Source organism: Actinomadura luzonensis, from assembly GCF_022664455.2.
Taxonomy (GTDB): Bacteria; Actinomycetota; Actinomycetes; order Streptosporangiales; family Streptosporangiaceae; genus Nonomuraea; species Nonomuraea luzonensis.
This window is the reverse complement of sequence record NZ_JAKRKC020000004.1, coordinates 1-55,591: the sequence shown is the minus strand read 5'-3', so window position 1 is coordinate 55,591 and position 55,591 is coordinate 1. Positions and strand designations below refer to the sequence as shown.

General features: G+C 71.2%; 54 protein-coding genes and 6 pseudogenes (1 of these 60 cut by a window edge). 29 read left to right on the top strand and 31 right to left on the bottom strand.

The features are described 5' to 3' along the window. Positions 1-117: the final stretch of an RNA polymerase subunit sigma-70 gene (locus MF672_RS50805; protein WP_242383359.1), read on the top strand. 885 nt of this gene lie to the left of the window's left edge; only the last 117 of its 1,002 coding nucleotides appear in the window; its start codon lies off the left edge, out of view; the stop codon is at positions 115-117. Positions 118-138: 21 nt separating this feature from the next. Here the strand turns inward: MF672_RS50805 and MF672_RS50800 are convergent, their stop codons facing one another. Continuing rightward, positions 139-768 carry a dihydrofolate reductase family protein gene (locus MF672_RS50800; protein ID WP_247815843.1) on the bottom strand — a complete coding sequence of 210 codons (630 nt, stop codon included), beginning with the start codon at positions 766-768 and terminating at the stop codon, positions 139-141. Between the two features lie 83 nt (positions 769-851). Beyond that, the gene (locus tag MF672_RS50795) at positions 852-1,286 is read right to left on the bottom strand and encodes a hypothetical protein (protein WP_242383357.1); all 435 of its coding nucleotides are present in this window, start codon (positions 1,284-1,286) and stop codon (positions 852-854) included. Positions 1,287-1,372: 86 nt separating this feature from the next. Between MF672_RS50795 and MF672_RS50790 the strand changes: the two genes are divergently transcribed. Then, the gene (locus tag MF672_RS50790) at positions 1,373-2,167 is read left to right on the top strand and encodes a helix-turn-helix domain-containing protein (RefSeq protein ID WP_242383356.1); all 795 of its coding nucleotides are present in this window, start codon (positions 1,373-1,375) and stop codon (positions 2,165-2,167) included. A 24-nt stretch (positions 2,168-2,191) separates the two neighbouring features. Here the strand turns inward: MF672_RS50790 and MF672_RS50785 are convergent, their stop codons facing one another. Both MF672_RS50785 and MF672_RS50780 read right to left on the bottom strand, forming a co-directional pair. After that, positions 2,192-2,881: a response regulator transcription factor gene (locus tag MF672_RS50785; RefSeq protein WP_242383365.1), complete on the bottom strand. Its 690-nt coding sequence runs from the start codon at positions 2,879-2,881 to the stop codon at positions 2,192-2,194. Continuing rightward, positions 2,874-4,100 carry a sensor histidine kinase gene (locus MF672_RS50780; RefSeq protein WP_247815842.1) on the bottom strand — a complete coding sequence of 409 codons (1,227 nt, stop codon included), beginning with the start codon at positions 4,098-4,100 and terminating at the stop codon, positions 2,874-2,876. The genes MF672_RS50785 and MF672_RS50780 overlap by 8 nt, the downstream gene beginning before the upstream one ends. Before the next feature lie 164 nt (positions 4,101-4,264). Between MF672_RS50780 and MF672_RS50775 the strand changes: the two genes are divergently transcribed. Beyond that, positions 4,265-5,248, top strand: a complete 984-nt coding sequence (locus MF672_RS50775) for an AF_0692 family protein (RefSeq protein ID WP_247815841.1) — start codon at positions 4,265-4,267, stop codon at positions 5,246-5,248. A 7-nt stretch (positions 5,249-5,255) separates the two neighbouring features. On the opposite strand, the gene MF672_RS50770 is transcribed toward MF672_RS50775, so the two are convergent. Further along, positions 5,256-6,752: a carboxylesterase/lipase family protein gene (locus tag MF672_RS50770; RefSeq protein ID WP_247815840.1), complete on the bottom strand. Its 1,497-nt coding sequence runs from the start codon at positions 6,750-6,752 to the stop codon at positions 5,256-5,258. A gap of 168 nt (positions 6,753-6,920) precedes the next feature. Between MF672_RS50770 and MF672_RS50765 the strand changes: the two genes are divergently transcribed. Beyond that, entirely contained in the window at positions 6,921-7,856 is a 936-nt protein-coding gene (locus tag MF672_RS50765; RefSeq protein WP_242383962.1) for a cyclase family protein, read from the top strand. Between the two features lie 157 nt (positions 7,857-8,013). Continuing rightward, positions 8,014-8,364, top strand: coding sequence for an STAS domain-containing protein (locus tag MF672_RS50760; protein ID WP_247815839.1), 351 nt, complete (start codon positions 8,014-8,016; stop codon positions 8,362-8,364). Positions 8,365-8,417: 53 nt separating this feature from the next. Here MF672_RS50760 and MF672_RS50755 read toward each other — a convergent pair whose 3' ends face one another. After that, positions 8,418-9,011 carry a TetR/AcrR family transcriptional regulator gene (locus MF672_RS50755; RefSeq protein WP_242383964.1) on the bottom strand — a complete coding sequence of 198 codons (594 nt, stop codon included), beginning with the start codon at positions 9,009-9,011 and terminating at the stop codon, positions 8,418-8,420. Between the two features lie 72 nt (positions 9,012-9,083). Between MF672_RS50755 and MF672_RS50750 the strand changes: the two genes are divergently transcribed. After that, on the top strand, positions 9,084-9,770 hold the full coding sequence (locus tag MF672_RS50750; RefSeq protein ID WP_242383965.1) for an alpha/beta fold hydrolase: 687 nt from the start codon (positions 9,084-9,086) through the stop codon (positions 9,768-9,770). A 40-nt stretch (positions 9,771-9,810) separates the two neighbouring features. Here MF672_RS50750 and MF672_RS50745 read toward each other — a convergent pair whose 3' ends face one another. Next, positions 9,811-10,683, bottom strand: coding sequence for an alpha/beta fold hydrolase (locus MF672_RS50745; RefSeq protein ID WP_242383966.1), 873 nt, complete (start codon positions 10,681-10,683; stop codon positions 9,811-9,813). 79 nt (positions 10,684-10,762) lie between these two features. Between MF672_RS50745 and MF672_RS50740 the strand changes: the two are divergent. Further along, positions 10,763-12,898: pseudogene (locus MF672_RS50740) on the top strand (AfsR/SARP family transcriptional regulator). Here MF672_RS50740 and MF672_RS50735 read toward each other — a convergent pair. Beyond that, positions 12,876-13,781: an MBL fold metallo-hydrolase gene (locus MF672_RS50735; RefSeq protein ID WP_247815838.1), complete on the bottom strand. Its 906-nt coding sequence runs from the start codon at positions 13,779-13,781 to the stop codon at positions 12,876-12,878. The pseudogene MF672_RS50740 and the gene MF672_RS50735 sit on opposite strands and share 23 nt — an antisense overlap. 116 nt (positions 13,782-13,897) lie before the next feature. On the opposite strand from MF672_RS50735, the gene MF672_RS50730 reads away from it, so the two are divergent. After that, positions 13,898-14,299, top strand: coding sequence for a MarR family winged helix-turn-helix transcriptional regulator (locus MF672_RS50730; RefSeq protein ID WP_242383546.1), 402 nt, complete (start codon positions 13,898-13,900; stop codon positions 14,297-14,299). A 40-nt stretch (positions 14,300-14,339) separates the two neighbouring features. After that, positions 14,340-15,158: an SDR family NAD(P)-dependent oxidoreductase gene (locus tag MF672_RS50725; protein ID WP_242383547.1), complete on the top strand. Its 819-nt coding sequence runs from the start codon at positions 14,340-14,342 to the stop codon at positions 15,156-15,158. A 22-nt stretch (positions 15,159-15,180) separates the two neighbouring features. On the opposite strand, the gene MF672_RS50720 is transcribed toward MF672_RS50725, so the two are convergent. The 5 genes and pseudogenes from MF672_RS50720 to MF672_RS50705 form a co-directional block, all read right to left on the bottom strand. After that, complete coding sequence (locus MF672_RS50720) at positions 15,181-15,999, bottom strand: HupE/UreJ family protein (protein WP_247815837.1); 819 nt, start codon at positions 15,997-15,999, stop codon at positions 15,181-15,183. Positions 16,000-16,074: 75 nt separating this feature from the next. Beyond that, positions 16,075-16,401 (bottom strand): annotated as a pseudogene (locus tag MF672_RS52415) (replication initiator); the annotation flags it as partial. Between the two features lie 71 nt (positions 16,402-16,472). Continuing rightward, a complete protein-coding gene (locus MF672_RS50715) occupies positions 16,473-16,712 on the bottom strand; it encodes a hypothetical protein (RefSeq protein WP_242383580.1) in 240 nt (79 codons plus the stop codon). Next, positions 16,709-18,142: an FtsK/SpoIIIE domain-containing protein gene (locus MF672_RS50710; protein WP_242383579.1), complete on the bottom strand. Its 1,434-nt coding sequence runs from the start codon at positions 18,140-18,142 to the stop codon at positions 16,709-16,711. Before MF672_RS50710 ends, MF672_RS50715 begins: the two co-directional genes overlap by 4 nt. Before the next feature lie 354 nt (positions 18,143-18,496). Continuing rightward, entirely contained in the window at positions 18,497-18,904 is a 408-nt protein-coding gene (locus MF672_RS50705) for a plasmid replication, integration and excision activator (protein ID WP_242383578.1), read from the bottom strand. Between the two features lie 498 nt (positions 18,905-19,402). On the opposite strand from MF672_RS50705, the gene MF672_RS50700 reads away from it, so the two are divergent. Beyond that, positions 19,403-19,987 carry an NPCBM/NEW2 domain-containing protein gene (locus tag MF672_RS50700; RefSeq protein WP_242383577.1) on the top strand — a complete coding sequence of 195 codons (585 nt, stop codon included), beginning with the start codon at positions 19,403-19,405 and terminating at the stop codon, positions 19,985-19,987. An 80-nt stretch (positions 19,988-20,067) separates the two neighbouring features. On the opposite strand, the gene folP is transcribed toward MF672_RS50700, so the two are convergent. Then, positions 20,068-20,991 carry a dihydropteroate synthase gene (gene folP, locus MF672_RS50695; protein ID WP_242383576.1) on the bottom strand — a complete coding sequence of 308 codons (924 nt, stop codon included), beginning with the start codon at positions 20,989-20,991 and terminating at the stop codon, positions 20,068-20,070. 4 nt (positions 20,992-20,995) lie between these two features. Next, positions 20,996-22,108 carry a hypothetical protein gene (locus tag MF672_RS50690; RefSeq protein WP_242383575.1) on the bottom strand — a complete coding sequence of 371 codons (1,113 nt, stop codon included), beginning with the start codon at positions 22,106-22,108 and terminating at the stop codon, positions 20,996-20,998. A 513-nt stretch (positions 22,109-22,621) separates the two neighbouring features. Here MF672_RS50690 and MF672_RS50685 point away from each other — a divergent pair. Next, positions 22,622-22,978, top strand: coding sequence for a hypothetical protein (locus MF672_RS50685; protein WP_242383574.1), 357 nt, complete (start codon positions 22,622-22,624; stop codon positions 22,976-22,978). A gap of 987 nt (positions 22,979-23,965) precedes the next feature. Here the strand turns inward: MF672_RS50685 and MF672_RS50680 are convergent. Continuing rightward, positions 23,966-24,418, bottom strand: coding sequence for an ATP-binding protein (locus MF672_RS50680; protein ID WP_242384088.1), 453 nt, complete (start codon positions 24,416-24,418; stop codon positions 23,966-23,968). 212 nt (positions 24,419-24,630) lie between these two features. Here MF672_RS50680 and MF672_RS50675 point away from each other — a divergent pair, with 212 nt between their 5' ends. After that, positions 24,631-25,503, top strand: a complete 873-nt coding sequence (locus tag MF672_RS50675; protein WP_242384087.1) for a helix-turn-helix domain-containing protein — start codon at positions 24,631-24,633, stop codon at positions 25,501-25,503. Between the two features lie 39 nt (positions 25,504-25,542). Continuing rightward, the gene (locus tag MF672_RS50670) at positions 25,543-25,782 is read left to right on the top strand and encodes a DUF397 domain-containing protein (RefSeq protein WP_242384086.1); all 240 of its coding nucleotides are present in this window, start codon (positions 25,543-25,545) and stop codon (positions 25,780-25,782) included. Between the two features lie 520 nt (positions 25,783-26,302). Here the strand turns inward: MF672_RS50670 and MF672_RS50665 are convergent. From MF672_RS50665 to MF672_RS50630, 8 genes and pseudogenes are all read right to left on the bottom strand, one after another. Beyond that, positions 26,303-26,440, bottom strand: a pseudogene (locus MF672_RS50665) (ABC transporter ATP-binding protein); the annotation flags it as partial. After that, the gene (locus MF672_RS50660; protein ID WP_247815836.1) at positions 26,437-26,694 is read right to left on the bottom strand and encodes a hypothetical protein; all 258 of its coding nucleotides are present in this window, start codon (positions 26,692-26,694) and stop codon (positions 26,437-26,439) included. The gene MF672_RS50660 and the pseudogene MF672_RS50665, both read right to left, overlap by 4 nt. 360 nt (positions 26,695-27,054) lie before the next feature. After that, on the bottom strand, positions 27,055-27,378 hold the full coding sequence (locus tag MF672_RS50655; RefSeq protein WP_247815849.1) for a PadR family transcriptional regulator: 324 nt from the start codon (positions 27,376-27,378) through the stop codon (positions 27,055-27,057). 61 nt (positions 27,379-27,439) lie between these two features. Further along, positions 27,440-28,441 carry a zinc-binding dehydrogenase gene (locus MF672_RS50650; RefSeq protein ID WP_247815848.1) on the bottom strand — a complete coding sequence of 334 codons (1,002 nt, stop codon included), beginning with the start codon at positions 28,439-28,441 and terminating at the stop codon, positions 27,440-27,442. Positions 28,442-28,559: 118 nt separating this feature from the next. Beyond that, the gene (locus MF672_RS50645) at positions 28,560-29,480 is read right to left on the bottom strand and encodes an NAD-dependent epimerase/dehydratase family protein (protein ID WP_242383664.1); all 921 of its coding nucleotides are present in this window, start codon (positions 29,478-29,480) and stop codon (positions 28,560-28,562) included. 38 nt (positions 29,481-29,518) lie between these two features. Beyond that, positions 29,519-31,087: a multicopper oxidase family protein gene (locus MF672_RS50640; protein WP_242383663.1), complete on the bottom strand. Its 1,569-nt coding sequence runs from the start codon at positions 31,085-31,087 to the stop codon at positions 29,519-29,521. Next, positions 31,080-31,487 carry a hypothetical protein gene (locus MF672_RS50635; protein WP_242383662.1) on the bottom strand — a complete coding sequence of 136 codons (408 nt, stop codon included), beginning with the start codon at positions 31,485-31,487 and terminating at the stop codon, positions 31,080-31,082. Before MF672_RS50635 ends, MF672_RS50640 begins: the two co-directional genes overlap by 8 nt. Positions 31,488-31,645: 158 nt before the next feature. After that, positions 31,646-32,467 carry an oxidoreductase gene (locus MF672_RS50630; RefSeq protein WP_242383661.1) on the bottom strand — a complete coding sequence of 274 codons (822 nt, stop codon included), beginning with the start codon at positions 32,465-32,467 and terminating at the stop codon, positions 31,646-31,648. Positions 32,468-32,606: 139 nt separating this feature from the next. Here MF672_RS50630 and MF672_RS52410 point away from each other — a divergent pair, with 139 nt between their 5' ends. Next, positions 32,607-33,362 carry a GbsR/MarR family transcriptional regulator gene (locus MF672_RS52410; RefSeq protein ID WP_407654832.1) on the top strand — a complete coding sequence of 252 codons (756 nt, stop codon included), beginning with the start codon at positions 32,607-32,609 and terminating at the stop codon, positions 33,360-33,362. A gap of 9 nt (positions 33,363-33,371) precedes the next feature. On the opposite strand, the gene MF672_RS50610 is transcribed toward MF672_RS52410, so the two are convergent. Further along, positions 33,372-33,980 carry a class I SAM-dependent methyltransferase gene (locus MF672_RS50610; RefSeq protein ID WP_242383660.1) on the bottom strand — a complete coding sequence of 203 codons (609 nt, stop codon included), beginning with the start codon at positions 33,978-33,980 and terminating at the stop codon, positions 33,372-33,374. Between the two features lie 82 nt (positions 33,981-34,062). Between MF672_RS50610 and MF672_RS50605 the strand changes: the two genes are divergently transcribed. After that, positions 34,063-34,491, top strand: a complete 429-nt coding sequence (locus MF672_RS50605) for a MerR family transcriptional regulator (RefSeq protein ID WP_242383659.1) — start codon at positions 34,063-34,065, stop codon at positions 34,489-34,491. A gap of 52 nt (positions 34,492-34,543) precedes the next feature. On the opposite strand, the gene MF672_RS50600 is transcribed toward MF672_RS50605, so the two are convergent. Continuing rightward, positions 34,544-34,687: a hypothetical protein gene (locus MF672_RS50600; protein WP_242383658.1), complete on the bottom strand. Its 144-nt coding sequence runs from the start codon at positions 34,685-34,687 to the stop codon at positions 34,544-34,546. A gap of 653 nt (positions 34,688-35,340) precedes the next feature. Here MF672_RS50600 and ltrA point away from each other — a divergent pair. The 7 genes from ltrA (at position 35,341) to MF672_RS50565 (ending at position 41,796) form a co-directional block, all read left to right on the top strand. Then, positions 35,341-36,822, top strand: coding sequence for a group II intron reverse transcriptase/maturase (gene ltrA / locus MF672_RS50595; protein ID WP_247815847.1), 1,482 nt, complete (start codon positions 35,341-35,343; stop codon positions 36,820-36,822). A gap of 188 nt (positions 36,823-37,010) precedes the next feature. Next, entirely contained in the window at positions 37,011-37,481 is a 471-nt protein-coding gene (locus MF672_RS50590; RefSeq protein WP_242383179.1) for a hypothetical protein, read from the top strand. A 42-nt stretch (positions 37,482-37,523) separates the two neighbouring features. Then, positions 37,524-37,832 carry a hypothetical protein gene (locus tag MF672_RS50585; RefSeq protein WP_242383177.1) on the top strand — a complete coding sequence of 103 codons (309 nt, stop codon included), beginning with the start codon at positions 37,524-37,526 and terminating at the stop codon, positions 37,830-37,832. Between the two features lie 19 nt (positions 37,833-37,851). Next, the gene (locus MF672_RS50580) at positions 37,852-38,514 is read left to right on the top strand and encodes a response regulator transcription factor (protein WP_242383175.1); all 663 of its coding nucleotides are present in this window, start codon (positions 37,852-37,854) and stop codon (positions 38,512-38,514) included. Next, positions 38,511-39,626, top strand: a complete 1,116-nt coding sequence (locus MF672_RS50575; RefSeq protein ID WP_242383173.1) for a sensor histidine kinase — start codon at positions 38,511-38,513, stop codon at positions 39,624-39,626. Before MF672_RS50580 ends, MF672_RS50575 begins: the two co-directional genes overlap by 4 nt. A 382-nt stretch (positions 39,627-40,008) precedes the next feature. Beyond that, positions 40,009-41,388, top strand: a complete 1,380-nt coding sequence (locus MF672_RS50570; RefSeq protein ID WP_242383171.1) for a DUF1349 domain-containing protein — start codon at positions 40,009-40,011, stop codon at positions 41,386-41,388. 21 nt (positions 41,389-41,409) lie between these two features. Beyond that, on the top strand, positions 41,410-41,796 hold the full coding sequence (locus tag MF672_RS50565; protein ID WP_247815835.1) for a response regulator transcription factor: 387 nt from the start codon (positions 41,410-41,412) through the stop codon (positions 41,794-41,796). A gap of 195 nt (positions 41,797-41,991) precedes the next feature. Here MF672_RS50565 and MF672_RS52485 read toward each other — a convergent pair. Next, positions 41,992-42,153 (bottom strand): annotated as a pseudogene (locus MF672_RS52485) (IS982 family transposase); the annotation flags it as partial. Between the two features lie 516 nt (positions 42,154-42,669). Here MF672_RS52485 and MF672_RS50555 point away from each other — a divergent pair. Then, positions 42,670-43,566 carry a LysR family transcriptional regulator gene (locus MF672_RS50555; RefSeq protein WP_242383167.1) on the top strand — a complete coding sequence of 299 codons (897 nt, stop codon included), beginning with the start codon at positions 42,670-42,672 and terminating at the stop codon, positions 43,564-43,566. Between the two features lie 982 nt (positions 43,567-44,548). On the opposite strand, the gene MF672_RS50550 is transcribed toward MF672_RS50555, so the two are convergent. Together MF672_RS50550 and MF672_RS50545 are read right to left on the bottom strand one after the other, a co-directional pair. Continuing rightward, positions 44,549-46,048, bottom strand: coding sequence for an MFS transporter (locus tag MF672_RS50550; protein WP_242383166.1), 1,500 nt, complete (start codon positions 46,046-46,048; stop codon positions 44,549-44,551). Positions 46,049-46,138: 90 nt separating this feature from the next. Further along, positions 46,139-47,443, bottom strand: a complete 1,305-nt coding sequence (locus MF672_RS50545; protein WP_242383164.1) for an erythromycin esterase family protein — start codon at positions 47,441-47,443, stop codon at positions 46,139-46,141. 75 nt (positions 47,444-47,518) lie between these two features. On the opposite strand from MF672_RS50545, the gene MF672_RS50540 reads away from it, so the two are divergent. Further along, a protein-coding gene (locus tag MF672_RS50540) for an IS3 family transposase (protein ID WP_247815177.1) occupies positions 47,519-48,762 on the top strand; the annotation gives its coding sequence in 2 pieces (ribosomal slippage) (positions 47,519-47,801 and positions 47,801-48,762; 1,245 coding nt in all). 97 nt (positions 48,763-48,859) lie between these two features. Here MF672_RS50540 and MF672_RS50535 read toward each other — a convergent pair. Further along, the gene (locus MF672_RS50535; protein ID WP_242382128.1) at positions 48,860-49,633 is read right to left on the bottom strand and encodes an SDR family oxidoreductase; all 774 of its coding nucleotides are present in this window, start codon (positions 49,631-49,633) and stop codon (positions 48,860-48,862) included. 160 nt (positions 49,634-49,793) lie between these two features. On the opposite strand from MF672_RS50535, the gene MF672_RS50530 reads away from it, so the two are divergent. The 5 genes and pseudogenes from MF672_RS50530 (at position 49,794) to MF672_RS50510 (ending at position 55,115) form a co-directional block, all read left to right on the top strand. After that, the gene (locus tag MF672_RS50530) at positions 49,794-50,690 is read left to right on the top strand and encodes a LysR family transcriptional regulator (protein ID WP_242382127.1); all 897 of its coding nucleotides are present in this window, start codon (positions 49,794-49,796) and stop codon (positions 50,688-50,690) included. Positions 50,691-50,821: 131 nt separating this feature from the next. Then, positions 50,822-51,066: pseudogene (locus MF672_RS50525) on the top strand (DUF4158 domain-containing protein); the annotation flags it as partial. Between the two features lie 352 nt (positions 51,067-51,418). Next, complete coding sequence (locus MF672_RS50520; protein WP_407654837.1) at positions 51,419-52,405, top strand: alpha/beta fold hydrolase; 987 nt, start codon at positions 51,419-51,421, stop codon at positions 52,403-52,405. Between the two features lie 367 nt (positions 52,406-52,772). After that, entirely contained in the window at positions 52,773-53,882 is a 1,110-nt protein-coding gene (locus MF672_RS50515) for an acyltransferase family protein (protein WP_242382129.1), read from the top strand. Between the two features lie 177 nt (positions 53,883-54,059). Next, positions 54,060-55,115 (top strand): protein kinase family protein, encoded by a 1,056-nt coding sequence (locus MF672_RS50510; protein ID WP_247815833.1) that lies wholly within the window; start codon positions 54,060-54,062, stop codon positions 55,113-55,115. 285 nt (positions 55,116-55,400) lie between these two features. On the opposite strand, the pseudogene MF672_RS50505 reads toward MF672_RS50510, so the two are convergent. Next, a pseudogene (locus MF672_RS50505) lies at positions 55,401-55,591 on the bottom strand (FtsX-like permease family protein); the annotation flags it as partial.

The window sequence follows — 55,591 nt, the reverse complement described above, 5'->3', positions numbered from 1 at the left end:
GCGCAGTACCGGCTGTTCAACCTCGCGGTCCTGCGGATCGCCGACGGGCGGATCGCCGAGCTCACGGGGTTCGACGCCACCGGAAAACCATGGCTGGGCCTGCCCCCGGCACTGTGACCGGAGGGCGGCCCCGCGTGCTCACCGTCTCGTCTCGTACCTGGTCAGCACCACGCCGCCGGGGAACGTCCGGGTCTCGACCAGGCTCAGGCTCACCCAGCGGTCCAGGGCGGTGAAGAACGGCGTGCCGCCGCCCACCAGGACCGGGTGGGTGACGACCGCGTACTCGTCGATCAGCCCGGCCCGCATGGCCGCCGCGGCGAGCGTGGCACCGCCGATGTCCATGGGGCCGCCGTCGCCGGCCTTGAGCCTGGTGATCTCGGTGACCGCGTCGCCGGTGAACAGGCGGGCGTTCCAGCCGGTCGTGCCGGTCGTGCCGGTCGTGCCGGTCGTGCCGGTCGTGCCGGTCGTGGCGGTCGTGGCGGAGAACACCACCTTCGGCATGTCCCGCCAGCGGCGGGCGAACTCGGTCTCGGCCGGGGTGGCCTCCGGCCGCTCGCCGGCGGCCGGCCAGTGGGAGCTCATCGCCTCCCACAGCTTGCGCCCGTACAGCGACAGGCCCGTGGCGGCCACCCGGTCGGACCACCACTGGAACAGCTCGTCGCCCGGTGAGGAGTCCGGTCCCTCTCCCCCGCTCCAGCCGAGGTCGTCGCCGGGCGCGGCGATGTAGCCGTCCAGGGTCACGTTCATGGCGAAGCTCAGTTTCCGCATCGTGCCGGCCTCTCGTGAGTCGATCTCACAGGTACCGACGGTCGCGGCGCGGAAACCTGATCGGCGCGCGATCCGCGGCCTCGTCAGCTCGCCTCGATGAACTGGTGGTCGGTGCGGATGCGGCCGTCGGCGTCCAGGGCCAGGACGTCCAGGCCGCCGCCGGCCCGCTCCCCCGTACGGGCGGACACCATCGACCACCGCAGCGCCACCAGGCCGGGCAGCAGCGCGAACGCCTCCCCCGCCGCCGCGAACACGTGCTCCCCCGGCGCGACGAACATCTCGTAGGCCCGCCGGACCCGCGCCTCCAGCGCCTCGTGCCCGCGCACCTCCAGCGGCGGCGCCGGGAACGCCAGCCCGGCCGCCGCCTCGCGGATCGCCTGCGGCGGGTCGACGAGCACCTGGACGCCGTCGCCCGCCCACAGCTCGCGGACCAGGGCCGCGCGGCGGTCCGGGTCGGGCTCGTTCCACTGGGCGACGTATCGGCCGGCCCACTCCTGGATCTTCATGGTTTCGCTCATGGCCGCCAGTGTGCGGCGCCCGGATGCGGCGCCGCGATTCCCTGGAGGGAATCGCGGCCGCCGTGGTGTCCGGTATGAATGGGTCCATGACGGTGTCGGCAGATCCCAATCCCTTCGCCGGCGAGCTGCGGCGCTGGCGCTCGCGCCGCCGGGTCAGCCAGCTCGACCTGGCGATCCGGGCCGACACGACGCAGCGGCACCTGAGCTTCCTGGAGCAGGGACGCTCGCGGCCGGGGCGCGGCATGGTGGTGCGGCTGGCCGAGTCGCTGGGGTTGTCGCTGCGCGAGCGGAACGCGTTCCTGCTGGCCGCCGGGTACGCCCCGGTCTATGCCGAGTCGTCGCTCGACGCGCCCGAGCTGGGCCCGGTGCGCGAGGCGCTGGAGCGCATCCTGGACGGGCATCTGCCCTATCCGGCGGTGGTCGTGCGGCCGCACGGCCTGCTGGTCGCGGCCAACGCGGCTTTCGGCGTGCTCACCGAGGGCGCCGCGCCCGAGCTGCTGGAGCCCCCGCTCAACGTGGTGCGGCTGGCGCTGCATCCCGACGGCATGGCCCGCCGGGTGGCCAACCTGCCGGAGTGGGGCCGCCACATCACCGGCAGCCTGCGCGACCAGCTCCATCGCAGCCCCGATGCCGAGCTGGCGGCGTTCGTCGCCGAGCTGGACGGCTACCTGCGCGGGCTGGCCGCGCCCGCCGAGCACCTCGGTTTCGCGGTGCCGCTGCGGCTGCGCGTGCCGGAGGGCGAACTGCGCCTGATGACGACGCTGACGTCGTTCGCGACCGCCGTGGACGTCACGCTGTCGGAGCTGCGGCTGGAGGCGTTCCTGCCCGCCGACGAGGAGACGGCGCGCATCCTGCGCGAGCGCGCCGCCACCCCCAGGTGAGCACGGTCAGCACGGTCAGCGCGGTCAGCTCGGCCGGTCCGGCGCGGCGTCGTGGACGACGAGGGCGAGCTGGACGCGGTTGTCCAGGCCCGCCTTGGTGAGGATGCGCGAGATGTAGCCCTTGACCGTGCCCACGCTCATGTGCAGCTCGCCCGCGATGACGGCGTTGGCCTTGCCCTGCCCGACCGCCAGCGCCACCTCCCGCTCGCGCTCGCTGAGGGCCGACAGCACCCGCCGGGCGTCGGCCCGCCGCCGGTCCTCCTCCTCGGGCACCAGGCGGGCGATCAGCCGGCGGGTGACGCTCGGCGACAGGCTCGGCTCGCCGGCCGCGACCCGCCGGACGGCCTCGACGATGCCCTCGGGCGGCGTGTCCTTCAGCAGGAAGCCGCCGGCTCCCGCGCGCAGCGCCCGGAACACGTGCTCGTCGGCGTCGAACGTGGTCAGGATGATGACCTCCGGCGCGTCCTGGCGGGCGCGCAGCCTGCGGGTGGCGTCGATGCCGTCGAGGCCGGGCATGCGGATGTCCATGAGGACCACGTCGGGCGCGTGCTCGCCGACCGCGGCCTGCACCTGCGCCCCGTCGGCCACCGCGCCCACCACCTGGAGGTCGGGGGCGCCCTTGAGCATCAGCGTCAGCCCGGCGCGCACGAGCGCGTCGTCGTCGACGATGAGCACCCGGATCGGGCCCGGGGGCCCGCTCGCCGGCTCACCCATCGGGTCTGGGCTCGCTTCTGTGCTCACGGGGCCATGGTAGCCGCGCGGCCAGCCGGAACCCGCCGTCGCCGGTGTGCCCGCGCTCCAGCCGCCCGCCCGCCAGCGACACCCGTTCCTCCAGCCCGGCGAGCCCGGCGCCGCCGCCGGTAGCGGCGAGCCCCGCCGGCTCCCGCCCGGCGGGCGGCGGGTTGCGCACCTCGACGGTCAGCTCGCCGCCGGGAGCGCCGGACACCTCGACGGTGACGGGCCGGCCGGGCGCGTGCTTGCGCGCGTTGGTCAGCCCCTCCTGCACGACCCGGTACGCGGTGCGCCGGGTCGTGTCCGGCAGGCCGGCGAAGGGCACGCCGCGCTCACGCAGCTCGATCCGCATCCCGGCCCGCCGCGACTCCTCGACCAGCGGCGCGAGCCCGGTCAGCGGGAGCTCGGCCGACGGGCTCTCGCGCAGCACGGAGATGACCGCGCGCAGCTCCTGCAACGCCTGGTGGGCGCTGGTCCTGATGACCCCGGCCGCCTCGCCGACCTCCTCCGGCCGGGCCGCCGGGTTGAACTCCAGCGCCCCGGCGTGCACGGCCAGCAGCGTCAGCCGGTGGGCGAGCACGTCGTGCATCTCGCGGGCGATGCGCAGCCGTTCGTTGCGGCGGGCCTCCTCCGCGCGCTGCCGCTGGTCGGCCTCGGCGCGGCGGGCGCGTTCCGCCAGGGACGCCAGCAGCTCGCGCCGGGTCCTGGCCACGATGCCCCAGCCGGTGACCGCCCCGCCGAACAGCACCGCGACCAGCGCCCACACCGGGTACGGCGCCAGCCCGGGCGGCCGCCAGGCGAACCTGACCAGCGTCGCCGCCACCCACGCCGCCCCCACCGCCACGGCCACGGGCGGCCGCCGGTACAGCGCGGCGACGAGCGTGGCGATGCCCGCCGCCACGGCCGCCGCGGCCGGGGCCGACAGCGCGATGACGGCCAGCGAGGCGGCCACCGGCAGGCGCCGGCACCACCACAGCCCCACGCACGCCAGGGCCCCGCCGGCGACGTCGGCCCACAGCCACCAGCCGGGCGCGCCGGGGACCAGGTCCCCCCAGATCACGCCGGCGGCCCCGGCCAGGGCGAGCACGACCCCGCCGACGCCGGCCGCCCGGTCGCGCGGCGAGCCGCCGGGCCTGCCCGGCCCGTCCGCCTCGGGGGCGCGGCTGCTCCCGGTGTCGTCCCGGCTGCGTGCTGCGAACACAGTCGCCGATCGTATCCGGCGGCGTCGCGCCCGGTAAGCAACCGAAGTCAGCATCGCGCCGCCCGCCGTGGCAACCTAAGTCACCCCGGGCAGGCGACCGAAGAGGGCAAGGACCGGCCCTGCGGCAGCAGCGCGGCGCGCCCGCGGCGGGAGAGCGTGAGGGCATGGTCACCTCACGAGCACGCGGCCGGTGGGCCGCGCTCCTGCTGGCCGGGCTCACCCCGGTCGTCGCCGAGCTGACGCTCGGCAATCCGCCCCTGCGCCAGGCGTGGCTGCTGCTGCTGTGGACGCCGATCTACGGCGCGGGCACCGTGCTGATCCGCGAGCTGGTACGCCGGGCCGGGCGCGGCTGGCCGGCCGTGCTGCTGCTCGGGGCGGCGTACGGGATCGTGGAGGAAGGGCTGGCGCTGCAGGCGCTGACCAGCCCGACCCTCTACGGCGTGGCCGGCTGGGCGCCCAGGCTGCTCGGGCTCAACAGCGCCTACACCGAGCTGAACATCCCCTACCACGCGGTCTTCAGCGTGGCGCTGCCGATCCTGCTGGTGGACCTCGTCCTGCCGGACCTGCGTCACCGGCCCTACCTGGGGCGGACGGGGCTGGTCGTGGCGGGGGCGGTGTTCGTGCTGGGCGCCGGGCTGCTGCGGTGGACGACCTCCTTCATGGACCCCGGCTACCAGGCGCCGCCGGCGGCGGTGGCGGCGTTCGTGCTGGCCGTCGCGGTGCTGGCGCTGCTCGCGCTGCGTCTGACCCCCCGCCCGGCGGGGCCGCCGGCCGCCCCGCCCCTGGCGGTGCCCGCGCCTCCGGTCGTCGCGGGCCTGGCCGGGGTGGCGGCGTTCGGCTACCTGGCGCTGCTGTTCCCCTTCGGCGGCGCCCGCCACCCGGCCTTCACCGAGGGCGGCTGGGTGGCGGTGCCGATGGCGGCGGCGGCGCTGCTGGCCGTGGCGGCGGGGATGCTGCTGCGCCGGTGGACGGCGCACGGCGGGTGGCGCGACCGGCACAGCCTGGCGCTGGCCGGCGGGGCGCTGGTGGCGCACACCGCGTTCGGCGTGATCGCCAACGGCGAGAGCACCGCCGACCGGGTGTCGCTGGCCGTGCTCGGGCTCGTCATGGCCGGGCTGCTGGCCCTGCTCGCCCGGCGCACCCGGTGAGCGCGGCTCACGCCTGGGGCAGCAGCGGGAGGGGGTCGAAGGCGTGCCCGGCCCACAGCGCCCGGGACGGCTCCTCCGGGTAGGGCGCCACGCGGGGCTCGGCGTCGATGATCCAGGTGTGCCGGTCGCCCGGCTCGTACGCCGGCCAGCCCGGGTCGCCGGTCGCGGCGAACGCGGTCCACGCGGCGCGGACCCGGGCCGACAGCCCGGCCGCGGCCGGCGACGCCTCCGGCCCGAGCAGCAGCCCGGCCGAGCCGGCGGTCAGGTTGCCGAAGGTCAGCGGCAGGCCGAGCCCGTGGCAGGCGCCGAGGAGGCCGCCGCCCATGCCGGTGGCGGGCCAGGTCAGCTCGTACAGGTAGGACCGGCCGTGCCGGCGGTGGGTGTCGGCCAGCCGCTCCGAGGGCATCCGGAACAGCCAGTCGGAGTGCACCAGCTCGTACAGCCGCTCGTCGCCGGCCTGCGGGTGGGCGGCGCGGTAGGCGCCGGGGTCGGGGGCGAGCGCCCGCAGCGCGGCGGCCGCCCGTTCGGCGGTGACGGCGCCGAGGTCGCCGGTGATGGCCATGAACAGCCGGTACTCGTCGCGGGTGTGGCCCACGACCAGCTCGACCCCGCCGGCGGCGGCGCCAGCCGGTGGCCGCCACGGCACGGCGGGCAGGATCTCGCCGTCCACGACCGGCGCGTACGGCGTGCGCACGTGCGCCGCGAGGCCCCACTCCGTCCGGCCGTCCATCTTGCCGGCCAGCGCGTCGCCGGCGTCGGCCAGCCGCTCCGGCGGCAGCCGGGCGATCTCGGCCGCGACCGGGGGCAGGCCCAGCTCGGCCGCCGTCGCGGCGCCGAGGTCGGCGGCCAGCTCGGCGGAGAAGAACGTGCCGGGCACGCTCTGCGCGATGGCCCGACGGAACAGGCCGGCCGCGGCGGGCATCGTCATCAGCGCGGCGATGCTCCCGGCCCCGGCGGACTCGCCGAACACGGTCACCCGGCCGGGATCGCCGCCGAAGGCCGCGATGTCGTCGTGCACCCAGCGCAGGGCGGCCAGCTGGTCCAGCAGCCCGCGGTTGGGCGGCGCGCCGCGGAAGTGCCCGAAGCCCTCGGCGGAGACGCGGTAGTTGACGGTGACCACGACGACGCCGTCGCGGGCCAGCACGCGGCCGTCGAACAGGGGGTCGCCGGAGCGGCCGTACATGTAGCCGCCGCCGTAGAGCCACACCATCACCGGCAGCCGGGCGGCGCCCGGGTCGGGGGTCCAGACGTTGAGGGTCAGCCAGTCGCCGTCGCCGGGGTCGGCGTTCGCGCCCAGCAGCCTGGACTGCGGCGGCGGCGGGCCGAACGCGGCGGCCTCGCGCGCGCCGTCCCACGGCTCGGCCGGCGCGGGGGCGGCCAGCCGCAGCCCGCCCACCGGCGGCCGGGCGAACGGGACGCCGCGGAAGACGGCGACGCCGTCCTCCAGCCGCCCGCGCAGCCGTCCCGTGCGCACCCGTACCTCGGGGTGTCGGTCGGGGGTCATGGCACGCTCCTCATCCGGGTACCGGCCGGACGGCCATCTTCGCCCGGGGCGCGGCCCCGCCGCATCCCGTTATCGGGCGGCAGCCCGGCCCGCCGATCCAGTACGATGCCGCCTCAGCGGACCTCGGCGGCTGGTCGGAGAGGGCGGGTCATGACGGCAGGGCGGTCGATGCCCACACAGGACGACGTGCTCGGCTACTTCGAGACGCTGTCGAACTGGGGGCGGTGGGGCGACGACGACGAGCTCGGCACGCTCAACCACATCACCGACGACGTGCGGCTGGCGGCGGCGCGGGCCGTGCGCCACGGCAGGAGCGTGTCGTGCTCGTGGGAGGTCGCCGCGCCGACGGACATGGAGCGCTCGACCACGGCGTGCCCGCGCGCCGTCGACATGCCGGGCGCCGAGCACATGCCGCCCGCCTTCCACAACGACCGGCGCTGGGGCTTCTCGCACGAGCGGCTCGGCCTGATGTTCCACGGCAACACGCTCACCCACCTCGACTCGCCGTGCCACCTGTTCTGGGACGGCACGATGTACAACGGGCGGCCGCACACGCTGGTCGACGCGGCGACCGGGTCGGCGTGGGCGGCCGTCACGGCGGCGGCCAACGGCATCGTCACGCGCGGCGTCCTGCTGGACGTCGCGCGGGTCCGCGACGTGCCGTGGCTCGAACCGGGGCAGGGCGTCTTCCCCGAAGACCTGGAGGAGGCCGAGCGCCGCCAGGGGGTGCGGGTGCGGCCGGGCGACGCGGTGCTCCTGCGCACCGGCCACGGCCGGTCCCGGCACGAGTCCGGCGCGAACAGCGGTCTGCAGCAGGCCGGGTGGCACGCCTCCTGCCTGCCGTGGCTGCGGGACCGGGGGGTCGCGCTGATCGGCGCCGACACCCCGCAGGACGTGCAGCCGTCGGGTTACGACGAGGTGCTGATGCCGGTGCACGCGGTGGGCCTCGTCGCGATGGGCCTGTGGCTGCTGGACAACTGCGACCTGGAGGCGTGCGCGGCGACGGCCGCCGAGCTCGGCCAGTGGGACTTCCAGCTCGCGGTCGCGCCGGTCCGTTTCGCCGGCACGTCCGGCAGCCCCGTCAACCCGATCGCCACCTTCTGACCTGCTCGCCCGCGGGCTTCTGGCCCGGTCTTCGCGGCGGTGGTGCCGGCAATCTGAGGATCCGCTGGGTACGGGGGGCGCGGCGTGTGCTTAATTCTCTTGTCAGAGAAGATGGCGGTGTCCCGGTAAGGCGATCGGAAGAGCGAAGAGCGTGGCAGTGGGCGGGCGGATTCCGGACTTCCGGCGTAACTGGGCGGTCGTCGCGTTACGCGGCAGCCTCGACGAGGCCACCGTGGACGCCGTCGAACGGGAGATCCGGCTGCTGCGCGGCCACGGGGCGCGGCTCATCGTGGAGGTGAGCGAGCTGCACTTCCTCGACGGCTTCGGGGTGGACGTGCTGGTGCTGCTGGCGCACCGCATGCATCAGGGCGGCGGGGTCATGGCGGTGGTGGACGGCCGCGGGTACGTGCGCCAGGTGCTGGGGGACGCCGGGCTGGACGGGCTGCTGCCGCTGTTCCCCAGCATGGCCGCGGCCGTGGCCGGGCTGGGCGGCCCCACCGCCGAATGACCTCACCGGCCTCAGCGGCCTGGCCGGCCTCGCGGGCCTCAGGGCCTGGCCGGTCAGCCGGCGGCCGCCAGCAGGGCGAGGGCGGCGTCCCGGGCCTCCGCCCCGGGCGTTCGCGCCCGCGGGTGGGCGGGGCCGTGGGCGGCGACGACGGTGGCGCCCTCGACGAGCATGAGGAGCTGGCGTCCCAGCAGGCCGGGGTCGGCGGCTCCGGCGCGGGCGGCGATGGACGTCAGCAGGTCCAGGTACCGGCCCAGGTGCCGGGCGGTGATCGCGCGCACCTGTGGGACGTGGTGCTGGGCGGCGGCGTTGACCAGGGCGCAGCCGCGGAAGGCGGGCTCGTCGTACCACTGCTGCAGGGCGTCGAAGACGGCCGCGAGCTGGGCGGCCGGGTCGTCGCCCGCCGCCGCGACGGCCTCGCCGACCCAGGCGACCACCCCGTCGCTGCGGGCCTCCAGCACGGCCTCGACCAGGCCCTCCTTGGTGCCGAAGTGGCGGTAGAGGGTCTCCTTGGACACGCCGAGGCGGGTGCACAGCTCGGCGACGCCGATGCCGTCGAGGCCGCGCTCGTACAGCAGGGCGGTGGCCGTCCTGACGATGGCGGCGCGGGTGCGCCCTGGGTCGATGGTCGAGCCCTTGGGAACCGGCATACGTAGATAGTACCGGTCGGTTCGATGCTACGATCCCGGCACCCGTACCGATCTGCCCGAGGAGTCGCCCCCGTGAGCGATATCGTCCTGGTGCCTGGCATGTGCCACGGCGGCTGGTGTTTCGCCGACCTCGCCGAGGAGCTGCGCCGGCGCGGTCACCGCGTCCTGACGGTCACCCCGACCGGCGTCGCCGAGCGCGCCCACCTGCTGCACGGCACCGTCAACCTCGACACCCACATCGCGGACGTGACCGCCCTGATGGCCGCCGAGGACGTCCGCGACGCGGTCCTGGCGGGGCACAGCTACGGCGGCATGGTGATCACCGGGGCCGCCGACCGCCTGCCCGAGCGGGTGTCGGCGCTGGTCTACCTGGACGCGGTGGTCCCGGGCGACGGCGACTCCTGCTGGGCACTGGTGTCGGAGCAGGAGCGCGCGTGGTACCTGGACGTCACCGCCGACGGCGTCGCCACCCGTCCCCTGCCGTTCTTCGACCCGCGCGCCACGCCGCACCCGCTGGCCTCGCTGCTGCAGCCGCTGCGGCTGACCGGCGGGCTGGAGCGGGTGCGGCGCAGGACGTACGTGTACGCGGCCGGCTGGGACGGCGAGTCGCCGTTCACCGCGACCTACGAGCGGCTGCGCGACGACCCGGGCTGGCGCGCGGTCGCCCTGGACGGCGGCCACAACCTCATGCGCGACGCCCCCGGCGACCTGGCGCGCGTCCTCGACGAGTCCGCCCGCGAGGCTGACCGGCAGGGTTGACCGGGAGGGCTGATCGGGAGGGCTGACCGGCGGGGGGTGATTAGCGGGTGAGCAGGTCGCGCAGCGCCTTGGCGATGTCGGCGGGGGCCTCCTCGGCCATGAAGTGGCCGCAGGTGACGGTGTCGTGACGCAGGTCGCCGGCCCAGGCCCGCCACAGGGCGGCCGCGTCGTAGCCGAGCGCGGCGCCCCAGTCCTGCTGGAGCACGGTGACCGGCATGGCGAGGCGGCGGCCGGCGTCGCGGTCGGCCTGGTCGTGCCGCACGTCGACGCCGGCCGAGGCGCGGTAGTCGGCCACGATGGAGGGGACCGCGGCGCGGCAGGCGTCGAGGTAGGCGGCGCGGACGTCGCCGGGCACGGCCCGCGCGTCGCCGGTCCACAGGTCCAGGAAGTGGCCGAAGAACGCGTCGGGGCTCGCGCCGATCAGCTGCTCGGGCAGGCCGGGCGGCTGCGCCATCAGGTAGAGGTGGAAGCCGACGGCCGCGCTCGCGCCGCGCAGCACGTCCCACATGTCCAGCGTGGGCAGGACGTCGAGGCAGGCCAGGTGGGTGATCGCGGCGGGGTGGTCGAGCCCGGCGCGGAAGGCGACCAGGGCGCCGCGGTCGTGGCCGGCCAGCGCGAAGCGCTCGTGCCCGAACGCGCGGGCCAGCGCCACCACGTCGGCGGCCATGGTCCGCTTGCTGTAGGTGTCGGGGCCGGTCTCGGCGGGCTTGTCGCTGTCGCCGTAGCCGCGCAGATCGGCGACGATCACCGTGTGGTCGGCGGCGAGGTCGGCGGCCACGTGCCGCCACATGAGGTGGGTCTGCGGGAAGCCGTGCAGCAGCACGACGGGGCTGCCGGAGCCGGCGACGGCCGCGTTGAGCGCCACGCCGTCGGCGACGGGGACGCGGCGGTAGTCGAAGCCTTCGATCCGCATGAGGTTCTCCTTCGGTCGGGGACGGCTCCCAGCGTGCCGCGCCGCGATGAGCATCCGATGAGCGCGCTACGGTCGGAGGGTGCGGGTGGGGTTCGGGGTGCTGGGGCCGGTCACGGCCTACGACGAGGCGGGGGGCGCGCTCGACGTCAAGGGGCCGCGGCACCGGGCCGTGCTGGCCCGGCTGATCGTCGCCAGGCGCCGCGTCGTGCCGGTCGAGCGCCTGGTGGCCGACCTGTGGGAGGACGACGACCCGCCGCGCGGCGCGGTGAGCGCGGTGCGCACGTTCGTGGCGGCGCTGCGCCGCGCGCTGGAGCCGGACCGCCCGCCGCGTGCCGCCGGCTGCTGGTCACCGGGCCCCGGCTACGCGTTGCGCGCCGGCCCGGCGCGGTGGACGCCTGGCGCTTCGAGCAGGCGGTGGCCGGGGCCGCGACGGCGCCGCCGCGCGAGGCGCTGGAGCGGCTGGAGGAGGCGCTGGGGTGGTGGCGGGGGCCCGCCTACGCCGAGTTCGCCGGGGCGCACTGGGCGCGGGCGGAGCGTTCGCGGCTGGCGGAGCTGCGGCTGCACGCGGCCGAGCGGCGGGCCGAGGCGTGGCTGGCGGTGCGCCCGGCGGCCGAGCTGGTGCCCGACCTGGACGCGCACGTGGCCGAGCACCCGTGGCGGGAGGACGGCTGGCGGCTGCTGGCCCTGGCGCTGTACCGGGCCGGGCGGCAGGGCGACGCGCTGGCGGTGCTGCGGCGGGCGCGGGCGCTGCTGGTGGAGGAGCTGGGGGTCGATCCCGGGCCGGCGCTGCGCCGCCTGGAGACGGACATCCTGCGCCAGGACCCGCAGCTCGATCCCGGGCTTCGCCCGGAGGCGGCGGGAACGGCGGGGACGGCGGAGGCGGTGTGGGCGCGGGCGGCGGCGGCCTACGACCGCAGCGTGCCCGCGGGGGCGCGGGCGCGGCTGGAGTCGACGGTGAGCCTGATGCGTGACCTGGCGGTGACGGGCGGGGCGGGGCTGGAGGCGGCCCGGGGGCATCGGGTGGCCGCGATCGCGGCGGCCGAGGAGCTGGGCGATCCGGAGCTGACGGCGCGGGTGATCGGCGCGTTCGACGTGCCGGCGATCTGGACGCGTTCCGACGATCCCGCGCAGGCGGCGCAGGTGGTGGCGGCCGCCGAGCGCACCCTGGCCGCGCTGCCCGCGCTGCCCGCGCCGCCCGACGCCGGGCCGCTGGAGGCGCCGGGTTCGTCGGGAGCGGCGACGTCGTCGGAGGCCGCGCGGGCGCGGTTGCGGGCGCGGCTGCTGGCCACGGTCGCGCTGGAGTCGCGCGGCGCGTACGGGCCGCGCGGCCCGGAGGCGGCCCGGCAGGCGGAGGAACTGGCCCGCCGCCTCGACGACCCCGCCCTGCTGGCCTTCGCGCTCAACGCCGTCTTCATGCAGAGCTTCGAGCGGACCGGCCTGGCCGGGCGGCGGGACGGCATCGGGGCGGAGCTGGTGGCGCTGTCGTCCCGGCACGGCCTGGTGACCTTCGAGGTGCTCGGGCGGCTGATCCGGTTGCAGGCCCGGTGCGCGCTGGGCGACCTCGCGGCCGCCGACAGGCACGCCGCCGCCGCGGAACGCCTGGCCGAGCGGCACGAGCGCCCGCTGGTGCGGGTGTTCACCGGCTGGTACCGGGCCCTGCGCCTCGACGTGACGGGCGGCGCCTTCGCGGAGGTGGAGGCCGCCTACCGCGCGGCGGCCGGGCTGCTGGACGGGGCGGGGATGCCGGGCCTTGAGCGCGGCCTGCTGCCGCTGGCGTTGTCGTGCGCCCGCGTCCGCCGCGGCCTGCCGCTCCCGCCGGGCGAGGAGGACACGGGTCCGTACGAGCCGTGGGCCCGCCCGCTGCGGCTGGCTCTCGCGGGCCGCCGCGAGGAGGCCGCGGCGGCGCTGGAGGAGGTGCCGGACCCGCCGCGTGACCTGCTGCTTGAGGCCATGTGGTGCCTGGTGGCGCGGGCGGCGGTGGCCACCGGTCACCAGGCGGCGGCGCGGCGGGCGCGGGCGGCGCTGGCGCCGGCGGCGGGAGCTGGCGGGCGCCGGCAGCGGCCTGCTGACGCTGGGTCCGGTCGCCGACCACCTGGCCGCGTTGCGGGAGGCCGGGACGCTCACGCGACAGGGCACCCCGGTGAGCTCACGCGACGGACCCGGGCGAGCTCACGCGACGGACCCGGGCGAGCTCACGCGACGGGCACCCAGGTGAAGCGCCCGTCGCCACGCCCGGCGGCGGGTTCGGCGCGGCCGAAGACCACGTCGGCGAAGTGCCCGCCGTAGCCGATGGTGCCGGGCCGGCTCAGCTCCTCGACCAGGCGGCGGCGGTGCCCGGCAGACTCGTCGGGGTCGTGGTCGATGCCGCAGGACCATTCGGGGTAGGTGACCTGCAGCGGCGCGTGCAGGGCGTCGCCGAAGGCGATGAGCCGCCGGCCGCCGCCGGTGATGGTGTAGGCGGTGTGTCCCGCGGTGTGGCCGGGCGTGAACGAGGCCCGCACGCCGGGGAAGATCTCCTCGCCGTCGGCGGCGGGCCGGACGTTGGGCGCGAGCACGGCCAGGCGTTCGGCGGGGGCGCCGCCCTCGGCGGCGAGGTCGCGCCGCTCCCACTCCGGCGCGCCGACGTGGTGGGGAGCGTGCGCGAAGGGGGGCTCGGCGGCGCCCGGCTCGGTGCTCCAGGCCCAGCCGAGGTGGTCGGGGTGCAGGTGGGTGATGGCGACGGCCTCGATGTCGCGGGGGTCGCGGCCGAGGCTGCGCAGGTTGCGCAGCAGGTCGCCGCCGTGCAGGGGCCCGATGAAGGGGTCGGCGGGGTCGTCGGGGTGCGACTCGGGCCCGAGCCCGGTGTCGATGAGCAGCGCCCGCTCGCCCCGTTCGACGAGCAGCCCGCCGATGCCGGCGACGAGGAGGCCGTCCTGGTCGAGGTGGCCAGGGTGGGCCTGCCAGTCGGCGGGGGTGGCGGCAGGGAGCCAGCCGCCCGGTTTGAGGCGGACCAGCCCGTCGGGGACGTAGGTGACGGTCAGCTCGCCGAGGCGCAGCGACCGGATGCGCGGGGGGCTGGTGAGCCGCGCGCGGTCGCCGGTCGAGGTGGTGGTGGACATGGTTCTCCCCCGCTCTCCTGAGGTCGGCCGCCGCCGGTCGGCGGCGCCGTCGGACAGGAACGCTACAACTAGAACCGTTCTAATTGCAATCGTTCGAGTTGTAGTAAAGTGGGGGTGTGAGCGACGAACGCCAGTTGTGCGGGCTGGTCCACGGCCTGGCCAAGCAGATCGAGTCCCACCTGCGGGTACGCGCGGCCACCCTGGGCCTGACCACGTCGCAGGGCGCGGCGCTGCGCGAGCTGTCGGCGCCGCTGACGCTGCGCGAGCTGGCCGACCGGATGGCGTGCGAGCCCTCCAACGCCACCTTCGTCGCCGACCGGCTGGAGGAGCAGGGCTACCTCGAACGCCACCCGCATCCGGCCAACCGCCGCTCCAAGCAGCTCGTCCTGACGCCGGCCGGCGCCGAGCTGCGCGAACGGCTGCTCGCCCTGCTGGCGGAGGACTCCCCGCTGGCGCCGCTGGCGGCGGAGGAGCAGCAGACGCTGCAGCGCCTGCTCACGCGCGCCGTCGCCCGCTGACACACTGGTCCGAAGGTCACCGACGGAGGGACGTCCCACGATGACGGCCAAGACCATGGTCCTGACGGGGGCCAGCGACGGCATCGGCCGCGCGGCGGCCCGGATCCTGCACGGGCGGGGCGAGCGCGTGGTGCTCGTCGGCCGCTCCCCGGACAAGACCGAGGCCCTGGCCAAGGAGCTGGGCGCCGACTTCCACGTGGCCGACTTCGCCCGGCTCGCGCAGGTGCGGGCGCTGGCGGCGACGCTGCTGGAGCGCTACCCGGTCATCGACGTGCTGGCCAACAACGCCGGCGGCATCATGGGCTCGCGCACCGTGACGCCCGACGGGCACGAGATGACGTTCCAGGTCAACCATCTGGCGCCGTTCCTGCTCACCACGCTGCTGCTGCCGCGCCTGGCCGACAGCCGCGCCACGGTCATCAACACCTCCAGCATGCTCAACATGCGGGCCCGGCTCGACCTCGACGACCTCGACAACGAACGCCACTACTCCGGCAACCGCGCCTACGCCGACGCCAAGCTGGCCAACATCCTGTTCACCCGCGAGCTGCAGCGCCGCCACGGCGCCTCCGGCCTCACCGCGGTCTCCTTCCATCCCGGCGTGGTCGCCACGAACTTCTCCGGCGGCACCGACAGCCTGGCCAGGTTCCTCTACCACACGCCGCTCAAGCGGCTGCTGCTGACGCCGGAGCGCGGGGCCGACACCCTGGTCTGGCTGGCCACGACGCCGCCGGGCGCCGGGTGGGAGCCCGGCGGCCACTACGAGAAGCGGCGGCCGTCGCGTACGCACCCGATGGCGGACGACGCGGCGGCGGCGCGGCTGCTGTGGGAACGCAGCGAGGCCATGCTCGCCCACTGACCGCCGCGTCACAGTGGCCGTGTCACAGTGGCAGGGGGACACGGTCGAACAGCCAGTACAGCCCGGCCGCCACGATCGGCACGGTCAGCGCGGCCGGCGCCCACCGGTGCGCGGGCGTGCGGCGCAGCAGCGCCAGCAGCGGGAACAGCGCCGCCACCAGCACGAGCTGCGTCACCTCGATGCCGACGTTGAAGCTCAGCAGCGACAGCAGCAGCTCCCACGACGCCTGCCGGTCCAGATCGAGCGCCCCGGCGAAGCCGAGCCCGTGCACCAGGCCGAAGACGAACACGACCGGCAGCCGCCACCGGCCGAGCCCGCTCTCGCCGCGGCCGAGCAGGTTGGCCAGCGCCACGACGACGATCGAGGCGGCGATGACCGGCTCGACCAGCCCGCCGGGGACGTCGACCACGCCCATCGCGGCCAGCAGGAACGTGATGCTGTGGGCGGCGGTGAAGGCCGAGGCGGTGGCGATGACGTCCCGCGCCCGCCGCGCGCCGATGAGCAGGGCCAGCAGGAACAGCACGTGGTCCAGCCCGGACAGCAGGTGCTCGGCCCCCAGCAGGAAGAACTCCCCCGCCTGCCGCAGGGCGGGCCGCTCGCCGACCCGCACGGTCGGCTGGGCGGCGTTCAGCACGGCCGAGCCCCGCTCGCCGTCGAGGTCGTAGCGCAGCAGCGTCCGGGTGCTGTGGACGAAGGTCTCGGCGTCGGGGAACAGCGCGCTGGAGATCTCGCGGGCGGCGCCGGCGCCCGGCGGGCAGGTGTAGACGTAGGTGAGCACGGCGAACCGCACCTTGCCATAGGAGGGCAGCGTCACCGTGACGAACATCGACGGCTGATACACCTTCCCCTCCCTCCCGGTGAACGTCCGCCCCAGAGTGCTCCCGCTTCCGTCTCGCTTGGGCAGCTCCGGCGCGTCCTGCCGCCGCCGCGTGGACCGCACCCGCCGACTCCCGGCCCCCTCCCGGGCCTCGCCCTCTCCCGCGGTCTCGATTTTGAAAGAGCCGGCCGACTCCTCAACCCCTGCCCGGCCACCGGCCGGACCGATGAGCGGTTCCGCCTCCAGATGCCAGCCCTCACGGCACTGAGCCATCCGGGCGAGCCGAGTGCGCCGGGCGCACGGCGGGCACTTGTCCTCCAGTCGCGCCCCGCACGCCACGTTCACCAACCGCCGCTGACCGCTCTGCTGATCCTGCACCCACATCGCCAGTGGCCGGACGCACACCCCGGCCTGCTCCGCCAGCACCTTGGCAACCTGAGGGGAAAGGAGCCGCGCACCCTCCCGAGCACGCGGCGTCCCCCCGACGGGAGCATCCGTCAAGCGGCCCCCTCACCGCTGTACGCGCTACCGAACCCCTCCGTCTCGGCGTACGGCTCCCCACCGTCGTCCTCGCCGAAGTCCTCCCCGAACTCCTCGCCCGGCTCGTTCTCCGTCATCAGCGAGCAGGCCCGCACCCCACAGGCACGGCACTCCACGAGCGCCCGCACCACGTCCCAGACCAGCCGACCGACCTCGCCGCACTGCGCGCAGCGCAGCCCGTACAGGATCTCCTTCACGCAACCTCCCCAGCCGCCGTGTACTGCATGACCATGCGCTTGATCTCGTCGTTGCTCGTGTAGCCAGCCCGGACCCGGATCGGCTCGGGCGAGTTCTCCAACCGGACGTAGGCCACGCCCGCCCCCACGCTCGGGTCGTCCGGATCGAAGGGAATCTGATCGCACAGCGCGCCCCGGTCCCGCGCGCCGTCGCCGAGCACCATGTCCACCTGCTCCGCCTCATCCAGCCGCAGCGCGATCCGGTCGGGGAACAGGTTGCGGATGCTCATCACGTCCTTGCGCGGGTCTTGCAGCGCCGCCATGACCGCCACCCCGACCGCCCGCCCCTGCGTGGTCAGCGTCGAAAGCGCCGCCATGACCCGCACCTTCAGGCCCTTGTCCGGCTGGTAGGCGGTCAGGAACGCCACCTCATCGACGATGACGAGGATGAACGGGTCCTGCGTCGTGGGGTCGTGGTCGCGTCGCACGCCCCCGTACCGGCTCGCCCGCTCGTGCATCACCTCCACCGCCTTCTCCAGCAGGACCGCGCACTCCTCGGCCGTGGCCGCGTACCGCTGGAACAGCGCCCGCCCGTAGGCCAGCTCCATCCGCTTGGGGTCCAGGCCCCACAGCTCCGCGAGCCCCGCCTGTGTCGCGGGCAGCAGCCCCCGCACCGCCGCCCACAGATAAGAGCCCTTGCCCGACCCCGTAGCCCCGGCGATCAGGAGATGCGTGCCATGCACCCGCATCCGAAACAGCCGCCCGTCCTCGGTCAGGCCCGCGAACACCGCATGCACATGCGGCCGGTCCGGGATGGGTTGCGGCGGCAGCACCTTGGCCAAGGCGTCCTTGCGCGGGAAGGTCAGCAGCAGCCGCCCCGGCTTGAGCACCTTGACCCGGCAGCGGTCCGCGCCGAACCCGTGCGCCAGCCCCGCCGTCGAGACGGCCCACTCATCCGGGTCCTGCCCCGACAGCATCCGGACCGTGACCCGGTCGGCGTATCGGTCACAGGTGACCTTGACCAGATCGGGCAGGTAGCTGCGCCCGCCCAGCGATCGGCCGAGCCCGGCCACCGCCATGATCCCGGCCCACTTGCGCCGGTAGACCCACATCCACCGGCACCAGGTCAGCGCGGGCAGCGCCACGCACGCCTCAAACGAGGAGCGCGACAGCGCGAACCAGCTCGCCAGCGCGGCGATTTCGAGACCGGCGACGGACACCCAGACCCGCCAGCCGAAGAAGTACACCAGCGCACCCGCCGCAGCCAGCAGGGTACACGCGACCGGATGCCGCCACACCGTCTTGACCAGCGCGGCCACCATCCGCGACAGGTGGACGGCCAGGAAGACGATGCCCGGAGTCCGGACGACGACCGGCCGGTAATGGATCGAGGTGTCCGGCCGGGTGGAGACGACGTTCTGAACCTCGTCCCCGGGAAGTTTGCGCAGCACAAAGACGCCTTTCGCCTTGAGCGTGACGAATCAGAGGAGAAGAGCCCACGGAGCGCCCTGGCAGCCCACTCACGCAGGGCAGAGCTACCAAGGCACACCGCAGGAGAAGCGACGACGACTGAGAGACCACCGAAGCCGAATCAGCTCCAGCGGCATCGACAGTGCGCTACGTCGAGAAGAGCCCCGCGACAGCGACGCAGCCCCGCCGCATCGGTTTCGCGCACGCCGTCAGCGACGACGGCCGGAACTCCTCACACAGGGCGACGGAACATGCCGTCGCAGCATCCATCGGCAGCAGCTCGGCCACTACCGGCATCCCCCTGACCCGCCGCACCGGCGAGCCCTCCCGGGGCGTCACTGGGCGGCCTTAGCCCCGCCCCTGGCTCTGGCGACAGTAAGCGTCGCCGATCGAATCCCCGTCGCCTTGAACGAGTACGCCAGGCGGCCGTTACCGCCCACGTAGGGGGTCACGGTCAGTCCCTCGAAGATGACCGGAACGAGTACCACCGGCAGCCCGGCCAGCTCTGCCGGAGGCTCCGGGATCTCCGGCTCAACCGGAGAGAGGACCTTGACGGTCAGCGACTTCACCGCCGCCTTGAGGTCGGGATCGGCGTCCAGCACCGGCACCGCCCACATCAGCTCACTGGTGAGCTTGTCACGCGCCGCCACCGGACGATCCTTGGTGCTCGCGTCGAAGTCGAGCACCGGCACGACCGCCCCCATCACACAGCAACCATGCGGAAACACGATCTCGTGCGTCACGGGGATCGGACCCTGAAGGGCCAACAGCTACCTGCTTCCCTGGTGTCGAGAATTTTTCGGGAGTCGTAAGAGTAACGGACCGGTGACCCTCCGCGTTCCCCGATTTTGCCAGCCAGGCGCGCTCACACCTCATCGCGACCAGGATCAAACACGCTCTGATATCACCCCAAGTGGGGGGCATCGAGACATCGGGATAGCTGTGCGAATTGGACGCATCGGCGGATTTGGGTCATTACGGCAGGCATCATAGGCCGACTATGACCTGCGTCACAATTTGATGTCAGCGATCTTAGTGAGCAGCGAGAGAGATGCATGAAAACAAAAGTCCGACATGTCGCATTTAGACTCGATGCATCCAGCCCGGCATCTATTGGTCACATACATTCGGGACCAACGACCCTCGCGCGAAACAAGATAGCTGGCAAGGCTGGAGCCAGGCGGCTTAGAGCTTCCGCACACGCGCAGCAGCACCTCTCACGTGATCGCGAGGTAGCAGTCATGGGCAAATTGAACTCGAAGCAAGTTATTGCAGCAATTGCACTCGGAACCCTCACGCTTGGCGGATCAGTCGGCGCTGCGATTATAAACCGGACCGGTAGCACCGTAGCAGGCGCAGGCTCGACTCAAACACCCACAACTGGAATAACGTCACACAGCAGCCATTGGCCCGGCTCGGCGAACGGTAAATCCTTGCTGAATATGCAAGCCATTCCGCTTGAGCAGTCCACCTTGTCCGGCGGCGCCTATTCTGTTGGATCTACATCCATCGGAGGTAAGCAATACAACAACGTACTCATAGGCAGCATATATTCGCAGTGCTCGGTGGGAGCCGAATACTATCTCAATGATACCAAAACCTTCACGGCAGAAGTAGGAATGCTAGACGAAGGAGGATCGAACAGCATTCTGCAAGTCGAGGTGCAGGTTGACGGTTACTCTGCATGGAGTACCTTCCTGAGCCCAGGTCGCCCTTCCCCGGTGGAGGTATCCGTCGCGGGTAAAGACAAGATCGCTCTACTCGTCAGTGCTCCGTGTGACGGGAAAGTTAAAGCAGGATGGATAAACCCCACCCTGCACAGCTAGATCTAAAGCACTTGTGCGGCTTGGCTTGATTAGCCGTGGCGAGGCCGGCCGAACTCGCTTGCGCTCGCCCTACGGGTGGCCTACGGCCATTCCGCCGGCCTCGCCACTCCCGCCGCTCCACGCTCTCCCAGACCAAGCAGAGATTCCATCTGTCGCATGGCAGTGACGTTGCGCCTCACGTCGTGAACACGCACCAGCCGCGCGCCCATGTAGACGCACATACTGTTCGCGGCGACTGTTCCATGCGTGACCGCCTGCGTGCCGCGCTCCACTCCCAATGATTCCCAGATGAGATGCTTGTTGCTTACCGCGGCCATCGCGGGATAGCCAAGACGCGCGATATCCTTGAAATCGCGCGTCAGTTCAAGTGAGTCGAATGTGTTTTTGTGCAAGTCATGGCCAGGATCGATGAAGATGCGGTTGGGCTGGATGCCGTGCTGCAAGGCATGCTCCACCCGTGACTGCAAGAAGCGCGCCACATCTGCTGTGACATCGCTGTAAGTGGGCCTCTCCAGATGAATCCCCGGACCCGCCAGGCTATGAGCGACGATAACACCCATGCCGGTTTCGGCGACGACTTCAGTCATCCCCGGACTCTGCAAGGCATAGGTGTCGTTAACGATCTGTGCTCCTGCCTGGTGGGCCGCCAGCGCTACCTCAGGCAGGTGAGTGTCGATCGAGATTACCGCATCCGTCTTTTCTCGTATCGCCTCGATCACCGGTACCACTCGGTCAATCTCCACCTGTGCTGGCAACTGCGTTCGGACCCCGATGAATGCCCGGCCGCCGACGTCGATCCAGTCAGCCCCCTCCGCGACCACCTCCTCCGCTCGACGCGCGAGGCTTTCCACTTCCATGGACTTGTGGGGGTCGAGGTTGGAGTTAGGCGTTCGGTTGAGTATGGCCATCACCACAACACGTCGTGAGAAGTCGAACTCCTTCCCACCGATGAAGCGGACTGGCTCTACCAGCTCCGGGTAAAACGCCGGAATGTTTATGGACACTGCGTTACTCCCTCCTGAATCGCATGACAATCCGGAGCAGTGCAAAGAATGCGAGAGACCCCAGGCCGATCAGCACAATGGTGACAACGATCTGCCACCATGTCTGTGTCTTCATCATGGCGAAACCGCCGCCCACTGCGAAGCCTGCGAGCGTGACAAACAATCCAAGGATTTCCACGACCTTGAGCAGCCCGTCTCCGACGAGTCTTTCTGCGCTGCGAACCCTCTCCTCCATGTCCTGTATGGCTTTATGAATATGCTTGTCGGCCCGACTTCTTAGCTCGGTCGCCAGCCTCTGGGCGAGATCATCGCCAGCCTTCTCCAGGTCCGCTCTGGCCTCGATAATCTGCCACTCCCGAACATAGTCCTGATGAATGGCATTGTTGCCGCAGCCGAGCATGTCCATTGCTCGATATACATCGGCCAACGCCTTTTCCGTCTCACCGAGACGAGAGAACGCACGGGCTCGCCGAAAATACAAATTTCCTCCGGCTTCACCGCGCCCGATCATGTCGCCCGACAGAGCGAGAATCAGTTGCGGTTGGTCGGGAAGGTAGTACCCGATCCAAAGGCCGTCGAGGCACACATGACGGCTCACCTGATCGGCGTCCACAGCCTCAACAGACTGCATATACATGTGCCGTCCATCTGGCTCCCGAAGTCCGAACGCCGCGAACGCCCCGAAGGCGCGAATCAAAGCGTCGTCATGCTCCCGCAGCCATATGTGCGCAGATTCATGGAGCAGGCGGAACCTAAAGTCGAACCGAAAACGTTGCCCTCTGGTGTAAATGGTGATCAGTCGAAGCAAGTCAAGGTCCACAAATTCCACAGGCTTGATTGACTCTGTTGGTATATCCTCGCCAGCCTCGCGACTTGCCCAGCTCAGGTCTGACGTCAGCGCCCGCAGTTCGGGTACAGTCAGACGCACCTCTTCCGCCAGTGCCGCCAACTCCGTAAGCCACACCTGACAGCCCTGACCGATCAGGTCGCTTACATTTCTACTAATGATTTCGACCCTTTGCGAGCGAGGCGACTTCTCCAGCCTGCGCAGGAGCTTGACCCTGGAATAGCTTCCCTCTTCAGCTAGCTCCGCAGCCTCGCCAGTCATTTCGGTCACGGCGTTTTCCTCCCTGCGGCCGATGGGTTCGCGACAAGAGCCACCTTAGCCGCCAGGTGGCACAGGTCCACCCCCGCCGGAGATCAGGTAAGCAATCAGTGGCATTCGTAACTTAAATCATCGCCGTCCTCGGACGCCGCATATGGCCGAAAAGCGAAGAGTCAAGTTGCCGAATTATTCTTATGGGTATCAAGGGGCGGCAGCGCTCGCCGCCGCCGCCCGGCGGGCGACGCTCGCCGCGCCGCCCGGCCAGCGGATCCGGGCATGCGGCCTGGAGGCCGGTCCCGGCCCGCGCCAACCGGCGCGGCGAGCGCAACCCGCCGCCCGCCGACCGCCCCCGCCACCGTGACCACGCTCCTCGCCGCCCGCCTGCGCGCATCCGCCCCGACGCACCAGTTCCCGCACGCCCCCTGTAGTCCCGTCTGCCCCTCGCTCACTCCCTACAACAAGCGAAGCGAAGTCGCTTAACTACAAACAGTTATAACCAAGGCTTCGACCGATGAGGAGGAAGGGATGGCTTCAGTGAAAGGGCGCAGGACGCTCGTGGTCCTGATCTGCGGAACGCTTCTGATCAGCGCCGCGCCCGCCATCAGTCCGGCTTATGCACACACCACCACGGCACCATGCCAGAAGGTCCAGATCACTGGACGAAAGGTCGCAATCCGTCAGTTCCCGAACGGAGCGCCCATCAGGGTCGTCAGGCGCGGCACCCTGCTTCAGGGAGTCTGCAACGTCGTAGGGAACGAGAACATGCGCTACGCCAGCAAGTGCGGCAGGGCCGGACGGGAGTGGCATCAGGTCATCTCCGGACGCCTCAGCAACGGCAGCAAGTACGGCTACGTACCCACCACCTGCGCACACGTCGTTTGACAGCCCAGCAGGGTGAGTAGCCACCTCCGGCCGTGAAGGCGTGGGGAACTGCTTGGCGGCACGAACCAGACAATTCCCCATAGCCATCTACGACCTTCTCCACTGACGCCGCCTCTGAGTGTGATCCACACTTCCTCGTCTCACAGGCGCGGCGAGGCCGGCCGAACACGCGTGCGCGCGCCCTACGGGTGGCCTACGGCCATTCCGCCGGCCTCGCCGCTCACGCCGGTCGTACCAGGACGCCAGCGGTCACCTCCTTTCGGATACCGAACACTGGCCTGCAACGATGTGCGGCGGCAACGCGGGCGCCTCACCCCTGCCGGGAGAGGAACTTCAACCGCCTTGCCGCCGCTTGGGGTGAGGTGTCCCAAGAGCGGTCCGGCTGGGCCGTCTCGCCTCACCCCAGCTCAAGAGATGCGATTTTCCAGGTAGTAAGCGAGGCATCGAAGCCCGTCCGGGCTTGCCCTGACTGCCTCCCATGAGCCATACGTGCGGAGAAGCACCTCACGTACAAACTCAGGACTAGGAAGACCGGCGGTCCGGCGGCTCTTCTCCCGATCCAACGGGATGGCGGGGACGTAGAGCGCGATGAACGGTCGCGGCTCCGTTGCGTCGGCGATGGAGTCCGACGTAGTGGCAGGCTGCTGGCTGTCCCAGCGTGGCCCCTTCATCGGAGATGTCCCATGAGCAGAGCTGTCCAAAGAGCTGCCCCCACTGCGCCCGACCAACGATCCGTCTCCGCCATCGCGCCTCCGCGCTCAACCCTCCGAATCCAGCGCAGGCAGTAGTTCTTCCCCTCCATCTGTCGAAGCTCGAACGAGGCCCCTGCGCAGTCGCACGTCCTATGGAGGACAAGTCCTTCGGGATTAGGTGTCCGCACAAGGAACCACTCCAGCGGCTCACAATGCGACGTGGGTGGCTGGACGTGAACACCGAAGCATCGAGGTGTTATCCGTCCAAGCCGTGTGGTCCTCGCCAGGGAGCCCATTAGGGCTCCACATCCAGGAGGGATGCCGCCACAGCTACGACGGGCGCGCTCTCGACGGTGAGGACTTCGGCCCACACTCGCCGTCCTCCAAACACGTCACCCTCCACGCCCCACTGGGCCGCTAGCGAAGCGACCAGATAGAGCCCCCTGCCTGAGCATTCGTCGTCGGCGGGCTCGCACATGCGAGGTACGGTTGGCGCGCCTTGGTCGATTACCTCGATGATGGTCGTTGTGTTGCCGATCCCCGCGACACTCGCTATGACCAGCCCGCCTGCTTGTCCAGACGCAGTGTGCTTGATCGCGTTGGCCACCAGCTCACTGACGATGACCTCCGCATCGTACGTGTCCTGATGTCCAGCAGCCTTCAGTACGTGACGCACAGACTGGCGCACAACGGACACGGCACTTTCTTGGCCTGGAAACACCAGTTCGGCCAGAAACTGAGAGTCCATCTTCGTCACCTCCAGACCTACTTCGGGTGTTAGCGAATGGCGGCTCGCACCTCAAAGCTCTCTTGTAGGGAACCGAGTGATGTGCTCGCCGCAACCGCCTCTGATGTTCCACGATGTAGGACCAGCGTGCAAGCAGATGTGCAAATTTACAGGTACGGATACGTGACTGGACGACACGCTAGGATGCGAGCCGACGTAACCCTTCGGTCGGGATGCTGGAGATCTTGATGGCGGAACGAGGTCCAACAGTGCGACGCCGACGATTGGCGGGCGAGCTGCGCAGGTTGCGCGAGCGAAGCGAGATGACCATTGACGCCGCCGCCGAGCGCTTGGGCTGGTCCACCGCCAAGGTCTCGCGCATCGAGACCGCACGCACCGGCATCACTGCGCCCGACCTCACAACCATGCTTGACCTCTATGCGGTGGGCGAGGATCGGCGCGTGGCGCTGCATGCTCTCGCTCGGGCTGCCCGGAAGCGCGGCTGGTGGGATGCGTACGCCGATTCCACCCCCAGCGACTACGCCACCTACATCGAGCTGGAGGCGGAAACGGCGTCTATGCGAGCCTTCGATCCGCTGGTCGTCAATGGGCTCCTCCAGACAGAGGACTATGCCCGGGAGATTATCCGCGCGGCGTTGATGGCCCTCTCTCCGCCAGCAGAAATCCAGCGGCGAGTGGAGGTGCGGATGACCCGACAGCAACTTCTCGCGCAAGAGGACAGTCCGCTCAACCTGTGGACGATCATCCCGGAGTCGGCTCTGCAGCAACAGGTGGGAGGCCGGGAGGTGATGGCCGCCCAGTACGCCAAGCTTGTGGAGGAATCAGAGCGCGGGAACGTGATCATCCAGGTGCTTCCGTCCGCTAAGGGTGCCCATCCGGCGACCGCTGGCCAGTTCGCCATCATGGAGTTCCGCGAGCCCTACGACCCTCAAGTGGTGTATGTCGAGAGTATGACGAGTAGCCTGTATGTTGAGGGTGAAGTGGAGATATACCGCTATACCCTCGCCTTTGACCATCTCCGAGCAATGGCCCTCGATCCGCAAGAGTCGAGAGCCTTGATCTTGAGCATGGCCAGACAAGCCTAGACAGAGTGCCCGGTTGTAGTAGAAAGCTCAGGTGTTCAGGTGGACTTGGCCGACGTTAGGTGGCGCAAGAGCAGCCGCAGCGGCAACGGCGCGAACTGCGTCGAAGTGGCCGCCGTGGAAGGTCGGCGTGCGTCACTGGCAACGAGTAAGACTTCTGATCGCCTCTATCTGGTTCGCGACTCTAAGGATCCTGATGGCCCCGTCCTTGCTTTCACTCCAGAAGAGTGGGACGCCTTCAGGCAAGGTCTCAAGGATGGCGAGTTCGATGACTTGGACTAGTTCCGTCTCGGTCGGCTAGTCACGCAAACGCTCGATCGGATGTCCGGTCGGGCGTTCTGCTTGCCTCTGCGCGAATCCCTGACATGGGAACCCTCAGGGACAGGGCATTACCGAATCGTTTCGGAGCCAAATCCACGGGGACCCCTCCCAAGATCGCAAAAGGGGGGCAGGAGGGGCCAGAACGAGGGCAGGGGCGATGCCCCTCCCGCATTGGCGGCCCAGCGTAATGCCCCCCTTTTACGATCTTGGCCCCGCAGATTCAGCGCCACCGCAACGATTCGTCAATGCCCTACAGCCTGCGGGAAGTGATCGAGCTGGTTTCCTCCGTCTGTAATCTGGTTGCCCTGGTTCGCCGCCGTTGGTGCCGAAGCCGTGCCCCCTTCCGAGACGGGCCTGTCCATGCACCTGACCAAGATGTTGCCTCCTGATCTTGGCCCGCGTGCTCAGCGCCACCGCAGCAGTTTTTAAAGCTGCACGCTGACCGGCCATATCGATTTAGGGGTCATACCTTGACTATGGGCTTGCCCGCGCCGTTGGGGCCGAGGAAGCCGAACACCTCTCCCTGCCCCACCTCGAAGCTGACGTCGTCGAACGCGACGCGGTCGCCGAACCGCCTGGACAGGTGCCCGGCCGCGAGCGCCGGGGCGGCCCCCGTCATCCCGGCGCCTCCCGTCGCGCGGCCGGACGCAGCAGCAGGACGACGGCCGCCACCTGCACGAGGCACAGCCCGGCGGCGGCGGTCACGTCGGCCCGCGCGTACCCCGCCGAGCCCGCCGCCAGCCCGCGCAGCAGGTCGGCGCAGTTCACCGCGGTCAGGAGCACGAACGCGGCCCGCGCCCAGCGGTGCCCGCGCCCGCTCGCCCAGGCCAGCGCGAGGCAGAGCCCGGCCGCGACGACCGCGCCGGCCACCAACGGCCGGATCGTCGCCGCAGGACCCGGCCGGGGTCACGGCCCGGGTCACGGCCGGGGTCACGGCCGCGCAGGCCGCGCCGACGTCGCCGGCCGTGGCCGCGACCACGAGCGCGGTGGGAGCCCGGCGGCGACGGCGAGCAGCGGCGGCAGCCCGGCGCCCGCGCGCGGCACCCGGCCGCAGGCGCAGGCGGAGCGCGGCGGCCACGAGGTCGAGGCAGTCCGCCGCCGGCCGGCCCGGCCGGCGCCGGGCGGCGGCCAGCAGCACGCCGAGGATCTCGCTCCCGTACGCCTCCCGGTACGCCCGCGGGTAGCACCGCAGCCAGCGCCGGTAGGCGCGCTCCAGACGGGCGTCGTCGCCGGTCACGGCGCCGCCCCGCCGGGGGCGAGGCCGAGCCGGGCCAGCGCGGTGCCGGCGTGGGCCTGCACCCTGGCGGCCTCGGCGGCCAGCTCAGCGGCGCCCTGCGGGGTGAGGCGGTAGTAGCGGCGCAGGCGGCTGTCCACGACCTCCTCGCGCTCGACGCTGACCAGGCCGTCGAGACGGAGGCGGTCGAGGGCGGCGTACAGGGTGCCGGCGCGCAGCCGGACGCGCCCGCCGGAGATCCCGGCGACGTCGGCCATGATGCCGTAGCCGTGGCGGCTGCCGCCGGCCAGCGCCGTGAGGATCAGGAAGGTGGCCTCCTGCATCGCTCGCTTGACCATGCCGGCACCATATACCGCTCAACTGCACATGCCAATGGGCCGGCGGTCAGGCCGTCCCGGGGGAGGCCGCGTGCCGGACGCGGACGACCAGCTTGCCGGTGGCGCGGTCGTGCTCCATGTCGTCGTGCGCCTGCCGCACCTGCTCCAGGCCGTCGTAGACCCGGTCCACGGGGAAGGCCAGCCGGCCGGCCGCGACCGCGTCGAGGATCTCCTGGAAGACCTCGCGGGGCAGGTCCTCGACGTCGCCGAAGTAGCCCGCCAGGCGCACGCCGCGCGGCAGGTACTCGTTGGGCGAGAAGTCCCGTACCGTCCACTGGTTGGACAGGCTGCCGCCGAAGCAGGCCGTGCCGTGCACCCGGACGGCGCGCAGGGTGTCGGGCAGGGTCGGCGTCCCGACGAGGTCGAGGGCGGCGTCCACCCCGTCCGGGTACAGCTCGCGCACGGCCGGCGCGACCTCGCCCGTGTCGAGGAGAGGATGGTCGATCCCCTGCTCCTTGAGGAAGGCCAGCCGGTCGGCCCGCCGCGTGGTGGACAGCACCGTGGCGCCGCGCCAGGCGGCCAGCGCGGCGGCGGCCAGGCCCACGGAGGAGGTGCCGCCGCGGATCAGCACGGTCTGGCCGGGCCGCAGATCCAGGCCCGTGGTGAGCGAGCCGTAGGCGGTCTGCACCATCTCCGGCAGCGCGCCGAGCACCTCCCACGGCAGGTCGGTGCGGACGGGGATGACCTGTGCGAGCGGCACCGAGGTGTACTCGGCGTAGCCGCCGTCGTAGGTGCGGCCCATGTCCCCCATCATCGCCACGACCTGCTGGCCGGGGGTCAGCCCGCTGCCGGGCGGGGCGGCGTCCACGGTGCCGGCCGCCTCGATGCCGGGCACCCGGGGGAAGGTGACGCCCTCGCTGACGCCCAGCCGGAGCTTCAGCTCCGAGCGGTTGAGCCCGAACGCCTCGACGCGGATGCGCACCCAGCCGTCCCGCTCGGGCGGGAGCGGGAGCGTGGTCAGCTCCAGGTTCTCCACGGGGCCGGGGGCGGCGAGCCGGACGGCCCGCATGGTGGTCGGCGACGAGGTCATGGGGCTGCCTCCAGGGAGTGGGGAAGTCGGTCGGTCGTGGTCAACAGGAGAGCGCCCCGACCCGATTCCCCCGATTCCCGCCTGCTGGGACGGAGGCTCAGCGGCCGCGGTACCAGTCAAGGGTCGCGGCCACGGCCTCGGCGTGCGGGGTGACGCGCACCGGCCCGAACGCCGCCCTGAAGGCCGAGTCGTCCGCGACGAACGGCCGGTCGTGCTGGTACCAGGTCTCGCCCAGCTCGCGCACGGTGGGGTTGACCAGGCCGACCAGGCGCTGCGTCGCCCTGCCGAGCCCGGCGGCCCGGAACGTCGTGCCCGCCGCGTCCCGGACCAGGCCGAGGAAGGCGCGGCCGGTGACGGGCTCGGCGGCGGGCAGGTGCCAGGCGCGCCCGTCGGCCTCGGGCCGCTCGCCGAGGGTGACCAGCGCGGCGGCGACGTCGGGCAGGTAGGCGAGCGTGTGCGGCTGGTCGAGGTCGCCGACCCAGCGGGCGGTGCGGCCGCGCAGGGCGGCGGCGAAGATGTTCGGCCCGGCGACGGTGTCGGTGCCGCCGGGTCCGTAGTAGTCGGAGGCGCGGCCCAGCGCGGCGCGGACGCGGCCGGCCCGGTGGGCGTCCAGGATCAGGGCGTCGACCTCGGCGCGGACCCGGCCCTTGGGATCGGTGGCGGCGTGCGGCAGGTCCTCGGTCATGGGGCCGGTGACGGGGCCGTAGACGTACAGGTTGTCGGCCATGACCAGTTTCGCCCCGGCGGCCTCGACGCCGGCGAGGACCGCCCGGATGAAGGCGGGGAACTCGGCGGCCCAGCGCGCGTACGGCGGCTGCGCGCACTGGTAGACCACGGCGGCGTCCCGGCAGGCGGCGACGGCTCCCTCGGCGGTGGTGACGTCGGCGCGCAGGGCGTGCGGGCCGGGGGTCACGTTCCGGCTGACGGCGCGGAGGTCGTGGCCGCGGGCGGTGAGCTCGGCGACGACGGCCGAGCCGATCGCGCCGGTGGCGCCGAGGACGACGTGAAGGTCGGACATATGGCGATCTTAAGGGCGGGGCGGGCTGCCCCGTTGTCCTAGACGACCTCCAGGTTGGCCATCATCCCCATGTCCTCGTGCTCGGCGTTGTGGCAGTGAAAGAGGTAGCGGCCGCGGTAGCCGTCGAAGCGGGTGATGATCTCCACCGACTCGCCCGGGCGCAGGGAGACGGTGTCCTTGAGCCCCGCGTCGTGCGGCAGCGGCGGCCGGCCGCGGCGCGAGAGCACCCGGAAGCCGACCAGGTGCAGGTGGACGGGGTGGTGGACGTCCGCGACCAGCCGCCAGATCTCGACGTCGCCGAGCCGGGTGACGACGTCGGGGCGGGCGGGGTCGAACGGCCGGCCGCCGATCAGCCACCCGTGACCGTCCCGCATCCGCCCGGCGCGGAAGGCGAAGTCGCGCACCCGGACGGCGTCCGGCCGGCGCCAGTCCGGCAGGTCGGCGGACAGCGTGCGCGGGACCCGGCTGTCGTCGGCCGCCGCGCGGGCGATCCGGAAGGCCATCACGTCGCGGGTCCGGCCCGAGCCAAGCCGGTTGACCAGCCGGACCAGTCCGCCCATCGGGACGCCGGAGAAGTCGACGACCAGGTCGTAGCGTTCGGCGGGCGCGATCGGCAGGGACCGGTGGGTGACCGGGGCCGCCAGGAGCCCCTGGTCGGCGCCGATCTGGACGAGGTCGAGGCGGCGGCCGTCGTCGGTGACCGCTTCGAGCTCGTAGTGCCGGGCGTTGGAGGCGTTCAGGACGCGCAGCCGGTGGCGGGCCGCGTCGGTCTCGTGCACGGGCCACGGGGCGCCGTTGACCAGGATCACGTCGCCGAGGACTCCGGCGAGGTACGGTTCGCGCACGCCCGGCCCCTCCGGCAGGGCGGGGTAGGCGAGGGTGCCGTCGGCGGCGAACGCCCGGTCGGCGATCATGAGGGGCAGTTCGCGCGGCCCGGCGGGCAGGCCGAGCGCGTCCTCGGCGTCGTCGCGCACGATGTGCATCCCGGCCAGGCCCCGCCAGATCGCGGGGGCGGTGTGGTCCATCCGGTGGTCGTGGTACCACAGCAGCGCCGGCCGTTGGTCCAGGGGGAAGGTGTAGTCCCGCGTGAGGTCGGTGACCACGGCCCGCGGGTCGTGCATGCCGTGCCCGGCGTGGGCTCGCCCGGGGTGAGCGTGCGGGCCTCCGGGGAGGACCAGGTCGGTGGGGTATCCGTCGGAGGCCGCCGGCGTCCGTCCGCCGTGCAGGTGCACGACGGTCGGCACGGGCAGCTCGTTGCGGTGCGTCACGGTGACGGGGCGGCCGCGGCGCGACTCGATCGTCGGCCCGGGGAAGGTGCCCTCGTACGTCCACAGGGGCGTCGTGACGCCGGGCAGGATCTGCGCGCTCGTCTCCCGCTGGGTGATCCGGTAACGGTCGGCGCCGCCCGAGGTGCCCACCGGCTTGAGCACGGCGGGGATCGGCAGCGGCACCTGGAAGGGCGGCGGCAGCGGGACGGCGCTGCGCAGCTCGGCGCCGGTGACCGGCGGCCGGGGGGCCAGCGCGGCCGCGGTCGACAGCCCCGCGGCCGCGATCAGCCCGAGCGCCCCGCCGGTGCCCAGCACCCGCCGCCTGCTGACGTCACGCATCGCGCGCCTCCTTCCGCGACAGGGGCCGGCGCCAGACCGCGATGAACTGCACGACGAGCGCCGCGACGGTCGTCACGCCCAGCGGGAGATGCAGCCACAGGGCGCCGTCCAGGCCGGCGAAGTACTGCACCGTCTCGGCCGCCACCACCCCTGCGGTGGTCAGGAACGGCCAGGCCTGACGCAGCCGCGCCCAGACGACGACGGCGGCGATCGCCTGGAGGCCGCCGACGGAGGTGACCACGTCGGCGCCGAGGGCGTGCCAGCGCAGGCTGTCGTAGTCGCCGGTCAGGTACAGCCCGGCGAACACCGGCTGCCCGGCGATCGCCGCCACGTGCGCGCTGACCAGCGCCCGCAGGGCCCACCCCGCAGGTGTCGTCAGATGGACGGCACCGGTGACCATGAGGAGTCCTCCTGTCGTGTCTCTCGCGTCTTGACGCGAGAGACACTATGACCCAGGAGCTATGGTGTCGAAGATCAATATTGCTATGTGGTCATGCTCCGGGAGGCATGTCGCCCGTGCTGAACGACGCGAGCAGCTCCCTCGGGAGCGTTCCGCGCCTACTTGGCCGCGTTCGTGACGAGCCGGTCGAACTCGCGGTCCGGCAGCGTCCTGTTCAGCTCCAGGAGCTGGTCGGCCATCCAGCCCACCACGTAGCGCGTCTCGGGCTTGCCGGCCTCGACGGCCCGCCGGATGACGGCGGCGACGACCCCCGGGTCGCTGCCCTGGCTGTCGTCGCCGAGCTGCGCCTCGGCGCGCCTGGCCATGGCCTCGGCCATCTCCCCGTACGCCGTCGTCCCGGAGATCGTGCGGAGGTCCCGCGCCGTATGGTCCTCGAAGCCGGTCCTGATGATGCCGGGCTGGATGATCACGACGTCGATGCCGAACGGCTCGACCTCCATCCGCAGCGAGTCGGAGTAGGCCTCCAGCGCGTGCTTGGTCGCGTAGTACCAGCAGCCGAGCGGGAGCGCGATCTCGCCGCCGACGGAGGAGACGTTGACGATCGTGCCGGACCCCTGCTCGCGCAGGTGCGGCAGGACGAGCTGGACCAGCCGGGCGGGCGCGAAGACGTTGACCTCGAACTGGTCGCGCGCCTGGTCGAGCGGGACGTCCTCGGCCGCGCCGTGGAGGACGGTGCCGGCGTTGTTGATCAGGACGTCGATGCGGCCCTGCTCGCCGATGACGGTGCCGACGGCCCGCTCCAGGTCCTCCGGGCGGCGTGCGTCCATCGCCAGGGCGTGGCCGCCGGCCTCGCGGATGTCGCCCATCCTGCCGAGGCGGCGCGCGGCGCCGTACACGGTGTGGCCGGCGCGGATGAGCTCGAGTGCGGTGGCCTTGCCGATGCCGGCGGAGGCGCCCGTGACGAGAACGACCTTCTGCATGGTTCCTCTCCCCTTCGATACGAGGAGCAGGCTAGGATCGCGCACTGCGCCGGGCAACTCACGAATCGCGAACCCGCAGGTGAACGGCCCTGTAATGGTGCAATGAGCGTGTAGCTGAGTGCAACAAAGGAAGGGTCACATGCCAGGGGAACGGCTGACGGCCGAGCATCGCCGCCGCATCGCCGAAGGGCTCGCGGCCGGGCTGACCTACGCGGAGATCGCCCGCAGGCTGGGCCGGTCCAGGTCCACCGTGAGCCGCGAGATCGCGCGGAACGGCGGCCCGCACGGCTACCGGGCCGCCCGCGCCCAGCACGCGACGAGCTGGCGGGCCCGCCGCCGCAGGCGTGCTCCGTACGCCGCCGTTCCGGACCCCGCCGTTCCGGACACCGCCGTTCTGGACGCCGCCGTTCTGGACGCCGCCCGGGATCGTGACGCGGCCACGGTCCGGGAGTTCGAGGAGCGGTTCGTCGCCATGATGACCGAGACCGGCATGGCGCCGATGACGGCCCGGGTGTTCGCCGCGCTGTTCATCAGCGAGAGCGGCAGCCTGACCGCCGTCGAGCTGGTCCAGCGTCTTCAGGTCAGCCCGGCGACGATCTCCCACGCCGTGCGGTGGCTCGAACAGAGGGAGCTGGTCGCCCGCGAACGCGAGGGCCGCCACATGCGCTACCTCGTCGACACCGAGGTCTGGTACCGGGCCTGGGCGGCCAGCACCAGGTCGATGGCACGGTGGGCCGACACCGCCCGGCAAGGCGCGCAGATCCTCGGCACCGGCACGCCCGCCGGCGACCGGCTCCACACCACGAGCCAGTTCTTCGAGCTGCTCGGCCACGACATGGCGCAGGCGGCCGAGCACTGGCGGCAGGCGCTCTCCACGCGACGCCGCCAGGCGTGATGAGAACGGTCAGTCCGTACCGCTCGCCGGGTTGACGGCGAGCACGCAGGCGACGGGCGGGTCGAGGCCCAGCATCTCGGTGCGCAGATCGGCGAAGCCCGCCCTGGTGAGCAGGTCGCGCAGCTCCTCGGCGGCGCGGTCCGTGGTGCCGCGGTCGGCTCCGGGACAGCGGGGCTGACTGACGAGCGCGATGCGTCCGCCCGGACGGAGCACGCCGCGCACCTCCCGGAGCCGGGCGACCGGGTCGGGCCAGAACCCCAGGGAGTTGACGGCGAGCACCGCGTCGAGCGGTTCGCCGAAGTCCGGCAGCCGGTCCACGGAGGCGTGGACGAGGTGCACGCGGCGCGCCCGTACCGCGTCGGCGTTGCGCCGGCCGGCCTGGGCCACCATGACCTGCGAGTGGTCGATGCCGTAGACGTGGCCCTCGGTGGCGCGGCGGGCCAGCTCGGCGATGGCGATCCCCGGGCCGAAGCCGATCTCCAGCACCCGCTCGGCGGGTTCGACGTCCAGCAACGACACCGCCCACACGTTGCGTTGCCGGTTGGAGCCGCGATGGGCCATGAACCAGCCGACGAACCGGCCGGGAAGCCCCCGGGGATGATGGAACTGGCGCACCATGCGAAGGAGCACCCGTCGTCTGAGAGACGTGTCCGCGTTCGACATGATCGCGAGTCAACCTCTTCAAGTATGCTTGAAGTCAATGGGCGAGCTGCTGACGATCGGCGAGCTGGCGGGCCAGGTGGGCGTCGCCGCCTCCACGTTGCGTTACTGGGAGGACCTCGGTCTCCTCCCCCGGCCGGCCCGCGTCGCGGGCCGGCGGCGCTACCCGCCGGCGATGACGAGCCAGGTCGGCCTGATCCTGTTGCTGCGGGACGTCGGCTTCACGTTGCGCGAGATCAAGGCGCTCGTCGCGCACCGCCCGTCGGCCCGCGACGACGGCTGGCGCGAGCTGCACGAGCGCAAGCTCGCCGAGCTGGACCGGCGCATCGCGCGGGCGCAGGCGGCACGCACCGCGATCGCGCACGGGCTGGCCTGCCCGCACGAGGACCTGACCGAGTGCCCCAACTTCACCCGGGGCATCGCGGCGCTCCTCGCGGGAGCCTCCCTCGAAGAAGCCCACTCGCACTGACCGCGCCCGGGCCGGCGGGCGCGCCACGTCGTCCCGGCCCGGAGAGCGAGCGCTACCGCGGCCCTGAGCCGTCGGCGGCCGGATCGTACGCCGCCTGAGCGGCCACGATGGCGTCGGCATGATCGCGGATCCAGTCGGACAGCGCCTGGAGCGGCTCCGTGACACCCTCGCCGAGCGGCGTCAGCGCGCAGCTCACCGGCGCATCTTCTCGCCGACGCCCTCGATCTTGGTAGGGGTGCCGGTAAGAAACGTGTCAGTGCGCCATGGAAAGCGCTGTTTGTCCGAATGGAGGTGGAAGACCACCATCGCCCGGCTGTCGTAGCGGCGGGGTGAAGCAGGAGGCAGCCTGAGCCGGGGATCACCGGGGAGGGCGGGAGCAGCCTCGACGAAGTCGGGTCGGTCCAGCACTACCGGATGGGCCGGGCCCGGTGAGCGAGACGGGAAGGTATACGCGAGGAACCGGTGTCTTACGCCTCTTGAATTCTTGCCAGCTCCAACCCGGTGGATGTGGGCTGGTCAGCGGTGCGTACTCGCTCCTCATGACGGGCGAGGAACTTCTGGTCGGGTATTGGCAGCCTGGGCTGGGAGGTCACGGTGAAGGACTACGGCGTAGCCGTGGCGAGGCCGCAGGGGTAGAGCCGGGTGCCTAACCCGTTGATCGGACAGCAGTGAACATGGGAACCGTTCGGGTTCGTTCTCCTGCTGCTTGCCTTTCCAGGCGGGCGGCGGGAGATAGGTGTGATGCCCGCCGAAGGCCCGAGCGGGGCGGAGCCGCCGTAGTACTCGGAGCTGGGGAGAGCCCGGCACGTGGGGAAGGGCGGCAGCGTGTCGGTCAAGGAGAAGAGTGCAATGTCCGAAGATGCGCCGGTGAATGCCGGCGCCGTGAGGTGGCCGGACGCTGATCCGGCTTACCTGGCGGTACGGAGGATGCAGAGCAAGTTGCACCGGTGGGCGGTCAAAGACCCTGACCGCCGGTTTGGTGACCTGTTCAACCTCGTCTATGACCCGGCGTTTCTGATGCACGCGTGGGAACGCGTGTCCACCAACACCGGAGGACGAACTCCGGGAGTCGATCGGGCCACAGCCTTACAGATCGAGACCCGGATCGGGGTTGAGGCTTTCCTGGCGCAGATTCGCACCTCGCTGAAGTCGGGCGAGTTCGAACCTGCTGAGGTGCGGCAGGTGATGATTCCCAAGGCGGGCGGCAAGTTGCGCAAGCTGGGCATCCCCACCATCGCCGACCGAGTGGTCCAGGCCAGCCTCAAGGCGGTGCTGGAACCCATCTTCGAGGCGGACTTTCTGCCGTCCTCATATGGGTTCCGCCCCAACCGGCGAGCACACGACGCCGTCGCCGAGATCCACCATCTGTCCTCGGGCTCCATGAAGTACCACTGGATCCTGGAGGCCGACATCCACGCCTGTTTCGACGAGATCGAGCACACGGCGCTGATGACCCGGCTGCGGGCAAGGATCTCCGACAAGCGCGTGAACACGCTGGTGAAGGCGTTCCTGAAATCCGGTGTCATGACGACAATCGGAGACTGGGAAGCGACACCGGCCGGAACACCCCAGGGTGGCGTCCTGTCTCCGCTGCTGGCCAACATCGCCTTATCCGCGCTGGACGAGCACTTCGACCGGCAATGGAAACGGGAGATGCGAACCGACAAGTGGCGGGCCAGGCGCAGGAGGAACGGCCTGGGCAACTGGCGGCTCATCCGATACGCCGACGACTTCGTTGTGGTCGTATCCGGCGAACGCCACCATGCCGAGGCCCTGCGCGAGGAGGTGACAGGCGTGCTCGCCCCGCTGGGGCTGCGGCTGTCACCGGACAAGACCCGCGTCGTCCACATCGACGAGGGCTTCGACTTCCTCGGCTTCCACATCAGAAGGCAGCGCAAACGAGGAACGCAGAAGTACTACGTCTACACCAAACCGTCCAGGAGAGCGATCCAAGCGATCAAGGACAAGGTGAAAGACCGAACACGCAGGGCCTACCAGGACATGCGCCCAGACGAGCTGCTGATCAGCTTGAACCGGACGCTGCGTGGATGGGCGAACTACTTCCGGCACGGAGTGTCCAAGGCGATCTTCGGCGCGATTGATTACCACGCATGGCATCGCATCGTCGCCTGGATCTTCCGCAAGCACTCCCGGATCAGCTGGCAGCAGCTGATCCGCCGGTTCTGCCTGCCCGGCACCTGGAAGCTGGCCTGCAACGGCGTCGAGTTCACCGGCGCATCCAGCGTCAAAGTGACCCGTTACCGCTATCGCGGAACCAAGATTCCGACGCCGTGGACACCACCACCGGCAACCGCCGCTGCAGGCGGTTGACCACCGGGCAAGACACGCGGAGAGCCCGGTGCATGGAGACATGCACGCCGGGTTCGGCGGGCGGGTCAGGGAAACGGGCTAATCGCAAGACCAGCACCGCGCCCTGGCCCGACCCAACTGAGCCCCAAACGGCGTTGATCATGCTGTGACTTGCCTGGTCAATGCCGAGTGGTCATGAAACACCCCCGATGCCCATCGACGAGTTGGTCGAGCACTGGACGATCCTGGACGAAGAGCGCGACCTGATCCGCTCAGAGCTGCCGGACGACATGGTTGAGCATGTGGCCAAGCAGGTCCGGGTTCCTGCCTCGGAGTTCGGCCGGATCTGCCGGATCGTGGCCTCGGCCCTGCACAACGCGGAGGTCGCCTGGTCGGTACGGATCGCCTCCCGGTTGACTCCCGAGACCACACAGCGGATCTACGCCCTGGTCGGCATCGACGATGCGAGCCGCGCGGTAGGCGAGGGGGCCGGCGACCGTCAGGAACCCACGGGTGAGGCGCCTGCCGAGGATGATGACCGAGATCCGCAAGCTGGCGGCGGCGCGCTCGATCGGACTGCCGCCCGGGTTGTTCGCCGATGTGGCGCCCAAGGTGCTGGCTGCGTGGCGGGCCCGGGCGGCGGTGGAAGCGCCTTCCCACATGCGCACGCATCCGCGTGAGCTGACGGTGCTGCTGCTGGCGGCGCTGGTCCAGGAGCGGCGTTGAAGTGGGTGACCGGGAAGGAGAACATCCTGTTCAAGGTCGCCGGCGCCGCGCTCGGTCAGCCCGGCGATTCGGTCCGCAAGGTCATCTTCCCGGCTGTCAGCGGCGGCGAGCAGACGCTGCGGGATCTGGTGCACGAGTTCAAGACCAAGGGGCCGGCCTACCGCACAACGGTGCAGACCACGCTGCGTGCCTCCTACACCAACCACGGTCGCGGCCGCTGCGACCGGGCTGCGACCGGGCATCTGGCATCGTTGACGGCATGGCATCTCGACCCGGCGGCAGGCCCGGCCGCCCTGCCCGCGTGACGGCCGGTGGTGAGTGGCGGTGAGGGTCCTCGTCGTCGAGGACTTCGAGGTCCTGGCCCGCTCCATCGGGACCGGGCTGCGCCGCGAGGGCATGGCCGTCGACGTCGTCCTGGACGGGACCGCCGCCCTCGAGCGCCTGGCCGTCACCCGCTACGACGTGGTGATCCTCGATCGTGACCTGCCCGGCGTCCACGGGGACGAGATCTGCCGGCGGCTGGCCCACGGTCGGTGCGACACCCGCGTGCTGATGCTCACCGCCTCCGGCACGATCGAGGACCGTGTCGACGGGCTCGGTCTCGGCGCCGACGACTACCTGCCCAAGCCGTTCGCGTTCGCCGAACTGGTCGCCCGCGTCCGCGCCCTGGCCCGCCGCGCTACCCCGCCGCTACCGCCCACCCTGGCCTGCGGGGACATCACCCTCGACCCCGCCCGCCGCAACGCGTTCCGGGCGGGCCGGCGGCTCGAGCTGAGCCCCAAGGAGTTCGCCCTGCTCGAATGCCTGCTGTCCGCGCCCGGCTTGGTCATCTCCGCAGAGGAGCTGCTCGAACGCGTCTGGGACGAGGCCGCCGACCCGTTCAGCAGCGCCGTCAAGCACACCATGCACCGGTTGCGGGCCAAACTCGGCGACCCGCCGGTGATCGAGACCATCCGCGAAGGCGGCTACCGCATCGGACCGTCGTGATCTCCCGGAAGGCGGCCGGCAGGTCCCTGCAGAAGCGGCTCGCGCTCGCCTACGCGGCGGGCATCTACGCCGCCGGCGTCCTCGTGCTCGTCATGGTCGTCGTCCCGCTCGCCAGCATCGACGCGGCCGTCCCCAAGGGCCGGCCCTCGCGGAGCACGCTCACCGAAACCGGGCCCGGCATCGGCCTGCCCCAGGTCCTCACGGGATCCGCCGTCGCCCTGGTCATTCTGATTCCCGTCGCCCTGGCTCTCGGCTGGTATGTCGCCGGCCGGTTCCTGCACCCGCTGCGCGCCATGACCGCCACCGCGAACGTCATCTCCGCCGGAGACCTCCACCGGCGTCTCGACCTTGGCGAGCCCACGGACGAGCTGACCGAGCTCGGCCACACCCTCGACGGCCTGTTCGCCCGCCTGCAGGCCGCCTTCGACGCCCAGCGTCACTTCGTCGCCAACGCCTCCCACGAGCTGCGCACCCCTCTGGCCGGGCTGCGTACCCTGCTCGAAGTCGCCCTCGCTGACCCCGACGCCGACACCGGCACCCTGCGCTCGGTCTGTCAGGAGGCCCTGGCTCTCGGCGCGCACCAGGAGCGGCTCGTCCAGGCCCTGCTGGACCTGGCCACCAGCGAGCGCGGTGTCACCCGCTGGGACACCCTCGACCTGGCCCACGTCGTCGAAGAAGTGCTCGCCTCCCGCCGCGACCGAGCCACGCGGAAAGGCATCGGCCTGGCCGAACATCTCTCGCCCGCGGTGACGGCTGGGGACGCGGGACTGATCGAAAGCCTTGTCACCAACCTCATCGACAACGCCATCCGCCACAACCACGAAGGCGGGCACCTGGAGGTCACCACGCGGACCTCCGGCACGCAGGCGGTCCTCACGGTCGCCAACACCGGGCCGGTCATCCCCGGCGACCAGGTCGAGCGCCTCTTCCAGCCCTTCCAGAAGCTGGCGTCCGATCGTCACGGCCGCGGCGAAGGCTACGGTCTCGGCCTGGCCATCGTCCATGCCGTCACGCGGGCTCACCACGCCACTCTGACCGCCGGCGCACGCCCCGGAGGGGGCCTGTCCATCACCGTGCGGTTCGCACACGGATCCCTTCCGAACCGTCCCTGACATCTGGGGACGACTGCGCGGGGCGGCACCTGCCACCCGCATCTGAACACTGGAGGCGGTAACGCGGCACGTGCCGGCCCGCTGCCGCCATTGACCGATCGGCCGCCGCTTGAAGCCAGGCACCGCCGGCCGTCGTGCGGGCGGGGCGGCGTGGACCGGCCGCCGAAGCGATCTGCCACTGCTCAACGATGCCAGATCCCCGGTCGCAGCCCGGTCGCAGCGGCCGCGACCCGGCCGGAACCGGGTGCCGCATACAACCGTCGGCATGAGTTCCTGCACACCTCACCGAACCGGCCGGCGAGCCGGCTTCTCCGCGTCACTGCGCACGGAGTGGGCCGCCTTCCTCTCCGTGCGGGGCCGGGTGTTCGCCATGGCGGCTTCCGTGCTGGTCACCGTGTCGCTCGGCCTGCTGATCGCCGGAGGTGCCCGCAGCACCTGCGTGACCGGGAAGGGAGAGGGCCCCTGCCCCGCGCCCCTGGTGGGACCCGACGGCACGGCGGTCAGCGACAAGTACTACTTCGTGCACCAGCCACTCAAGGGGAACGGCAGCATCACCGCCCGGGTGTCGGACATGACCGGGCAGATCCGGCTGCCGGACGCCGTACCCGGGGTGCGCAACGTCAAGGAGGGGGCGGTGCCATGGGCGAAGGCCGGGCTGCTCGTCAGGCAGAGCCTCAAGCAGGGCACACCGTATGCCGCTGTCATGCTCACCGGGGCGCACGGCGTGCGGATGCAGTACAACTACATCCACGACGTGGCCGGCGGTCCTCACAATGGCCCGCAGTGGCTGCGGCTGACCAGGTCGGGAGACACCATCACCGGCTACGAGTCAGACGACGGCAGGACCTGGACCGAGGTCGGCACGGTCAAGCTGACCGGACTGCCGGAGACGGTCGAGATCGGGCTGTTCGCCACCTCACCAGGCGCCCTGTGGGACATGGCGCAAGCCTTCGCCCAGGCCACCGCCACCTTTGACCACATCGACCTGAAGGGTGCGAACGGTAGGTGGCGGCACGACGATGTCGGCGTCGTGCTGGAGTCCGACGGCAAGACCCCGCATCACCCGGGCGGGGTCGTCGAGTCCGGCGACAAGCTCATCGTCACCGGGGGCGGTGACATCGGGCCCGCCACGGTGGACGGCGGTCTACGCGCCGACCTCATGCTGATCGGCGGGGCCCTGGGGCTGATCCCGGTGCTCGTGGTGGCGGTCACGTTCGTCACGGCGCCAGGCAGGCGCGCGCTGATCGGGACCGGCCCGCCGGCACGTCCGGGGCGGTGGCTGGCGGCCAAGGCCACGGTGATGGGCGCCGTGGCGTTCGTGACGGGGCTGGTGACCTCGGGGGTCGTGGTTCCTGCCGGGCTGGCTCTGCTGCGTGCCAACGACAACCCGATCCAGCCGCTGACCCTGGGCACCGGGCTGCGGGTGATCTTCGGCTATGCGGCGCTGACCGCGGCCGCCGTCGTGCTGGCGGTGGGCATCGCCGCGCTGGTCAAGCGGGCCGTCGTCGCCAGCGGGCTGGCCATCGCGCTGGTCATCGTGCCGTACTTCCTGGCGACCGCGGGGCTCGCGCCGTGGCTGCTGATGATCACTCCTGCCGCCGGGTTCGCGATCACACAGAGCGTGCCCACGTTCGCGCATGTGGACGTACAGCAGTCACTGCTCGGAGGCTACTACCCGCTCCCGCCCTGGGCAGGGTTGGCCGTGGCTTGCGGGTATGCCGCCATTACCCTCGCGGCGGCGAGTGTGAGGAGGACGGCATGATCATTTGGGTCATGATCGCCGATGCCCAGCCGAATCCGGCAACTCGACGACGCGCGAGCGCCGCGCCGCGGACACGGGCTGGTGGACCTGCAGGTCACCACCCGGCCGATCCACCGCTCCTCGAGTCTGCCGCCCGCGTCCGCTACCGAGGCGCAACAGCGGCTCACCGCTCGTGAGCTCCAGGTGCTTCGGCAACTGGCCCAAGGGCTCAGCAACGCAGAAATCGCCACCGCGTTGACGATCGAGGAAGGCACGGCCGAGGCCCACGTCTCGGCCTGGTGCTCGGGTAGCCGCGATGGGCCCCGAACTGGACCGTTGACGCAGGTCACTCCTGGTGACGAGTTGCCGTGCACGAGTGGATTTTCGTCGGCGCACGCCGGGATAAGCCGGGCGTCCGGCGAGGGATAACCGGCGGGAAGCACGTTTTCCGAGGTTGGCCAGCTCGGTGAGTGTCTTTATGTCAAGCCGTCCTGGAGCTCCCGGTTACGCCACGTTGCAGGGACCCGTGTCTTCATTCATACCGGCACCCCGACAGGCGCAGAGCCTCCCGGCGCCCGCCGGGAGGCTCCAGAGGGCGCCTAGATCGCTGATGTGGAATTCGGGTTAGTGATCGTAGGCGATTAGGGATCGTTTCACGGGTGCACCGATGTTCCAGTTGTGCCAGATGACGGCGATGAGGGCGAGGATGCGCCGGCTGATGCGTGCCCACAGGCCGTCGGTGTGGCGGGCATTGTGGCGTTCGAGGCCGAGCTGGTTCTTCAGCGTCCAGATGATCGCTTCGATGCGCTGGCGTAACCAGCCGGGGAAAGCCGGGGCGGGTCCGGGCTCGTCTTCGCGGGCCGGCCGGATCAGCCGGTGGCCCAGATCGGCGGCGGCTTTCTCGATGCCGGCACCGGCGAATCCCTTGTCGCACACGATCGGGCACGGCCCGGGTGCGATCTGCTGAACGTGGTGACGCGGGCGGGGCCGGTCAGGCGGCCGACCTCGCCGTCGCCGTCGCTCGCCGACAGGCGCAGGCTCGCGCTCTCCACCGCGACCCAGTCTCTGCTGCGGCAGCGACACATCCTCGCGTTCGCCAAGGTCGCCGCCGCCCACCCCGGTGACACCCTGACGGTGTCGGAGCTGTTTCGGCTCTACCGCGATCTGGTCGACATCCACGCATGTCGTCACCTCCGAATCGCGTGATTCGTCCGGCGGCTAGGATCCAGGCAGCGAATCACCCGAAACAGCGACAAAATGTGCAAGGCAGAATCAACCGCGAGGGCAACGTGAGGGAGGACTGTGGAGCTTCGTGACGTCGAGATCTTCCTGACCCTGGCCGAAGAGCTCCACTTCGCCCGCACCGCTGAGCGGCTGGGCGTCACCCCGGCCCGGATCACCAAGGCGATCCAGATGCAGGAGCGCCAGATCGGCGCCCCGCTCTTCGAGCGGACCTCGCGGAGGGTACAGCTGACGCCACTCGGCCGCCAGCTCCGCGACGACCTCTGGCCCATGTACACCGGCTTCCACGAGGGCATGCGGCGGGCCAGGCTGACCGCCCAGGGCATCACCGGCGTGCTGCGAATCGGCATGATCCCGCACAACGGCCACGACCTACGCCGCTACTGGGACACCTTCCGCGGCCGCCACCCCCAGTGGAAGCTGCAGATCCGGCTCGCCCCGTTCGTCGACCCGTTCGCCGGGTTGCGCAGCGGCGACATCGACGTCCTGGTCGCGTGGCTGCCCGTCGAGGAACCCGACCTGATCGCGGGGCCGGTCCTGTTCACCGACCTGCGCCTGCTGGGGGTGGCCGCCGATCACGACTTGGCCAGGTACGCCACCGGCTCGGTGGAGATGCTCGGCGACTTTCTGCATCACGACGCTCCGGCCAGGCCCGACTACTGGGCGAACGGCTTCGTCCCCTCCCACACTCCTGTGGGCAACCGGATCGAGCGCGGCCCGATGGCGAGAAGTACCGAGGAGATCCTCTCTCTGGTCACCACCGGCGAGACGATCAGCCTCTTCGTCAACCACATGACCCGCTACTACACCAGGCCGGACATCGCCTACCTGCCCGTCCGGGACATCGAACCCCTGCGGTTCGCGCTGATGTGGTCGGCCGAGGCCGAGAACGACCTGATCCGCGCCCTCGCCCAGACCGTCCGCGACCTCGGCCCCCTCGACCTGACCAATCTCTGAAGGATCAGCAACGCCGGCTCGTCCTCGTCGGCGGCCGGCGAGCCTCGTCAGGAGGAGACCGGGCCGACAAGCGGCTGACCACTCGGCCATAGGCTGTCAGCAGCGCTGAACGTGCCTTGAGGCATTGGGCGTTGTCGGGCCGGAGTGTCAACTGCCAACCTGTCGGGGGCGGCGATGGGACATTCCCGCCCGCCCGTTCAACGCGATGTGCTCCAGCGAGGGCCGGCCCAGTCGCCATGTCTCCCTTACTGTTTCGGAGGAATCCCGCCATGCCCCGACGTAAAGACGTCAGCTTCGCGGCCCTGTCCTTCGACTTCACCGGTTACGGCGAGTCGGCCGGTAAGCCACGCGACTTCGAGTCGCCGGCGCGATGTACGTGAGCGCCTTCGCCACCGAGGACCCAAGGGTGCCGTCGCTCGCCCTGGTGGCGCCGTGGCTGCACGACCGCCGGATCTGCGAGGAGAACCACGGCGGTCCGGAGGGCATCGAGGCGAAGAGGACGGGACCCGCGGGCTGTCGGCGCTGATGGTGCCGTTCGGCCTCGGCGGGGTGCTGACGGTGCCGGCGTTGATCGCGTTGCTGTTCGACGCCGTACCAGCGGATCGGCCGGAACGGCGGGCGCCGTGCTCACACCGTCCGCCAGGTCGGCGGGACGATCGCGGTGGCGGTCTTCGGGGTGCTGCTGGCCGGAGCGGACACCTTGCTGGGCGGGCCAGGGCGCCAGGGCATAGGGGGGCCACGAACGCCCGGGTCCGGGAGGAGTCGCCGGCGCCGCGCCACATCAACGCGTACCCGACAGGCGGCGCGTCATCGAACGGGACGTGGACGATGTCGGGCCGGCCGTGGTAGCCCTCCGCCCTGACGGTGGCCACCGTGCCCCCCTGGCCCGCCCCGACCAGCGAGAGGACCTCCTGCCATCCGACGGCTGCCGGTCCGTGCCTGATCGGACGGCCTTGGGGGGTGTAGCGGGGGGAAGAAGGCGTCACGCCAGGCGCGGGACACCCCGACAGCCGTGATCAGCGGCAGGAGCGCGAGGTCCTCCGGTGACACGACGCTCCAGCGCCTTGATCGTCTGACTGACCCGGCCAGGCGAAACCCGCAGACGTTCGGCGGTGCGCGTGAAGTGGAGCTCCTCAGCCAGGCCAGGAACGTCTCGAGCTTGTACCGCTCCACTGGACCCCACCTCCTGCGCCCGGCGTTCGTCATCCGAGCGCCGTCCGCCCCCGGGACCCCGCCGAGCCGAGGCGGCGTCACGCAGTGCCGTCTCGACCCGGCGGTTGCTGGTCATCGTGGCCGTGACGGCGGTCATGCCCAGGAGGAGGCCACCCGCGGCGTAGAGCGGGGTGCGCACGTCGTAGGTGGTGGCCAGCCAGCCACCGAGCACGGCGCCGAACGGGGCCGCGCACATGGCGAGCATGCGGGAGGTGGAGGTGACCCGGCCCATCAGGTGGGCCGGGACGACCGCCTGCCGCAGCGACGGCGCGAGCACCATCGTGGCGCCCATGCCCGCCCCGCAGACGGCGAGGGCGAGCCCGGCCACGTAGGGGTCCGGGGCGGCGGCGAGCCCCAAGACGGCCAGCCCTTCCACCACGGCCGTGCAGGACAGCGCGGTGCCGATGCCGAGTCGCCGGCCGAGGAAGGCGGCGAGGCCCGCGCCGAGCAGGCCCCCGGTGGCCTCCGCGGTGAGGAGCAGGCCGAAGCCGAGGGCGCCGATCCCGAGACGTTCGTGCGCGAAGAGCGCCAGGACGGTCTCCACGGCGACGAAGGCGATGTTGCCGACCGCCGGGCGGAGCGCGAGCCCGAGCAGCAGCCGATCCTGGAAGACGTACGAGGCTCCGGCCCGGGCCTGGCGCAGCAGGGACTCACGGGCGCCCGCGGCAGGCCGCGGCACGGCGGGCAACGACCGTACGAGCAGGGCGGAGAGCGCGAACGACAGCGCATCGGTGAGCAGCGGGGCCGCCCGGCCGAGCGCCAGCAGCGCGCTGCCCGCGGGCGGTCCCGCGAAGCCGGACGCGGCGGTCTGGGCGCCGCGCAGGCGGGAGTTGGCGCGTTGCAGGAGTGCGGCGTCGCGGCCGAGCAGATCGGGCAGGTAGGCCGTGGCGGCCGTGTCGAAGAAGAGGCCACCGAGGGCGAGCAGGAAGGCGACCGCCGCGAGCAGCCCGGCGCTCAGCAGGTCCAGTGCGGCCGCCGCCGCGGCGAGCGCGAGCAGCGCCGCGCGCGCGGTGTCCGCGACCCACATGGTGCGGTGGCGGTCCCAGCGGTCCACCAGCGCGCCGCCGAGCATGCCGAACAGCAGCCAGGGCAGCGTCCCAGCGGCCGTGACGGCGGCCAGCGCCATCGGATCGCGCGTCACGGTCAAGGCCAGCAGCGGCAGCGCGGCATGCGTCACCCCGTCACCGAACGAGGACACCGTCTGCGCGGTCCACAGCCGCCAGAACCCGGCCGGCGGCTTCGCCACATCATCGGTCGACTTCACGAGCACTGTGCATTCCCCTCGATCCGCTGGAACGGCGCGATGGCGGCGCGGAGAAGGCCGCGCGTCCGGCGGCGCGCGGCCCGTGTTCCCTGTCGTTCATGGCAGCAGGTGGGCGGCCTTGACCGAGTGGAAGTGGATCACCACGTCGAAGGACGCGCCGAGGGAGGCCTGGAATGCCTGCTCGGGTGTCCAGAAGCCGCCGCCGATGACCCGGGTGGACCGCTCCTGGGCCAGCCACTGCTTGGCCGCCGCCGGCGTCGTACGGGTGTCGAGGATGAAGTCGCGGTAGCGGACCTGGTCCAGGACGTACTCGTTGTAGCCGGAAGGTGCGGCTTCGACCGAGCCCTTACAGGTCATGGGCCGTTCGGCGGGCTTCGGGCAGTCGCCTTCGGTGAGGGTGTAGTTGTAGCCGCCGCGCTCGAAGGTGGTGCCGACGGTGACGAAGCGGTCGCCGAGCTGCTTGCGCAGCATGCCACCCATCGGGGCGGGAACGTAGGTGGTGTCGATCGGGGTGTAGCTGAGGTGCGCGTTCAATCCCGATATCTGGATCTTGTCGCCGGTGGTCTTGTTCCACCAGGCGACGTTGCCGGCCAGCACGCTGTCGCGGTAGACGGCCGCCTGGCGGCGCCCCTCGGCGGTGGCCTGGTCGAAGGCGAAGTCGGTGAAGGTCTGCGAGAGCGCGCGGGCGTGCTGCACCACCCACCTGTCCGCGCCGTGCTTCTGCAGCAGCTTGAGCGCCTGAGTGGCGCGCTCGGCGTTGTCCTGCCGGGTCTTCAGCGGTACGGCCAGCGCCATGCCCATGTACTCGCCCGCGTTCTTGGTGGTGGGGCGCAGCCCGTCGTACAGCTTGGTGAACTCGCCCAGCAGGCCCGGGTGATGCTGCTTGACGTAGCCGAGGACCTTGTCGAACAGGAGGTCGCCGGGGTAGAGCAGGTCGGCGCCCATGAACTGGACCTTGTGGGCGTGGGTGGTGTTGTAGGCGCGCATCCACTGCACCAGGTTCAGGAACTCCTGGTTGTCGAACAGGTCGTAGGGGCCCTTGACCTCGTCGCGGAAGATGGCGCGGGGGTCTCCCTCGCCGTGCAGGACGTAGTCGTTGAGCCGCACGCCGGTGCTCCAGCTCAGCTCGCGGGCGAAGGTGGTGAAGCCCTTCTCGGTCACCAGGTAGCGGAACAGCCGCTGGTTGAGGGTGTAGAACTCGACGGTGCTGTGGGTGGCCTCACCCACCCCGACCACCTGGGCGTCGCCCACCATGGCGCCGAAGGCGTCCAGGTCACGCGTGAGCGGCTTGGCCACGGTGTCGAGCGCGGCGACCACCTTCGCGTCGTCGGTGCCGGCCAGCGCCGGGGAGGGGATTGTGGCCAGGGCCAGGCCGAGCGCGAGGATCGCGGTCTTCTTCATAGGAGTGCTTCCAGAATGGTTGAGTGAATCGCCCCGGGTTCGGTGGAGACTTGATCTCTTGAGAGGATCAAGTCCATGCCTGGTAAGTCTCCCTATCCCGCCGAGCTGCGCCGCCGGGCGGTGCGGATGGTCGCCGAGGTGCGGCCGGATTACCCGACCGAGTGGGCCACGATCAACGCGGTGGCGACCAAGCTCGGCATCGGCACCGCGGAGACACTGCGTACCTGGGTCCGCCAGGCGCAGATCGATGAGGGCAGCCGGCCCGGCCGCACGACGGACGAGTCGGCCGAGCTGAAGCGGTTGCGCCGGGAGAACGCCGAACTGCGGCGGGCGAACGAGATCCTGAAGGCCGCATCGGCTTTCTTCGCGGCCGAGCTCGACCGGCCGCACACGCACTCGTGACCTTCATCGACCAGCACGCCGGCGTGTTCGGTGTCGAGCCGATCTGCCGTGTCCTGACCGAGCACGGCTGCCCCATCTCCACCAGCACCTACTACGCCGCCAAGAGGCGCCCGCCCTCGACGCGGGCGGTGCGCGACGCCGAACTGGACGCCCACATCCAGCGCATCCACACCGCCAACTACGGCGTCTACGGCGCCCGCAAAGTCTGGCAGCAACTGCTGCGCGAGGGGCATCGGGTGGCCCGCTGCACCGTCGAGCGCCGGATGCGCGCACTCGGCCTGCACGGCGCCCGGCGGGGCAAGAAGATCCGCACCACCACGCCCGATCCCGGGCACGAGCGGGCGGCCGACCGGCTGCAGCGCGACTTCACCGCCCAGCAGCCGAACGCCACCTGGGTGGCCGACTTCACCCACGTGACGGCCTGGTGCGGGGTGGTCTACGTCGCGTTCGTCGTCGACATCTACTCCCGGGCGATCGTCGGCTGGGCCGCCTCGCTGACCAAGCACACCACGCTCGTGCTGGACGCCCTGGACATGGCCCTGTGGCGGCGTGAGCGCACCGGCCACCCGGCCGGGCCGGGACTGGTTCATCACTCGGACGCGGGCAGTCAATACACCTCTTTCCGGTTCACCACCCATCTGCTGGCGGCCGGCATCGACGCCTCCATCGGCACGGTCGGCGACGCGCTCGACAACGCCCTGATGGAATCGCATATCGGCCTCTACAAGACCGAGCTGATCAAGCCCCGGGGCCCGTGGCGCAGCCTGGCTGAGGTGGAACTGGCCACCGCTGAATGGGTGGCCTGGTTCAACACGACCCGCCTGCACTCAGCCATCGGACACCTCCCGCCCGAGGAGTTCGAGGCGATCTACTACGCTCAGCACCACCCCAACGAAGCCCTAGCAATCAACCGCTGAGGTCTCCATCAAAGCCGGGGCGGTTCAGAGTGATGGTGCTGACAGGGCAAGGGCCTGCTGGGCTGCGCTGACAGCCCAGCGACAAGCTGCTGGCCGCTCAGATCTTGGGCCCGAGGAAGCAGCCGCCCGAGGCGTCGATGACCTGCCCGGTCACCCACCGGCCGGCGTCGGAGGCCAGGAAGGCGACCACGTCGGCGACGTCCTCCGGCTGCCCGACCCTGGGGATGGCGTTGCCGGTCCCGACCATCTGCTGGACCTCGGGCTTGCCGAGCATCCATGGGTTCATGTCGGTCACGGTCGGTCCGGGTGCCACCGCGTTGACCGTGATGCCGCGGGCGCCGACGGTCTGGGCCAGGGAGCGGCTGAGCACCTCGATCGGGGCCTTGCTCATCGCGTACGGGGCCTCCGGCATCGCGATTCTGGTCGCCGCGGTGGTCACGTTGATGATCCGGCCGCCGTCATTGAGCAAGGACAGCGCCCGCTGGGTGATGAACAGCGGCGCCTTGGTGTTGATCGCCACGAGCCGGTCGAACGCCTCCGGGGTGATCACGTCGATCGGCCCCCCGCCGTTGATGGCGGCGTTGTTGACCAGGACGTCCAGCCGTACCTGGCCGGTCCACGCCGAGAGGCCCGCCTCCAGCCCGGCGAACAGGGCGTCCACGTCCCCGGACACGCCCAGCTCGGCCCGGACCGGGAACGCGCGGCCGCCGTCCTTCTCGATCAGCTCCACGGTCTCCAGGGCCGCGGCCTCGTTGCTGCCGTAGTGCACCGCCACCAGCACGCCGTCGGCGGCCAGCCGCCGCGCGACGGCCCGGCCGATCCCCCGCGAGGCCCCGGTCACCAGCGCCGTCTTACCCGCCACATAAGTCATGTCGTCACTCCAGAATCATCCGATTCGTGCAACGACTAGAATCAAGCCCCGGGAACACCCAGAACAACGACGAAGTTCGCAATGCAGCATTGACCTAGAAGTCAACGTGAGGCCTCCGATGAGCTGCTTGACCGACAGGCCGAGCAGGTGAGGAGGGGGCATGGAACTCCGCGACATCGAGATCTTCCTGACGCTCGCGGAAGAGCTGCACTTCGGCCGCACCGCCGAACGTCTGCGCGTCACCCCGTCCCGGATCACCAAGGCGATCCAGCGGCAGGAACGTCTGATCGGCACCTTGCTGTTCGAACGAACCAACCGCACGGTCCGGCTGACCCCGTACGGACAGCAGTTGCACCGGGAGCTCAGCGCCGGATACCGCCAGATCATCAACGGGATCGAGTCCGTGTCCGCCGCCGTCCGCGGTGTTTCGGGAACCCTCACGATCGGCTCCATGGGCGGCGCAGGAACCTGGATGATCAAGAACGTCGTAGAGCTGGTCCAGACCCGGCATCCGGCGGTGCGGATCCTCCACCGTGACATCGACGCGGTCGACCCGCTGGCCCTGCTGCGCTCGGGAGACATCGACATCGGGCATCTCTGGCTACCGCTGCGCGAGCCAAACCTCACGCTCGGCCCGGTCACCCACACCTCCCGGCAGGTGCTCATGATTGCCGCCACCCACCCGTTCGCGGCGGGTGACGCGGTGTGCCGGGAAGACTTCGGCGACCTCACGTTCGTCTCCCACACCTCACCCGTTCCTCCGTACCTGGAGGAGGTCTTCCAGCCTTTCCACACCCCTGCCGGACGCTCGATCCCGCGCGGCCCCGCGGTCTCCAGTTGGGAGGACATCCTCAAAGTCGTCAGCGCGGGTCAGGGCGTGATCGCCACGGTGGAGGAGGTCGCCCGCTTCTACCCGTGGCCCGACCTCGCCTATGTCCCCGTCCGAGACGCCCCCGGAGTCAAGTGGGCGTTCGCCTGGCGCACCGCGGCGGAGAACGACCTCATCCGCCACTTCGCTCAGATCGCCCGTGAACTCGCAGGCGGGGTGGCATCCTGATGCGGGAAGAGCTCCGGCGAACGGCCACGAGCATCGCGTAGGCGACCTCGCGCCGAACCGGTCCTGAACACCGGGCCGCTTCCGCCCCGAAGCCGCCGAACCCTTCGGACAGGGGTCGAGGAGGACGTCATGTGACGGTTGAGTTCCTGTCCGCTGATCAAGCCGTGGCCTGCGGGCGCTTCGCCGGTGAGCCGAACCAAGCGGAGCTGGAGCGGTTCTTCCTGCTGGATGAGGCCGACCGCGAGCTGATCGGGAAGCGGCGAGGTGATCACACGCGGCTGGGATTCGCTCTGCAGCCGTGCACCGTGCGGTTTTTGGGACCTTCCTGACCTCCGATCCCTTGGAGGTGCCCTGGCTGGTCATCGACTACCTGGCCGGCATGAACGTTGCCGCTCTTGACCAGCGCGGCCAGGGGCGCCGGTTCTGCCGCGTTGAGGAGCTGCCCCTGGATCTCGAACCGCTGCATGTCGGTGAACTTGGCACGAGGCCACCGGTACCAGGCGAAGAACTCGAACCCCGATCGGCAGGATAAGCACAGGCGACCCAGTCACGCATCGGACTCAGGTCGTACAACCCTGGTCTGCCTGAGCCGCCCGGAAGAGCAAACGACGGTCCGATGCGCCACGCCGGCCGGGTGCGGCACCTTCGACCCTGTGATCCACGCCAAGTTCTCCCGGCTTCGCCGCGCCCTGCTGACCTTGTCCGTCGCCGCCTCGGTGGGGGTGCCGATGATCGACGCGGCGCGGCCCGCGACGGTGCCCGCCCCCGTTCCCGTGAGCACCGGCCTGCCCCTCATCGAGGCGACGCCGACGCTGCTGGCCGAGAGGTACGCCACGAGCCGGGGTGACATCCAGGCCGCCGAGCGCACGGCAGCCCAGCACGGAGACCGCCGGCGAGCCGTGGCGTTGCACGTCATGGCCGGCGCGGAGCGGCAGTTCCTCAGCTTCGACGGCCGGGACGGCGGCCGGACCGTGGAGGTCCTCGGCGACCTCGCCGCCGCGGAGCACATCGCCGTGCTGGTGCCCGGCGCCGACACCCATCTGGACAAGTACGGGCTCCTGCACGGCGGCGCGCTCAGGCTGCGGCAGGCGCTGGGTAACCGGTACGCCGTCGTCGCCTGGCTCGGCTACCGCACGCCCGCGACGGTGAGTTTCGACGCGCTGACCGCCGGCCAGGCCGAAGAAGGCGCTGTCGCGTTGCGCGCCTTCGTGCGGCAGTTGTCCGCGGCCAATGGCGGCGGCGCGAGGGTGTCGCTGGTGTGCCACTCGTACGGCACGGTGGTGTGCGGACGGGCCGCCCCCGGCCTGGACGTCGCCCGGATCGTCCTGACCGGCAGCCCGGGCATCGGCGCGGACGACGTCGGCGCGTTAAGGACGCGGGCGACGATCTGGGCGGCGCGGGGCAGCCGCGACTGGATCGATGCGGTGCCGAACACGCAACTGCACCTGCCCTTCGTCACGCTCGGCTTCGGCCCCGACCCCGTCTCCCCCGCTTTCGGCGCGCGTGTGTTCGCCGCGGGCCAGGCCGCGCACAGCGACTATCTGACGGCCGGCTCCCTGTCACTCCACAACATCGCCCGAATCATCGCAGGCCAGGACCCCGTCCAGACGGAACGGCGGCCGATGCGAGCGCCGTCGCGGGCAGCGGTGCCGGGTCGTGGAACAGTCGGCAGCTCCGCGCAGCAGGGGGCGGGCGGGGTGAGTGGGCATGCTTGACGTCGCTCTGACACCGCAGCTCGTGATACGGCGCGTCATCCGCGACCTGGGCCGGCGGCCGGGATGGCGACAGGCGGCCGCTCTGCTTCGGGCCGGAGGGAGGCAAGCAGCCACTCTGCTTCGGGCGGTGTTGGGACAGGCGACCGCTCCGGCCTGGCGGGGATGGGCGGTCGCTCCCGCCCTGCCGGTACCGGCGGTTGCTCTGGTCCTGCCGGTACGGGTGGGAACACGCGCTGTGGCCCGCGCCGAGAGGACCCGGCCGAGTAACGAGGCTCGGACGCCACGGACCGGTTCAGGCGGTCGAGTTCGGGCGTGGCCGCCGGGTCCGGGCGATCACTTTCAGCGACAGCATGAGCGATTGCGGGAGATGGCCCGGCGGGTCGAGACGACGACGCCTCCGGGCCGTGACCGTGCCGTCGACGCACTGCGCGCCCTGGCCATCGGCGGCGTCGTGCTCGGACACTGGCTGGTGACCGCGCTCGTCGTCGACAGCGGCAACGTCCGCGTCGCCAGCCCCTTACGCGACATGCCCTACCTTGCCCCCGTGTCCTGGGTCCTGCAGACCATGGCGCTGTTCTTCCTGGTGGGCGGGCAGATGACCGCCCAGGGCCTCGCCTCTGCCCGTGCCCGCGGCGTCGGCTACGGCCGGTGGCTCAGGGCGCGGCTGGCCCGGCTCCTGCGGCCGGTCGTGGCCGTAGTGCTGCTGTGGGGTGTGGTGGCGGTCCTGATGCTCGCCCTCGGCGCCGACCTCACCACCGTCAACGCGCTGGTCAAGCTGGTGTGGTCGCCGCTGTGGTTCCTGCTGGTGTACGTGGCGCTGACGGCGGTGACGCCGCTGGTCGCCGGGCTGCACCCCGTCTGGCCGCTGGCCGTGGTAGCCGTCGCCGACTGGGCGCGCTTCGGGTGGGGAGGGCCCGAATGGGTGGGGTGGGTCAATCTCGCGGCCGGCTGGCTGGTGCCGTACTGCTTGGGAGCGGCCTGGGCCCGTGATCGGCTGTGCGGTCGCAGGACGGCGTGGGCCTTGCTGGCCGGTGGCGCGGCCGCCGCCGCGGCACTGGTTCTGTGGGCCGGCTATCCGGCTTCCATGGTGGGCGTGCCCGGCGCCCCGATCTCGAACCAGGCGCCGCCCACGCTCGCGGTCGTCGCGTTCGGCCTGGCCCAGTGCGGTGCCGCACGATTGGCGCTCGCCCCGCTGCGGCGCCTGCTGGCGCGGCCCGCGATCTGGGCGGGCGTGGTGCTGGCGAACCTGTCCGCGATGACGATCTTCCTGTGGCACCAGACTGCCATGATCGCGGTCACCGCACTGGGGCTGCTCGCCGGCCGTCCACTGCCCGGCCTCCACTCTGCGCCGAGCGCCGTGACCTGGGTGTTCGCGCGGGTGGGCTGGTTACCGGTCTTCGCACTGGCGCTCTTCGCGTGCTGGGGCGCCTTCCACGGCTACGAACGCGGTCATCGGCAGGAAACCAGAGCACGGTGACCACGACCGTCGAGAGAAGGCGGACGCGCCGAAGCGCGGGCTGGTAGGCGGACGGGGCTGCCAGGCACCGGGCGGACCGTAAGGACCGAGAGATCAACGACCACGTGCCGAGCTCTGCGAACGGTGCAACAAGGTGGCCATCAGGCGGGGATACCGTCCACGGCCGGTAGGGTGATCATGATGACGGACGCGCGGCTGACCATCCACCACGACGTCTCCGCGGCCATGGCCCGCTACGGCGACCATGAACTGGCCGAGCTGCTGGAACGCGAGGCCGTGCCCCTCGGCACCGGCATCGGCGGGACGTCCGCGCGGCTGGAGGTCGGCGGCACCTCGGTTTTCGTCAAACGCGTGCCCCTCACCGAGCCCGAACTGCGCCACCCGCGCTCGACGGCCGACCTGTTCGGGCTGCCGCCTTTCTGCCAGTACGGCATCGGCTCGCCCGGTTTCGGCGCCTGGCGCGAACTGGCGGCGCACACGATGACCACCGAGTGGGTGCTGACCGGCCGGTACCCCGGCTTCCCGCTGCTGTATCACTGGCGGGTGCTTCCTAACGCCCAGCCCGCCCCGCTCCACGGAGAGCTGGCCGACATCGATCGGGCGGTCACGTTCTGGGAGGGCGCGCCCGGCGTGCGCCGCCGCCTGGAAGCGCTGGCAGCGGCTCCGGCGAGCCTGACGCTCTTCCTGGAGCACTTCCCCTGCACCCTGCACCAGTGGCTTGACGAGCGGGTACGCGCCGGCGACGCCGACCGCGCCTGCGCCGTGGTGGACCAGGGGTTGCGTGAGGCCGTGTCCTTCATGAGCGCGGGCGGCCTGCTGCACTTCGACGCGCACTTCGACAACTTCCTCACCGACGGGCGCCGCCTCTACCTGACCGACTTCGGGCAGGCCGTTTCGACCCGGTTCGACCTGTCGGAGGAGGAACAGGTCTTCTGTCGCCGGCACCTGACCTTCGACCGCACCTACACGGTGGCGTACCTGGTGAACTGGCTGGCCGGCACCTTCCACGGCGCCGACTGGCAGGGGCGTCGCGAACTGGTGCGGGCCTGGGCGGCGGGAGAGCGGCCGAGCGGCGTCCCCAGTGGGGTCGCGGCCCTGCTGTCACGGCGCAGCCCCCTGGTCACCGTGCTGAACGACTTCTACCACGAGTTGCAGAGCGAGAGCCGGAAGACGCCGTACCCGCTGGAGAAGATCCGCGAGGTCGCCGAACGCCACGGCCTGCCGCTCGACTGAAGGTGGCCTACCACGTGAGCGAGGCGCACGTCGATCGAGCGAGAGCCGCTGCGGTCCCACCCAGACATCAGCCGTGACGACCTGATCCGGTACTTCATCCTGGCACCCGCCGACATCCCCTGCCTCCACCCGGGCCGCGGCACCGAGGCCGGCGCTGTGGTGGCGTGGAGCCGCCTCGCCTGACCGGTGCCGCGCCGCAGGAGAATGTGTGCTTCGGCCGAGGTGAGCGGTTCAAGGAACGGATCTACGCGGCGCGGCATCATCACGTTTGCCGTGGTGGTCAGCTCAGAGAGTCGCGGTCACGGGACGGCGTCCGCCAAGGTGGGCGGGAACGGAGGTGAGCCCCGCCACCACGAGCACGGTCGCCAGCACCAGGGCGATCAGCTGCCAGGGTGCGGGAAGCGTGACCTTGTCGCTGTCGCCGCCGGTGATCGTGTTGATGGCGGCGAACAGCAGGAACCCTCCCGGGAAGACAC

What these genes read in the sequence shown, in the direction of transcription:
- MF672_RS50800 (WP_247815843.1), bottom strand. Translation starts at nt 768, where the DNA reads ATGCGGAAACTGAGCTTCGCCATGAACGTGACCCTGGACGGCTACATC.
- MF672_RS50795 (WP_242383357.1), bottom strand. Translation starts at nt 1,286, where the DNA reads ATGAGCGAAACCATGAAGATCCAGGAGTGGGCCGGCCGATACGTCGCC.
- MF672_RS50790 (WP_242383356.1), top strand. Translation starts at nt 1,373, where the DNA reads ATGACGGTGTCGGCAGATCCCAATCCCTTCGCCGGCGAGCTGCGGCGC.
- MF672_RS50785 (WP_242383365.1), bottom strand. Translation starts at nt 2,881, where the DNA reads ATGGGTGAGCCGGCGAGCGGGCCCCCGGGCCCGATCCGGGTGCTCATC.
- MF672_RS50775 (WP_247815841.1), top strand. Translation starts at nt 4,265, where the DNA reads ATGGTCACCTCACGAGCACGCGGCCGGTGGGCCGCGCTCCTGCTGGCC.
- MF672_RS50770 (WP_247815840.1), bottom strand. Translation starts at nt 6,752, where the DNA reads ATGACCCCCGACCGACACCCCGAGGTACGGGTGCGCACGGGACGGCTG.
- MF672_RS50765 (WP_242383962.1), top strand. Translation starts at nt 6,921, where the DNA reads ATGCCCACACAGGACGACGTGCTCGGCTACTTCGAGACGCTGTCGAAC.
- MF672_RS50755 (WP_242383964.1), bottom strand. Translation starts at nt 9,011, where the DNA reads ATGCCGGTTCCCAAGGGCTCGACCATCGACCCAGGGCGCACCCGCGCC.
- MF672_RS50745 (WP_242383966.1), bottom strand. Translation starts at nt 10,683, where the DNA reads ATGCGGATCGAAGGCTTCGACTACCGCCGCGTCCCCGTCGCCGACGGC.
- MF672_RS50735 (WP_247815838.1), bottom strand. Translation starts at nt 13,781, where the DNA reads ATGTCCACCACCACCTCGACCGGCGACCGCGCGCGGCTCACCAGCCCC.
- MF672_RS50725 (WP_242383547.1), top strand. Translation starts at nt 14,340, where the DNA reads ATGACGGCCAAGACCATGGTCCTGACGGGGGCCAGCGACGGCATCGGC.
- MF672_RS50700 (WP_242383577.1), top strand. Translation starts at nt 19,403, where the DNA reads ATGGGCAAATTGAACTCGAAGCAAGTTATTGCAGCAATTGCACTCGGA.
- MF672_RS50685 (WP_242383574.1), top strand. Translation starts at nt 22,622, where the DNA reads ATGGCTTCAGTGAAAGGGCGCAGGACGCTCGTGGTCCTGATCTGCGGA.
- MF672_RS50680 (WP_242384088.1), bottom strand. Translation starts at nt 24,418, where the DNA reads ATGGACTCTCAGTTTCTGGCCGAACTGGTGTTTCCAGGCCAAGAAAGT.
- MF672_RS50675 (WP_242384087.1), top strand. Translation starts at nt 24,631, where the DNA reads ATGCTGGAGATCTTGATGGCGGAACGAGGTCCAACAGTGCGACGCCGA.
- MF672_RS50655 (WP_247815849.1), bottom strand. Translation starts at nt 27,378, where the DNA reads ATGCAGGAGGCCACCTTCCTGATCCTCACGGCGCTGGCCGGCGGCAGC.
- MF672_RS50650 (WP_247815848.1), bottom strand. Translation starts at nt 28,441, where the DNA reads ATGCGGGCCGTCCGGCTCGCCGCCCCCGGCCCCGTGGAGAACCTGGAG.
- MF672_RS50645 (WP_242383664.1), bottom strand. Translation starts at nt 29,480, where the DNA reads ATGTCCGACCTTCACGTCGTCCTCGGCGCCACCGGCGCGATCGGCTCG.
- MF672_RS50640 (WP_242383663.1), bottom strand. Translation starts at nt 31,087, where the DNA reads ATGCGTGACGTCAGCAGGCGGCGGGTGCTGGGCACCGGCGGGGCGCTC.
- MF672_RS50635 (WP_242383662.1), bottom strand. Translation starts at nt 31,487, where the DNA reads ATGGTCACCGGTGCCGTCCATCTGACGACACCTGCGGGGTGGGCCCTG.
- MF672_RS50630 (WP_242383661.1), bottom strand. Translation starts at nt 32,467, where the DNA reads ATGCAGAAGGTCGTTCTCGTCACGGGCGCCTCCGCCGGCATCGGCAAG.
- MF672_RS52410 (WP_407654832.1), top strand. Translation starts at nt 32,607, where the DNA reads ATGCCAGGGGAACGGCTGACGGCCGAGCATCGCCGCCGCATCGCCGAA.
- MF672_RS50610 (WP_242383660.1), bottom strand. Translation starts at nt 33,980, where the DNA reads ATGGTGCGCCAGTTCCATCATCCCCGGGGGCTTCCCGGCCGGTTCGTC.
- MF672_RS50605 (WP_242383659.1), top strand. Translation starts at nt 34,063, where the DNA reads ATGGGCGAGCTGCTGACGATCGGCGAGCTGGCGGGCCAGGTGGGCGTC.
- ltrA (WP_247815847.1), top strand. Translation starts at nt 35,341, where the DNA reads ATGTCCGAAGATGCGCCGGTGAATGCCGGCGCCGTGAGGTGGCCGGAC.
- MF672_RS50590 (WP_242383179.1), top strand. Translation starts at nt 37,011, where the DNA reads ATGCCCATCGACGAGTTGGTCGAGCACTGGACGATCCTGGACGAAGAG.
- MF672_RS50565 (WP_247815835.1), top strand. Translation starts at nt 41,410, where the DNA reads ATGCCCAGCCGAATCCGGCAACTCGACGACGCGCGAGCGCCGCGCCGC.
- MF672_RS50545 (WP_242383164.1), bottom strand. Translation starts at nt 47,443, where the DNA reads ATGAAGAAGACCGCGATCCTCGCGCTCGGCCTGGCCCTGGCCACAATC.
- MF672_RS50535 (WP_242382128.1), bottom strand. Translation starts at nt 49,633, where the DNA reads ATGACTTATGTGGCGGGTAAGACGGCGCTGGTGACCGGGGCCTCGCGG.
- MF672_RS50530 (WP_242382127.1), top strand. Translation starts at nt 49,794, where the DNA reads ATGGAACTCCGCGACATCGAGATCTTCCTGACGCTCGCGGAAGAGCTG.
- MF672_RS50520 (WP_407654837.1), top strand. Translation starts at nt 51,419, where the DNA reads ATGATCGACGCGGCGCGGCCCGCGACGGTGCCCGCCCCCGTTCCCGTG.
- MF672_RS50515 (WP_242382129.1), top strand. Translation starts at nt 52,773, where the DNA reads ATGGCCCGGCGGGTCGAGACGACGACGCCTCCGGGCCGTGACCGTGCC.
- MF672_RS50510 (WP_247815833.1), top strand. Translation starts at nt 54,060, where the DNA reads ATGATGACGGACGCGCGGCTGACCATCCACCACGACGTCTCCGCGGCC.